Annotated in this window: 61 protein-coding genes; 30 read left to right on the top strand and 31 right to left on the bottom strand. The window is 70.2% G+C overall.

All coding sequences use genetic code 11. The annotated features are described in order from the left end of the window. Window positions 1-7: 7 nt before the first annotated feature. The 3 genes from EAT49_RS19685 to EAT49_RS19675 all read right to left on the bottom strand — a co-directional run bounded on the left by EAT49_RS19685 (window position 8) and on the right by EAT49_RS19675 (window position 1,875). On the bottom strand, window positions 8-571 hold the full coding sequence (locus EAT49_RS19685; RefSeq protein ID WP_123644021.1) for a fasciclin domain-containing protein: 564 nt from the start codon (window positions 569-571) through the stop codon (window positions 8-10). A 258-nt stretch (window positions 572-829) separates the two neighbouring features. Next, window positions 830-1,600, bottom strand: a complete 771-nt coding sequence (locus EAT49_RS19680; protein WP_342773832.1) for an HAD family hydrolase — start codon at window positions 1,598-1,600, stop codon at window positions 830-832. Further along, window positions 1,597-1,875 carry a DUF3572 domain-containing protein gene (locus EAT49_RS19675; RefSeq protein ID WP_425459540.1) on the bottom strand — a complete coding sequence of 93 codons (279 nt, stop codon included), beginning with the start codon at window positions 1,873-1,875 and terminating at the stop codon, window positions 1,597-1,599. The genes EAT49_RS19680 and EAT49_RS19675 overlap by 4 nt, the downstream gene beginning before the upstream one ends. Window positions 1,876-1,978: 103 nt before the next feature. Between EAT49_RS19675 and EAT49_RS19670 the strand changes: the two genes are divergently transcribed. Beyond that, entirely contained in the window at window positions 1,979-3,364 is a 1,386-nt protein-coding gene (locus EAT49_RS19670; protein WP_123644019.1) for a diguanylate cyclase, read from the top strand. Window positions 3,365-3,370: 6 nt separating this feature from the next. On the opposite strand, the gene EAT49_RS19665 is transcribed toward EAT49_RS19670, so the two are convergent. The 4 genes from EAT49_RS19665 to EAT49_RS19650 form a co-directional block, all read right to left on the bottom strand. Then, window positions 3,371-3,853 (bottom strand): periplasmic heavy metal sensor, encoded by a 483-nt coding sequence (locus EAT49_RS19665; RefSeq protein WP_123644018.1) that lies wholly within the window; start codon window positions 3,851-3,853, stop codon window positions 3,371-3,373. Further along, window positions 3,854-4,213 carry a dihydroorotate dehydrogenase gene (locus EAT49_RS19660; protein WP_123644017.1) on the bottom strand — a complete coding sequence of 120 codons (360 nt, stop codon included), beginning with the start codon at window positions 4,211-4,213 and terminating at the stop codon, window positions 3,854-3,856. Next, complete coding sequence (locus EAT49_RS19655; RefSeq protein WP_123644016.1) at window positions 4,206-4,805, bottom strand: RNA polymerase sigma factor; 600 nt, start codon at window positions 4,803-4,805, stop codon at window positions 4,206-4,208. The genes EAT49_RS19660 and EAT49_RS19655 overlap by 8 nt, the downstream gene beginning before the upstream one ends. A gap of 91 nt (window positions 4,806-4,896) precedes the next feature. Then, the gene (locus EAT49_RS19650; protein WP_185020846.1) at window positions 4,897-5,376 is read right to left on the bottom strand and encodes an EF-hand domain-containing protein; all 480 of its coding nucleotides are present in this window, start codon (window positions 5,374-5,376) and stop codon (window positions 4,897-4,899) included. Window positions 5,377-5,588: 212 nt separating this feature from the next. On the opposite strand from EAT49_RS19650, the gene EAT49_RS19645 reads away from it, so the two are divergent. After that, entirely contained in the window at window positions 5,589-6,005 is a 417-nt protein-coding gene (locus EAT49_RS19645) for a DUF983 domain-containing protein (RefSeq protein ID WP_246003918.1), read from the top strand. Next, entirely contained in the window at window positions 5,995-6,690 is a 696-nt protein-coding gene (locus tag EAT49_RS19640; RefSeq protein WP_246003917.1) for an NUDIX hydrolase, read from the top strand. Before EAT49_RS19645 ends, EAT49_RS19640 begins: the two co-directional genes overlap by 11 nt. A 9-nt stretch (window positions 6,691-6,699) precedes the next feature. On the opposite strand, the gene EAT49_RS19635 is transcribed toward EAT49_RS19640, so the two are convergent. The 3 genes from EAT49_RS19635 to EAT49_RS19625 form a co-directional block, all read right to left on the bottom strand. Further along, a complete protein-coding gene (locus tag EAT49_RS19635) occupies window positions 6,700-7,215 on the bottom strand; it encodes a CIA30 family protein (RefSeq protein ID WP_123644014.1) in 516 nt (171 codons plus the stop codon). 5 nt (window positions 7,216-7,220) lie between these two features. After that, complete coding sequence (locus EAT49_RS19630) at window positions 7,221-8,261, bottom strand: aldo/keto reductase (RefSeq protein WP_123644013.1); 1,041 nt, start codon at window positions 8,259-8,261, stop codon at window positions 7,221-7,223. A gap of 212 nt (window positions 8,262-8,473) precedes the next feature. Next, complete coding sequence (locus tag EAT49_RS19625; RefSeq protein ID WP_123644012.1) at window positions 8,474-10,096, bottom strand: divergent polysaccharide deacetylase family protein; 1,623 nt, start codon at window positions 10,094-10,096, stop codon at window positions 8,474-8,476. Window positions 10,097-10,232: 136 nt separating this feature from the next. Between EAT49_RS19625 and EAT49_RS19620 the strand changes: the two genes are divergently transcribed. The 6 genes from EAT49_RS19620 (at window position 10,233) to lexA (ending at window position 15,088) form a co-directional block, all read left to right on the top strand. After that, window positions 10,233-10,814: an anthranilate synthase component II gene (locus EAT49_RS19620; protein WP_123644011.1), complete on the top strand. Its 582-nt coding sequence runs from the start codon at window positions 10,233-10,235 to the stop codon at window positions 10,812-10,814. Beyond that, the gene (gene trpD, locus EAT49_RS19615) at window positions 10,811-11,830 is read left to right on the top strand and encodes an anthranilate phosphoribosyltransferase (protein ID WP_123644010.1); all 1,020 of its coding nucleotides are present in this window, start codon (window positions 10,811-10,813) and stop codon (window positions 11,828-11,830) included. The genes EAT49_RS19620 and trpD overlap by 4 nt, the downstream gene beginning before the upstream one ends. Further along, entirely contained in the window at window positions 11,827-12,636 is an 810-nt protein-coding gene (trpC, locus tag EAT49_RS19610) for an indole-3-glycerol phosphate synthase TrpC (RefSeq protein WP_123644009.1), read from the top strand. Before trpD ends, trpC begins: the two co-directional genes overlap by 4 nt. Continuing rightward, window positions 12,637-13,113, top strand: coding sequence for a cyclic pyranopterin monophosphate synthase MoaC (gene moaC / locus EAT49_RS19605; protein WP_123644008.1), 477 nt, complete (start codon window positions 12,637-12,639; stop codon window positions 13,111-13,113). Next, complete coding sequence (locus EAT49_RS19600) at window positions 13,110-14,282, top strand: molybdopterin molybdotransferase MoeA (RefSeq protein ID WP_123644007.1); 1,173 nt, start codon at window positions 13,110-13,112, stop codon at window positions 14,280-14,282. Before moaC ends, EAT49_RS19600 begins: the two co-directional genes overlap by 4 nt. A gap of 116 nt (window positions 14,283-14,398) precedes the next feature. Next, window positions 14,399-15,088 (top strand): transcriptional repressor LexA, encoded by a 690-nt coding sequence (lexA, locus tag EAT49_RS19595; RefSeq protein ID WP_123644006.1) that lies wholly within the window; start codon window positions 14,399-14,401, stop codon window positions 15,086-15,088. Here the strand turns inward: lexA and EAT49_RS19590 are convergent. After that, entirely contained in the window at window positions 15,082-17,166 is a 2,085-nt protein-coding gene (locus EAT49_RS19590; protein ID WP_342773831.1) for a ComEC/Rec2 family competence protein, read from the bottom strand. The two genes, lexA and EAT49_RS19590, sit on opposite strands and share 7 nt — an antisense overlap. A 79-nt stretch (window positions 17,167-17,245) precedes the next feature. On the opposite strand from EAT49_RS19590, the gene gltX reads away from it, so the two are divergent. From gltX to EAT49_RS19575, 3 genes are all read left to right on the top strand, one after another. Next, window positions 17,246-18,658 carry a glutamate--tRNA ligase gene (gltX, locus tag EAT49_RS19585; RefSeq protein WP_123644005.1) on the top strand — a complete coding sequence of 471 codons (1,413 nt, stop codon included), beginning with the start codon at window positions 17,246-17,248 and terminating at the stop codon, window positions 18,656-18,658. Window positions 18,659-18,734: 76 nt separating this feature from the next. Then, a complete protein-coding gene (gene gltA, locus EAT49_RS19580) occupies window positions 18,735-20,039 on the top strand; it encodes a citrate synthase (RefSeq protein WP_123644004.1) in 1,305 nt (434 codons plus the stop codon). Then, entirely contained in the window at window positions 19,957-20,484 is a 528-nt protein-coding gene (locus EAT49_RS19575; RefSeq protein WP_342773833.1) for a GNAT family N-acetyltransferase, read from the top strand. Before gltA ends, EAT49_RS19575 begins: the two co-directional genes overlap by 83 nt. A gap of 62 nt (window positions 20,485-20,546) precedes the next feature. On the opposite strand, the gene thpR is transcribed toward EAT49_RS19575, so the two are convergent. The 9 genes from thpR to argC all read right to left on the bottom strand — a co-directional run bounded on the left by thpR (window position 20,547) and on the right by argC (window position 27,472). Further along, the gene (gene thpR, locus EAT49_RS19570) at window positions 20,547-21,098 is read right to left on the bottom strand and encodes an RNA 2',3'-cyclic phosphodiesterase (RefSeq protein ID WP_123644002.1); all 552 of its coding nucleotides are present in this window, start codon (window positions 21,096-21,098) and stop codon (window positions 20,547-20,549) included. A gap of 14 nt (window positions 21,099-21,112) precedes the next feature. After that, window positions 21,113-21,886: an enoyl-CoA hydratase-related protein gene (locus tag EAT49_RS19565; RefSeq protein WP_123644001.1), complete on the bottom strand. Its 774-nt coding sequence runs from the start codon at window positions 21,884-21,886 to the stop codon at window positions 21,113-21,115. A 63-nt stretch (window positions 21,887-21,949) separates the two neighbouring features. Next, a complete protein-coding gene (locus EAT49_RS19560) occupies window positions 21,950-22,402 on the bottom strand; it encodes a cytochrome c-type biogenesis protein (protein WP_123644000.1) in 453 nt (150 codons plus the stop codon). Beyond that, window positions 22,399-24,384 (bottom strand): heme lyase CcmF/NrfE family subunit, encoded by a 1,986-nt coding sequence (locus EAT49_RS19555; protein ID WP_123643999.1) that lies wholly within the window; start codon window positions 24,382-24,384, stop codon window positions 22,399-22,401. The genes EAT49_RS19560 and EAT49_RS19555 overlap by 4 nt, the downstream gene beginning before the upstream one ends. A 73-nt stretch (window positions 24,385-24,457) precedes the next feature. After that, on the bottom strand, window positions 24,458-24,673 hold the full coding sequence (locus EAT49_RS19550; protein WP_123643998.1) for a pseudouridine synthase: 216 nt from the start codon (window positions 24,671-24,673) through the stop codon (window positions 24,458-24,460). Beyond that, entirely contained in the window at window positions 24,663-25,232 is a 570-nt protein-coding gene (locus tag EAT49_RS19545) for a holin family protein (protein ID WP_123643997.1), read from the bottom strand. Before EAT49_RS19545 ends, EAT49_RS19550 begins: the two co-directional genes overlap by 11 nt. Continuing rightward, window positions 25,223-25,831: a holin-associated N-acetylmuramidase gene (locus EAT49_RS19540; protein WP_123643996.1), complete on the bottom strand. Its 609-nt coding sequence runs from the start codon at window positions 25,829-25,831 to the stop codon at window positions 25,223-25,225. The genes EAT49_RS19545 and EAT49_RS19540 overlap by 10 nt, the downstream gene beginning before the upstream one ends. 48 nt (window positions 25,832-25,879) lie before the next feature. Next, window positions 25,880-26,347: a cytochrome c maturation protein CcmE gene (gene ccmE, locus EAT49_RS19535; protein ID WP_123643995.1), complete on the bottom strand. Its 468-nt coding sequence runs from the start codon at window positions 26,345-26,347 to the stop codon at window positions 25,880-25,882. Between the two features lie 96 nt (window positions 26,348-26,443). Continuing rightward, the gene (argC, locus tag EAT49_RS19530; protein WP_123643994.1) at window positions 26,444-27,472 is read right to left on the bottom strand and encodes an N-acetyl-gamma-glutamyl-phosphate reductase; all 1,029 of its coding nucleotides are present in this window, start codon (window positions 27,470-27,472) and stop codon (window positions 26,444-26,446) included. Between the two features lie 131 nt (window positions 27,473-27,603). On the opposite strand from argC, the gene EAT49_RS19525 reads away from it, so the two are divergent. After that, entirely contained in the window at window positions 27,604-28,905 is a 1,302-nt protein-coding gene (locus EAT49_RS19525; protein ID WP_123644066.1) for an HlyC/CorC family transporter, read from the top strand. 176 nt (window positions 28,906-29,081) lie between these two features. Then, a complete protein-coding gene (locus EAT49_RS19520; protein ID WP_123643993.1) occupies window positions 29,082-30,239 on the top strand; it encodes a cytochrome P450 in 1,158 nt (385 codons plus the stop codon). Between the two features lie 15 nt (window positions 30,240-30,254). On the opposite strand, the gene EAT49_RS19515 is transcribed toward EAT49_RS19520, so the two are convergent. Then, window positions 30,255-30,716: an Lrp/AsnC family transcriptional regulator gene (locus EAT49_RS19515; protein WP_123643992.1), complete on the bottom strand. Its 462-nt coding sequence runs from the start codon at window positions 30,714-30,716 to the stop codon at window positions 30,255-30,257. A 136-nt stretch (window positions 30,717-30,852) separates the two neighbouring features. On the opposite strand from EAT49_RS19515, the gene cysG reads away from it, so the two are divergent. The 6 genes from cysG (at window position 30,853) to EAT49_RS19485 (ending at window position 36,442) form a co-directional block, all read left to right on the top strand. After that, window positions 30,853-32,253, top strand: coding sequence for a siroheme synthase CysG (gene cysG, locus EAT49_RS19510; RefSeq protein WP_123643991.1), 1,401 nt, complete (start codon window positions 30,853-30,855; stop codon window positions 32,251-32,253). Next, window positions 32,250-32,561, top strand: a complete 312-nt coding sequence (locus EAT49_RS19505) for a DUF2849 domain-containing protein (protein ID WP_123643990.1) — start codon at window positions 32,250-32,252, stop codon at window positions 32,559-32,561. The genes cysG and EAT49_RS19505 overlap by 4 nt, the downstream gene beginning before the upstream one ends. A gap of 59 nt (window positions 32,562-32,620) precedes the next feature. Further along, window positions 32,621-34,291, top strand: coding sequence for a nitrite/sulfite reductase (locus EAT49_RS19500; RefSeq protein ID WP_123643989.1), 1,671 nt, complete (start codon window positions 32,621-32,623; stop codon window positions 34,289-34,291). Then, window positions 34,281-35,024 carry a phosphoadenylyl-sulfate reductase gene (locus EAT49_RS19495; protein ID WP_123643988.1) on the top strand — a complete coding sequence of 248 codons (744 nt, stop codon included), beginning with the start codon at window positions 34,281-34,283 and terminating at the stop codon, window positions 35,022-35,024. The genes EAT49_RS19500 and EAT49_RS19495 overlap by 11 nt, the downstream gene beginning before the upstream one ends. An 81-nt stretch (window positions 35,025-35,105) precedes the next feature. Then, entirely contained in the window at window positions 35,106-35,528 is a 423-nt protein-coding gene (locus tag EAT49_RS19490) for a DUF934 domain-containing protein (RefSeq protein WP_123643987.1), read from the top strand. A gap of 86 nt (window positions 35,529-35,614) precedes the next feature. Further along, window positions 35,615-36,442, top strand: coding sequence for a ferredoxin--NADP reductase (locus tag EAT49_RS19485; RefSeq protein ID WP_123644065.1), 828 nt, complete (start codon window positions 35,615-35,617; stop codon window positions 36,440-36,442). A 42-nt stretch (window positions 36,443-36,484) separates the two neighbouring features. Here the strand turns inward: EAT49_RS19485 and EAT49_RS19480 are convergent, their stop codons facing one another. Beyond that, window positions 36,485-37,396, bottom strand: coding sequence for a hypothetical protein (locus EAT49_RS19480; protein WP_123643986.1), 912 nt, complete (start codon window positions 37,394-37,396; stop codon window positions 36,485-36,487). 186 nt (window positions 37,397-37,582) lie between these two features. Here EAT49_RS19480 and infC point away from each other — a divergent pair, with 186 nt between their 5' ends. After that, window positions 37,583-38,125 (top strand): translation initiation factor IF-3, encoded by a 543-nt coding sequence (gene infC / locus EAT49_RS19475; protein WP_123644064.1) that lies wholly within the window; start codon window positions 37,583-37,585, stop codon window positions 38,123-38,125. A 66-nt stretch (window positions 38,126-38,191) separates the two neighbouring features. Here infC and EAT49_RS19470 read toward each other — a convergent pair whose 3' ends face one another. From EAT49_RS19470 to EAT49_RS19435, 8 genes are all read right to left on the bottom strand, one after another. After that, window positions 38,192-38,983 carry an FAD binding domain-containing protein gene (locus tag EAT49_RS19470; protein WP_123643985.1) on the bottom strand — a complete coding sequence of 264 codons (792 nt, stop codon included), beginning with the start codon at window positions 38,981-38,983 and terminating at the stop codon, window positions 38,192-38,194. 11 nt (window positions 38,984-38,994) lie between these two features. After that, complete coding sequence (locus tag EAT49_RS19465) at window positions 38,995-39,474, bottom strand: (2Fe-2S)-binding protein (RefSeq protein ID WP_123643984.1); 480 nt, start codon at window positions 39,472-39,474, stop codon at window positions 38,995-38,997. A gap of 82 nt (window positions 39,475-39,556) precedes the next feature. Next, window positions 39,557-40,306 carry a dienelactone hydrolase family protein gene (locus tag EAT49_RS19460; RefSeq protein WP_123643983.1) on the bottom strand — a complete coding sequence of 250 codons (750 nt, stop codon included), beginning with the start codon at window positions 40,304-40,306 and terminating at the stop codon, window positions 39,557-39,559. Between the two features lie 81 nt (window positions 40,307-40,387). After that, on the bottom strand, window positions 40,388-41,383 hold the full coding sequence (locus EAT49_RS19455; RefSeq protein WP_123643982.1) for a molybdopterin-binding protein: 996 nt from the start codon (window positions 41,381-41,383) through the stop codon (window positions 40,388-40,390). Next, window positions 41,383-42,342, bottom strand: a complete 960-nt coding sequence (locus EAT49_RS19450) for an XdhC family protein (RefSeq protein ID WP_123643981.1) — start codon at window positions 42,340-42,342, stop codon at window positions 41,383-41,385. Before EAT49_RS19450 ends, EAT49_RS19455 begins: the two co-directional genes overlap by 1 nt. A gap of 122 nt (window positions 42,343-42,464) precedes the next feature. Continuing rightward, on the bottom strand, window positions 42,465-43,457 hold the full coding sequence (locus EAT49_RS19445; RefSeq protein WP_123643980.1) for a DUF3179 domain-containing protein: 993 nt from the start codon (window positions 43,455-43,457) through the stop codon (window positions 42,465-42,467). A gap of 168 nt (window positions 43,458-43,625) precedes the next feature. Further along, window positions 43,626-44,318, bottom strand: coding sequence for a peptidylprolyl isomerase (locus tag EAT49_RS19440; protein ID WP_425459539.1), 693 nt, complete (start codon window positions 44,316-44,318; stop codon window positions 43,626-43,628). Further along, window positions 44,308-44,808, bottom strand: coding sequence for a peptidylprolyl isomerase (locus tag EAT49_RS19435; RefSeq protein WP_123643979.1), 501 nt, complete (start codon window positions 44,806-44,808; stop codon window positions 44,308-44,310). Before EAT49_RS19435 ends, EAT49_RS19440 begins: the two co-directional genes overlap by 11 nt. Window positions 44,809-45,024: 216 nt before the next feature. On the opposite strand from EAT49_RS19435, the gene EAT49_RS19430 reads away from it, so the two are divergent. From EAT49_RS19430 to EAT49_RS19415, 4 genes are all read left to right on the top strand, one after another. Continuing rightward, window positions 45,025-46,200, top strand: coding sequence for a phosphoglycerate kinase (locus tag EAT49_RS19430; protein WP_123643978.1), 1,176 nt, complete (start codon window positions 45,025-45,027; stop codon window positions 46,198-46,200). A 92-nt stretch (window positions 46,201-46,292) separates the two neighbouring features. Next, window positions 46,293-47,177, top strand: a complete 885-nt coding sequence (locus EAT49_RS19425; RefSeq protein ID WP_123643977.1) for a fructose bisphosphate aldolase — start codon at window positions 46,293-46,295, stop codon at window positions 47,175-47,177. After that, window positions 47,174-47,758: a hypothetical protein gene (locus tag EAT49_RS19420; protein WP_123643976.1), complete on the top strand. Its 585-nt coding sequence runs from the start codon at window positions 47,174-47,176 to the stop codon at window positions 47,756-47,758. Before EAT49_RS19425 ends, EAT49_RS19420 begins: the two co-directional genes overlap by 4 nt. Before the next feature lie 132 nt (window positions 47,759-47,890). After that, window positions 47,891-48,190, top strand: coding sequence for an FtsB family cell division protein (locus EAT49_RS19415; protein ID WP_123643975.1), 300 nt, complete (start codon window positions 47,891-47,893; stop codon window positions 48,188-48,190). A 10-nt stretch (window positions 48,191-48,200) separates the two neighbouring features. Here EAT49_RS19415 and EAT49_RS21635 read toward each other — a convergent pair whose 3' ends face one another. After that, the gene (locus EAT49_RS21635) at window positions 48,201-48,929 is read right to left on the bottom strand and encodes a hypothetical protein (protein WP_123643974.1); all 729 of its coding nucleotides are present in this window, start codon (window positions 48,927-48,929) and stop codon (window positions 48,201-48,203) included. A gap of 159 nt (window positions 48,930-49,088) precedes the next feature. Between EAT49_RS21635 and pdhA the strand changes: the two genes are divergently transcribed. From pdhA to EAT49_RS19385, 5 genes are read left to right on the top strand one after another with little or no spacing between them, the layout of a single operon-like run. Continuing rightward, complete coding sequence (pdhA, locus tag EAT49_RS19405; RefSeq protein WP_123643973.1) at window positions 49,089-50,105, top strand: pyruvate dehydrogenase (acetyl-transferring) E1 component subunit alpha; 1,017 nt, start codon at window positions 49,089-49,091, stop codon at window positions 50,103-50,105. Further along, window positions 50,105-50,335: a hypothetical protein gene (locus tag EAT49_RS19400; protein ID WP_123643972.1), complete on the top strand. Its 231-nt coding sequence runs from the start codon at window positions 50,105-50,107 to the stop codon at window positions 50,333-50,335. The genes pdhA and EAT49_RS19400 overlap by 1 nt, the downstream gene beginning before the upstream one ends. Window position 50,336: 1 nt before the next feature. Beyond that, on the top strand, window positions 50,337-51,749 hold the full coding sequence (locus EAT49_RS19395) for a pyruvate dehydrogenase complex E1 component subunit beta (RefSeq protein ID WP_123643971.1): 1,413 nt from the start codon (window positions 50,337-50,339) through the stop codon (window positions 51,747-51,749). Between the two features lie 4 nt (window positions 51,750-51,753). Then, the gene (locus EAT49_RS19390; protein WP_123643970.1) at window positions 51,754-52,017 is read left to right on the top strand and encodes a hypothetical protein; all 264 of its coding nucleotides are present in this window, start codon (window positions 51,754-51,756) and stop codon (window positions 52,015-52,017) included. Further along, on the top strand, window positions 51,999-53,357 hold the full coding sequence (locus tag EAT49_RS19385; protein ID WP_123643969.1) for a pyruvate dehydrogenase complex dihydrolipoamide acetyltransferase: 1,359 nt from the start codon (window positions 51,999-52,001) through the stop codon (window positions 53,355-53,357). Before EAT49_RS19390 ends, EAT49_RS19385 begins: the two co-directional genes overlap by 19 nt. Window positions 53,358-53,455 lie beyond the last annotated feature (98 nt).

The raw sequence follows: 53,455 nt of genomic DNA, 5'->3' as shown, positions 1-53,455 counted from the left end.
CGACGTCTCAGCCGGCGAACCCTTCGGGCAGGATCACCCGGTCGATGACGTGAACCACGCCGTTCGACTGGTCGACGTCGGCCACGGTGACCGTGGCCACCCGGCCGTTCTCGTCCGCGAGCCGGATCATCCCGCCGTCCATCGTCGCGGTCAGCGTGCAGCCGCCCACGGTCTCCACCGGATGCGCGCCGCCGTCATCGGAGATCATGCCCGCGATCGCGCCGGAAAAGGCTTCTGCGGCCACGACATGGCAGGTCAGGATCTGCTGCAGCGTGGCCTGGTTCTCGGGCATCAGCAGCGTTTCGAGCGAAGCCTGGCTGATCTCCCCGAACGCGTCGTTCGTGGGCGCGAAGACGGTGAAGGGGCCGTCGCTGGCCAGCGTGTCGACGAGATCCGCGGCCTGCACGGCGGCGACCAGGGTCGTCAGGTTCGGCGCCATCGAGGCATTCTCCACGATCGTCATGTCCGCCATCATCGGCGCGCCGCCGACAGTGGGATTGTCCTGGGCGACGGCCGTGGTGCCGACGGTCGCGGCGAGGGCTGCGGCAAGCGCGGTGAAGGTCTTGGTCATCGGTTTCTCCCGTTTGGTGTCCTGTGACGCGCCCCGTCCGGGCCGCGCACACCGAAGACACGACAGGCGGACGGAGAGAGTTTCGGACCGGGCTCGCGGTCCACTTCACGGCTTCGAGAGCAGAGGCGGCCCCGGGGCGCGGCGACGCCTCGGGCGTCAGCGGCTCGACACGGGGGATCGGTGGTCCTGGTGATCCGCCAGGGCGGCTGCGGCGGCAGGCCGCCCGCCCGCTGAAAGCCACCCCCGGCGTCGCTGCGGTTACAGGTCGAGCCAGCGGGGAAGGTCCGCGATCGAGGTCAGCACCACCTCCGCCAGCGGCGCGAGATCGGCCTCCTCGGCCAGCCCCGTCAGGACGCCCACCGTGACCATGCCCGCCGCCCGTCCCGCGAGCAGGTCGTGGGCGCTGTCGCCGACCATGGCCACCTCGGAGGGGATCAGGCCCGTCGCCTCGCAGAAGGCGCGCAGCTGCCCGGGTCCGGGCTTGTAGCCATGCCCGCTGTCCGCGCCGGCCAGAAAGGCGAAGCGGTCCGCCACGCCCGAGGCCTCCAGGTGGGCGCGAGCGGGCTGCTCGCCATCGTTCGTGGCCACGCCCAGCGTCAGCCCTCGGCCGATCAGCCCGTCGAGGAACGGACCCAGCGGCGCCGCCTCCACCTGCGGCGCCACCGCCGAGCGGGCGTTCATCCGGCCGACGATCTCCGCCTTGGAGGGACGGCCCGGCAGGAGCGGCCCGATCACGTCGGCGATCTCGCCCGGCGTATGGGCGATCACGAGACTGTCCTTTCGGAATCTCCGCGCCTCCGGGTCATAGCCGAGGAGCTCGGCCATGGCCTCCACCAGCAGCGGGTCGCCTCCCGCCTCCGCCTCCAGCATTCCCAGCGTCCAGGCGCCCCAGGTCGCGTTGAAGTCGTAGAGCGTGCCGTCCTTGTCGAAGACGATCCCCCGCAGGCCCCGCCCGCCCCGCGCGCCGGTCATCCGGCCCGAAACCGGCTCGAAGGCGGTTCCGCCCGCCGGGTCCTGCGCCCCGCTCATGTCCAGTGCACCTGACCCGCGCCCGGCAGGGCATAGCGGGCGCGCAGCGGCATCTCGTAGCCGAGGCCGGCGGCGTCGCAGAAGGCCACGACCCAGGCGTCGTCCATGGTCAGGAACTCCAGCACCGAGGCCAGGAAGGCCGGGTCCGTCGCACGCTCCCTCAGCTCCTCCGCCGCGGCGCCGGTGGAGCCGAGGAAGACCGGTGCCAGCTCGTCGTTTCCGGCGAGCCAGCCCAGGGCCTGCAGCGCGATGGTTTCGGCATGATCCGGCGACACTGGCACACTCCTTCCGCGAGACCCCGGTCCGGGCAACGGTTCCTTAACCAAAGACGCGCAGCTTGGCGACGGGAACGGGCGAGACTCTCACGAGGAAAACCAGATGCCGTCGCAGATACTGATCCTCGACCCGGTCGTGACCAGCCGCGTCGTCCTGAAGGTCCACCTGAGGGAGGCGCTCTACGACGTGCGCGCCACCGGCACCCATGCCGGCGCGATGGCCCTGATCGCGGCGGGCCTGCCCGACCTCGTGCTGGTCGACATGGGCGCGGACGCCGCAGGGGGCATGGGTTTCTGTCAGGACCTGCGGCGGAGACCGGGGACCGCGTCGCTCCCGGTGATCGCGCTGGGCCGGTTCGACTGGCCCGACGAGCGTCTTGCCGCCCTCGCCGCGGGCGCCGACGAGGTCGTGACGAAGCCCCTGCAGGAGGCGCTTCTGACCGCCCGCATACGGTCCATTCTGCGCAGCCGCGCTGCCGCGGCCGAACTGGCGCCGCCGGTCGAGGCCGCGACGATGCTCGGCCTCGCCGAGGCCGCCATGCAGTTCCACGGACCGGGCCAGACCGCCCTGGTGATCCCGCAATCGCCCGCAGGCCTCCTGCGCGCCCAGTCCCTGCGCGGCAGCCTGCCGGGCGGCGTGCGCGTGGTCTCTCCGCAGGCGGCTCTCAGCCCCGGCGGGGCGGGTCGCAACATCGACCTCTTCGTGATCGACGCCACCCCGATGGAGGAGGACCGCTTCGCCCAGGACATCCTTCGGCTGATTCCGGAGCTGCGCGCCCGCTCCGACAGCCGGCATGCCGGGCAGCTGGTCATCCTGCCTCCGAGGGCGGAGGGCATGGCCGCCATGGCCCTCGACCTCGGCGCCGACGACATCGTGCGCCACGACGTCTCCCTCGCCGAACTCGAGCTTCGCAGCCGCCGCATCCTGGCGCGCAAGCGCCGTAACGACAGCCTGCGCGCCTCCTTCCACGACGGCCTGCGCGCGGCGGTCACCGATCCGCTGACCGGCCTCTACAACCGCCGCTATGCAGAGCCACACCTGCGCGGCCTCGCCCTCGGCGCGCGCGAGGGCGGCGCGGGCTTCGCCATGCTGGTCCTCGACATCGACCATTTCAAGCGCATCAATGACCGCTTCGGCCATGCCGCGGGCGATGCCGTCCTGCGCGAGGTGGCGCGCAGGCTCCGCGACGCCATCCGCCCGGGGGATCTCGTCGCCCGCATCGGCGGAGAGGAATTCCTGATCGCCCTTCCCGGACACGACGCGCGACAGGCCTGCATTGTGGCCGAACGGCTCTGCGCGCTGATCGAGGAAACCCGCTTCGCCATCCCCGGCCGCCGCGCGCCCGTTCAGGTGACGCTGTCCATCGGCGTGGCGCTCGGCGACGCCGGCGGCGCGGAGGAGATCGAGAGCATCGTCAGCCGCGCCGACGCGGCGCTCTATGCGGCGAAATCCGCGGGCCGGAACACGGTCAGCCTCTCTGCCGCCTGAGCGGCGTCAGCCACCGGTTCGCGCGCCTCCGGTCGGACCCTGCCGGGTCTCGGCCTCCAGCCGGTCGGCCAGCGCCGCCCGCTCCTGCGGCGTCATCGCGGCGATCCGCGCCACCAGCGCCCCGTGCCCCGCCTCGAGCAGCCGTCCCCCCCGCTCTCGCTGCGCGGCAAAGCCCCGGGCGAGCGCCTCCGGCTCGAACGGTTCCGCCCGGAGCAGCGCCACCGTCTCCTCCAGCGCCTGCCGCCGCGCCGTACGGTCCATGCCTCCGAGCGCACCGCTCTGCCGCAGGTCGCGCACGACTGCCCTGCGGTCCTCGGGCGAGAGCGCCCGCCCCAGCGGCCCGAGCGTCATGTCGATGCGCGGCCCGCCCCCGCGCGGGCCGTCGCGGACCACCGCGCCGATCACCACCCCCGCCACGGCGAGGTTCAGCGCCAGCGAGAGCACCAGAAGCACCCGCACCCGGCGCGACACCTGCCAGCCATCGGCCATTCAGCCCTCCATCCCGAAGAGGTCGCTCTCGGGCATCAGCGTCAGTTCCACCGGCGCCGCACCCAGTGCCGGCAGGTCGAGCGGCTGCGCCACACCGATCCAGACCCCGACCGCGGTCGCCGCCACGAGCCCCGAGGCCCCGGCCCAACCGCCCAGCATCGCCCAGAGACCCGCCCCGGGCACGCGGCCCGCCTTGACGGCGTCCGCCGGGCGGGACGCCGCCCGCTCCGCCGCCGCATCCGCCACGACCCGCTCGACGAAGTCAGCGGAGAGCGGCACGGGCGCCCCCCCGGACCGCGCCGCCGAGAAGAGCGCGTCGAGTTCCTCGTCCGCCAGTCCGTCCCTCGGCCTCTCAGTCATCCTCGAACCCCAGTTCCTCCCGGCGCCCGGCCAGCAAGGCCCTCAGCCCCCGCCGCCCCCGCGCGGTCAGACTCTCGACCGCCTCGACGCTCATGTCCATGATCCGGGCGATCTCCGGATTCCCCAGACCCTCCAGATGCCGCAGGGCCACCGCCTCCGCCTGGCGCGGCGGCAGCTCCGCCAGCGCCGCCCGCAGGGCCTCGGCCCGCGCCCGGGCCTGCATCTCCTCGGCCACGGACCGCCGCCCGTCCTCGGGCTCCGCCACGCTCTCCAGGGGCACGCCGCGGCGCCGCGCCCTCAGCCGGTCGGTGCAGAGGTTCGCCACCACCCGCCAGAGCCAGGTCGACACCTGCGCCTCGCCGTGGCGCCAGTCCGGCGCGATCCGCCAGAGCCGCAGAAGCGCCTCCTGCACCACGTCCTCCGCCTCCGCCGCATCGCCGAGCATCCGCCCCGCCTGCCCGAGCGCGCGCGGCGCCAGCCGCTCGGTCAGCAGGCGCGCCGCCGCGAGATCGCCCGCGGCAAAGGCAGCAAGAAGCGCGCCGTCGTCCGGCTCCGTCATGGCGCGGATGGGCGGGGCTGAAGGCGATGTCATGGGCCTCGGTCATAGTGTCCCGGCTGGGTCTGCGCCATCGCGCACCGGGCGGGACGGCGATCGCCGCGCCCGGTGGCATTCCGTCACCCCGTCAGGGCCGCCCGCCGCCATGGTGACCATGGCCGACGATCCCGCGCCAGCCCCGCCGCTCGGCCAGGGCCCCGAACTCCTCCTCCGAGATGACGCCGTCGCCATCGGTGTCGAGCCGCTCGAACATGGCCGGCCGCGGCCCGGCCAGTTCCTCGAGGCTCAGGTCGCCGCTGCCGTCGGCATCGCGCCGCGCGAGCATCCGCTCGGCGATCTGCGCGCCGCGCTCGACCATCCGCGCCTCGATCGCCGCGGCCAGTTCCTCCGCCGTCAGCGTGCCGCTCCCGTCGGTATCCGCGGCGGCGAAACGGGCCGCCATCGGCGCGCGCAGCTCCTCGGCGCTCAGCACGCCATCGCCGTCGGCGTCGAGCTCCGCGAAGCCCGAAAGCGCGCCGCTCAGGTCTCCGCGGCCCTGGGCGTCCGCCGGGGTGGTCAGTGCCGCCGCAGCCAGCGCGGCGATCATGAGATGGGTCTTCAAGGTCATCGTCCGTCCTTTCGAAGGTACGCGCAACGCTCCGGCGGATCCGCCGAAGTCCACCCTCGAACGGAGCACCGGGATCATTCCGTCGCGCTCCGGAGAGAAGGTCCGCAAGGTCCGTCGCGCGACATGCCGACGCGGGTTCCGCCCTGCCACTTCCAATCCGGGCATCTTGGGCGCATGTCTGGAGTGGCAACCCCCAGCAGAAAGCCTTGCCCGTGCCGAGGGATTCCTACCTGAGCGAGACCGAAGAGAGCCGCGACCCGCAGCCGGAGCGGCCCACGCGGCCCGCCGTGGTGCGCGGGCTGCGCCGGCGCTGCCCGAACTGCGGCCAGGGGCCGCTCTTCGAGGGCTATCTGAAGGTCGCCGACGCCTGCCCCGTCTGCGGCGAAGACCTGCATCACCACCGGGCCGACGACGGTCCGGCCTACCTGACGATCCTCGTCGTGGGTCACCTCATGGCGCCGGTGATCCATGTGCTCTTCGTCCGCCTGCGGCCCGATCCCCTCGTGCTCGCGACCCTGCTCACCTTGGGCTGCGTGGCACTGTCGCTCTACCTGCTGCCGCGCATGAAGGGTCTCGTCGTGGGCATCCAGTGGGCGCGGCGGATGCACGGCTTCGGCGGTGCCGCCTGATCCGGTGACCGATCCGGGCGTTCCCGTCCGGGATGCCGCCACGATAATCGTCCTGCGCGAGACGGCCGGCGGCCCGGCGGTCCTGATGGGCCGCCGCGGCGCCTCCGCGGCCTTCATGCCCTCCCATGTCGTCTTCCCGGGCGGCGCCGTCGATCCGGGCGACGCCGCGATCTCCCTTGCCGGCGGACTGAATCCGACCTGCGCCGCGCGTCTCGCCGTGGAGAGCGCCCGTACCCCCAACGCCCTCGCCGCCGCCGCGATCCGCGAGCTCTGGGAGGAAACCGGCCAGATCGCGGGCCGCGCCGCGCCCTGGCCAGACGCGCCGCGGGGCTGGCGCGGGTTCGCGCGCACCCGCCACCGGCCCGATGCGTCGGGCCTCACCTTCGTCTTCCGCGCGATCACTCCTCCGGGACGGCCCCGCCGCTTCGACGCGCGCTTCTTCACCCTCGACGCGAACCGCCTGGCGTCCGATCTGGACGATTTCTCCCGCGCCGAGGACGAGCTCGGCGCCCTCTCCTGGGTGCCGCTCGACGCCGTGCAGGGCCTGCGGCTGCCCTTCATCACCTCGATCGTGCTGGCGGAGCTGCGCGCGGGCCATGGCCGGGCCGGACCGCCTACCGATGTGCCCTTCTACCGCGACGGCGCCGAGGAAGCGGCTTTCCGCAGGATCCACGGACGGGCCTAGAAGCCGGTGTCAGGCGTAGAACCTGAGGTCCGCGACCGACAGATCCGCCCCAAACTCCCGTCCGATCGCCACGAGCCCGATCCGTCGCAGCCGCGCGGGATCGAAGGGCGCGGCGGTCCGGTGCGGCTCGACCCCCGCGAACGGCAGCCTTACCTCGGCCCAGTCCGCGCCCGCGACAAAGCTGGCCCGGTAGGATTCCCATGGGCGCCGGATATCCTCGGTGCGCAGGTGGAGGTTGTAGCGCTCGCCATTGCCCCGCACCACGAGCGCGATCCCGGCCCAGCCCGCGGCATCCACCGACCGATCGCCCGGTGCCAGATCGAGCGCCGCCTGCACGAAGCCACCGTTGTTCTCGAGGCTCACCTCGCCCCGCAGCCGCATCCCGCGCCGCTCGCCCTCCAGCGGATCGAGCCGCCCCGATGAGACGCCCCCCATCACCCGGTCCGAGACCATCGCCCAGTCCGTGCGGGTGGCGGCGCGGGGAAAGGGCGCCGCGAAATCGTCGATGACCTCCGCCGCGCCCATCCCGGTCAGTAGGGCATCGGATGGCGCTTGTGGACGGCGTCGATCTCCTCCAGCACCTCCGGCGCCAGCTCCAGGTCCCGCGCTTTCAGCAGATGGGCGAGCTGCGCATCGGTGGTGGCGCCGAAGATCGCGGAGATCGGAAACGGGCGGCTGCGCTGCCAGGCCAGCGCCATGTGCACCGGGTCGAGCCCGTGCTGCCGCGCGACCTCGAGATAGGCCGCCACCGCCTCGAAGGCCCGCTCCGTCTTGCGCCCGCCCAGGTCGCCGTTGCCGGCCATGCGGCTTCCTTGGGGAATCCTGCCGTCCTGGTACTTGCCCGTGAGCAGCCCCGCGCCCAACGGAGAATAGGACAGGAGCGTCACATCCTCCATCACCGACATCTCCGCCATGTCGGTGTCGTAAAGCCGGCACAGGAGGGAATACTCGTTCTGCATCGTGGCCATCCGCGGCAGGCCGTGCGCCTCGGCAAGGCGCAGCCATGCGCAGGTGCCCCAGCATGTCTCGTTCGACAGCCCGACCGCGCGCAGCTTGCCCTCGGCGATCAGCCCGCCCAACGTCTCGAGCACCTCCACCATGTGCGCCTCGACCTCGGCCGGGTCGCGGCCGGAGGGATCGTAGGTCCAGTACCTTCTGAAGTGATAGCTCCCGCGCATCGGGAAATGCAGCTGATAGATGTCGATCCGGTCGGTCCTGAGCCGCCTCAGCGAGGCCTCCACCGTCTCCCGGATGGTCGGCCCGTCGAAGCCGCGCCCGTCGCGGACGGCGGGCATCGGGCCGGTGACCTTGGTGGCGACGATCCAGTTGTCGCGCTTTCCCGACCTGGCGAACCAGTTTCCGAGGATCTCCTCCGACAGGCCGATGGTCTCGGCCCGGACAGGGTTCACCGGGTACATCTCCGCGCAGTCCATGAAATCCACGCCCGCGTCGAGGGCGAGGTCGATCTGCCGGTGCGCGTCGTCCTCCGGCGTCTGGTTGCCGAATGTCATCGTGCCGAGGCACCAGTCGGTCACCTCGATCCCCGTGCGTCCCAGCGTCATCCGTTTCATGCCTGTCCCCCATGCTGCAGCCGCAGCACCTTAGCCTGCCCATCGGAGGGAGCAACCGCACAAGCCCTGCGCGGCGGCGATCCGGCCACCCTTCCGTCCCGGCGGCGCATGTCGGGGGGACTCCTCCGGAGAAGGAGGTCCCGTCAGATGTACGAGACGCATAATTTCTTATCTTTTACAATTACTTGCGGCGCGTTTCATCGTGTAACGCCTCATTCTGGAGCCGCCTCGAGCAGCAGCGCGGACACCGGGGCCGGCTGCACCTGCCCCTCCCGTGCCGCCGTGCCCCACAGGATCAGCGCCGACAGCGTGTCCGGCGTCAGCCGTGCCATCACCGCCGCCCCGCCATCCTGCCGCGCCCGGAACGCCGCCTGATCCAGCGCCCGCCGAACCGCCGCCGCATCCCCCGCGTCCCTGTCCAGGACCCGCGAAAAGAGCGCCGCCGGAACCCCGGCCGCCTCCGCCGCGCGCAGGCCGGCGTTGAACCCGGAACTGACCGTGACCAGACCCATCCCCGCCTCCTCCAGCGTCACCACGGCCCGCGCCATCGCCTGGGGATCGCCCGCGAGTCCGCCGTCGCCCGCATCGACCAGAACCACCGCCTCGGGCACCGCCGCCCGCGCCGCCGCCAGCGCGACTTCGACATCCTGCGGAGTCGCGTTCCGCGGCACCGGCGACAGGAGCCCGACCTCGAGCCCCGCCGCGCGGTAGCTCTCCGCCGCCGCCGCCGCATCGGGGCGGGTCGGGTCTACCACGATCGTCACCGGGATCGGCAGACCGCCGAGCGCCGCCGCCCCTCCGGGCAGCGCGCCCGCATCGATCAGGACCACCGCCAGAAGCGGCCGCCCGTCGCGCTCGAACTCCGTGCCGAAGCGTGCCAGCGCGCCCGCGTCCAGAGCCTCCTCCGCCATCGCCGCGACCGGCGCGTCCTCCGCTGACGCCCCGGGCGTCGTCGCAGGCCGCCCAGGCAGGCCGCCGCCGCTCTCCGCGGACAGGGCGAACCGGGAGACCGCGGCCTCCTCACCGGCATCTGGGGGCGCGGCGCTCTCCGTCGACACGCTGGGCGCGGCCTCTGCTTGCGGCGCCGCGGGAGGAGTTCCGGGGTCGGCCGCCACCGCGCCGCGCTCCGGAGGTGCGGCGAGCTCCGCCCGGTCGGTCGCCTCCGGACTTTGCGGGGCCGCGGGTTCCTCCGCTTCCACGGGCCGGGCGGTCGGCGCCGTCTCCGCGGTGGGTGCGGCATCGCCGGAGGCAGGCGCGTCGGGCGCCGTCGCCTCCTGGCGCAGCGGCACGGGATCCCCGGAGGCGTCGGGGGCCGTGGCAGGACCGGCGACATCCGCCGGCTCCTGGGGGGCCGCGGGGTCCGGCTGCACGACGGGCTCGGCGAGCGGGTCCGTCTCGGGCTCCGGCGCGCCATCCCCCGCCGCCGGCTCTTCGGGAGCCGCCGCGGAGGCGCGTGCCGGCGCGGGATCCGCCTCGGCCTCGGGCAGTTCCGCCGGGCTGTCCGGCACGGCGGGACTCTCGGGAGCGGCCGGCTCGTCGGCGCTGGACGCGGGGCGCGGCGGCGGTTCCGTCTCTCCCACCGGACCGTCGGACCGCGCGTCCGGCGCCGAGGGGGCCCGCGCGACTTCGCCCGGCGGAGCTGCGTCGCCGGATGTGGCAGGCCTGTCGGGCGCCGCCGCCTCCTCCGCCCCGGCGGGTTCGGCGGGAGCGGTCGACTGCGGCGCCTCTGGCGGGGTTGCGCCGGGCGGAGGATCGGCGACCAGGGAAGCCAGGCCGAGGCTCAGGACCGATGCCAGTCCGCCCCAGAGAACGCCCGCGAAGATGCCCCGTCCCATGCTCACCCCTGCTGAACCGCCTGCCGTCCCGGGCGCCCCCGGGGCCTTGACGCCGCATCGCTTTGCGGCCCATGTAGCCCGACCCTACACCCATCTGCCAAGACGGGGCCAGTGCCCCGCCGGACCGGGGCCCGCCATGCTGCTGCTGATCGACAATTACGACAGCTTCACCTACAACCTCGTCCATTATCTTGGCGAACTCGGCGCCTCGGTCGAGGTGCGCCGCAACGACGCGATCGACGTGCAGGCCGCCATGGCCCTGCGTCCCGCGGGCATCGTGCTCTCTCCGGGTCCCTGCGATCCCGATCAGGCCGGGATCTGTCTTGCCCTGACGGCTGCCGCCGCCGAGACGCGGACGCCGCTTCTCGGCGTCTGCCTCGGACATCAGACCATCGGCCAGGCCTTCGGAGGCCGCGTCGTGCAGGCGGGCGAGATCGTTCACGGCAAGATGGGGCGCATTCGTCACGAGGGGCGCGGCGTCTTCGCCGGGCTTCCCTCGCCCTTCGAGGCAACCCGCTACCACAGCCTCGTCGTGGAGAGGGCGACCCTGCCAGAGGCACTCGAGGTGACCGCCGAACTCGAAGACGGCACGATCATGGGCCTTGCCCATCGGTCGCTGCCGATCCAGGGCGTGCAGTTTCATCCCGAGAGCATCGCCTCGGAGCATGGACACCGGCTGCTCCGAACTTTCCTCGACACCGTGCCGGAGCCCGCATGACCGACGCCATGAAGCCCCTGATCTACGCCGCCTCCGAAGGACCGCTCAGCCGCGCCCAGGCCGAGGCGGCCTTTGCACTCCTGTTCGAGGGCGAGGCGAGCCCGGCGCAGATCGGTGGGTTCCTGATGGCGATGCGTGCGCGCGGCGAGGCCGTGGCAGAATACGCCGCCGCCGCCGCCGCCATGCGCGCGCGCTGCATTCCCGTGACCGCGCCCGAGGGCGCCATGGACATCGTCGGCACGGGCGGCGACGGCATGGGGACGCTCAACATCTCGACCGCCACCGCCTTCGTCGTGGCGGGTGCGGGCGTGCCCGTGGCCAAGCACGGCAACCGCAACCTCAGCTCGAAATCCGGCGCCGCTGATGCGCTCGGCCAGCTCGGCATCGAGGTGATGGTGGGCCCCGAGGTCATCGAGCGGGCCATCGCCGAGGCCGGCATCGGCTTCATGATGGCGCCGATGCACCACCCGGCGATGAAGCATGTGGCGCCGATCCGCGCGGAGCTCGGCACAAAGACGATCTTCAACATCTTGGGACCATTGACAAATCCCGCAGGTGTGAAACGCCAGCTCACCGGCGCCTTCGCCATCGACCTGATCTGGCCCATGGCCGAGACGCTGCAGGAACTGGGCGCCGAGAAGGCCTGGCTGGTCCATGGCGCCGATGGCACGGACGAGATCTCGATCTGCGGGCCGACCTCTGTGGCGGTGCTGGACCAGGGCCGCATCACCGGACGCGAGGTGCATCCCGAGGATGCCGGTCTGCCCGTCCACCCCTTCCGCGACATCCTCGGCGGCTCGCCCGAGGAAAACGCCACCGCCCTGCGCGCCTGTCTCTCCGGCGAAATCGGCGCCTACCGCGACGCGGTGCTCCTGAATGCCGCGGCGGCCCTGCTGATTGCCGACCGGGTGACCGACCTGACCGACGGCGCGCGGATGGCCGCCGAAAGCATCGACTCGGGCGCGGCCCTGCGTGCGGTCGAAACCCTGAGCCGGATCACGAAAGGCGCCCCATGACCACGGTTCTCGACCGCATCAAGGCCTACAAGCTCGAGGAGGTGGCAGAGCGCAAGGCCGCCATACCCCTCGCCGATCTGGAGGCCCGCGCCCGCGCCGCCAGCCCGCCCCGCGGGTTCGCCGACGCGCTGCGGCGCGCGGCCAAGACCGGCTACGGCCTGATCGCCGAGATCAAGAAGGCGTCGCCCTCCAAGGGCCTGATCCGACAGGATTTCGACCCGCCTGCGCTGGCCCGGGCCTATGCCGACGGCGGGGCGGCCTGCCTCTCGGTCCTGACCGACGCGCCGTCCTTTCAGGGCGCGGACGACTATCTGGTCGCCGCGCGGGACGCGGTCGACCTGCCCGCCCTGCGCAAGGATTTCCTCTACGATCCCTGGCAGGTGACCGAGACGCGGGCCCTCGGCGCCGACTGCATCCTGATCATCATGGCATCAGTCTCCGACGGGCAGGCCGCCGAGCTCGAGGCCGCCGCAGGGGACTGGGGCATGGACGTGCTGGTCGAGGTCCATGACGAGGCGGAGCTGGAGCGGGCGAGCCTGCTGAAAAGTCCCCTTTTGGGGATCAACAACCGCGACCTGCACACGTTCGAGACCTCGCTCGACGTGACCCGACGCCTGTCGCGCCTCGCCCCGCCCGAGGCGCTTCTGGTGGCGGAAAGCGGCCTCTCCACCCCCGCCGATCTCGCTGATCTCGCCCGCTACGGAGCGCGGTGCTTCCTGATCGGGGAGAGCCTGATGCGACAGCAGGACGTGGCTGCTGCGACGCGCGCCCTCCTTGCCGATCCTCTTGTGGCATCAGGGCTCTAGATGGCGAAGCTCACCCATTTCGACGAGGCGGGGCAGGCCCGCATGGTCGATGTCTCGGACAAGGCGGAGACGGCGCGCACGGCCGTGGCCGAAGGCCATGTGACCATGTCGGCCGATACATTGGCGCTGGTCACCCGGGGTACGGCGGAGAAGGGCGACGTGCTGGGCATCGCGCGGATCGCGGGGATCACCGGGGCCAAGCGCACCTCCGACCTCATCCCCCTCTGCCACCCGCTTCCCGTGACCAAGGTGGCCGTGGACCTCGTGCCCGACCCCGGGATGCCCGGCGTCCGGATCACCGCAACGGTGAGAACGTCCGGACGCACGGGGGTGGAGATGGAGGCGCTGACCGCCGTCTCCGCCGCCGCCCTCACGATCTACGACATGCTGAAGGCCGCGCAGAAGGACATGGAAATCGGCGGTATCCGCCTCTTGTCCAAGGAGGGCGGCAAGTCCGGTCCCTGGTCGCGCACATGATCTCGGTCAGCGACGCGCTGCGGCACCTTTTCGATCTGGTCCGGCCCACGGGCACGGAAGTGGTGCCCCTGTCGGAAGCGGCGGGTCGCGTGATGGCCGGTCCCGCCGTGGCGCTCCGGAGCCAGCCGCCCTTCGACAGCGCTGCCATGGACGGCTATGCCCTGCGCGCCGCCGAAGCCCGCCCCGGCGCCCGGTTCCGCGTGATCGGCGAATCCGCGGCGGGTCGACGGTTTCCGGGACAGGTCGGCCCCGGCGAGGCGGTGCGCATCTTCACCGGCGCCCCGGTCCCCGAGGGCGCGGACCTCGTGGTGATCCAGGAGAACATCCGCCACGAGGACGACGCCGCCGAGATCACCGATGACCCCGGAGAAGGGCGCAACATCAGGCCGTTGGGGGGCGACTTTCAAGCAGGAGACAAAGTTGCGCCCGGCCTCCTCACGCCCGCCCGGGTGGCGCTTCTGGCCGCGATGAACATCGCGCGCGTCACCGTGGCCCGGCGCCCCGTGGTGGCCATCCTGCCGACAGGGAACGAGTTGGTCCAGCCCGGAGAGACCCCCGGACCGGACCAGATCGTGGCCTCCAACAGCTACGGGCTGCATGCGCTCCTCACCAGGGCCGGGGCGGCGCCGCGCCTTCTGCCCATCGCCCGTGACGACGCCGCCTCCCTCGAGACCGCGATCGGCCTTGCCCGTGGCGCGGACCTGCTGCTGACCATCGGCGGCGCCTCGGTGGGCGACCACGATCTGGTCGGGTCCGTTGCGGAACGGATGGGCATGGAGAGGGCCTTCTACAGGGTCGCGATGCGCCCTGGAAAGCCGCTCATGGCCGGCAGGCTCGACAGGATGGCCGTGGTCGGACTGCCCGGAAACCCCGTATCGGCAATGGTTTGCGGGCACATCTTCGTCCGGCCCATGATCGACGGCTTTCTCGGGCTGCCGATGGCGCCGGTGCCAAGGCGGCGCGCGCCCCTCGCGATGGACATCCCCGCCAACGGCCCGCGCGAGCACTACATGCGCGCGACCCTCGGGCATGACGGCCTCAGGCCCGCGCGAAGCCAGGACAGCGCCCTCCTGACGATCCTGGCGGAGGCCGGCGCGCTCATGGTCCGCGCGCCCGACGATCCGCCGCGCAGGGCCGGCGATCCGGTGGACTACATCGCACTTGACTGATGTCGTTGCGGGACCGGTTGACACAAACCGCGAACATATATAGAACACACCGCAAACGTGCCGCCCGCACGCATCAGCCCGGCGTCCATGACCCGGCGACAGAGGAGAAGCGTCGGATGCTCACCCGAAAACAGCTCGACCTGCTCGAGTTCATCCACAAGCGCGTGCAGCGCGACGGCGTGCCGCCCAGTTTCGACGAGATGAAGGAGGCGCTGGACCTGCGGTCGAAATCGGGCATCCACCGCCTGATCACCGCGCTTGAGGAACGCGGCTATATCCGCCGCCTCGCTCACAAGGCCCGGGCGCTCGAGATCCTGCGCCTGCCCGAAGCCATGGCCTCGAAGGGGTTCGAGCCCCGGGTGATCGAGGGCGGCCGCCCCGCGGATCCGCCGCCTCCGTCCGCCATGCCGGTGGAGGGCGCGGGCGCCATCGATCTTCCCGTGATGGGCCGGATTGCCGCGGGCGTTCCCATTGCCGCCATATCGGAAGAGGCGGGCCGGGTTTCCGTCCCGCAGTCGATGATCGGCCGCGGCGCCCACTACGCGCTGGAGGTGAAAGGCGACTCGATGATCGGCATGGGCATCAACGACGGCGATGTCGTGGTGATCCGCGAGACGAGCACCGCCGACGACGGCGATGTCGTCGTGGCCCTCGTCGAGGATCAGGAAGCCACGCTGAAGCGGTTCCGCCGCCAGGGGGCGCAGATCGCATTGGAGGCCGCCAATCCCGCCTATCCCACGCGCATCCTGCCGTCGGAGAAGGTGCGGGTCCAGGGACGCCTTGTCGGCCTGATCCGCGGCTACTGATCCCGGACCGCTCTGGCGAGGGTATGGCCCGGCGGCTCCGGAGCCGGGAGCGGCAAGGCGGTGCCTTCAGGTGACCAGAGCCGCGTCCCCGTCGTCTCGGCGACGGAGACGAGGCGCAGACCGCCCGTCTCGGTCAGCCAGCCGGCGACAGCGCCCGTGCGGCGCAGGGCCGGCGCGTCGAGAACGAGACAGGGTCGTGTCCCCGCCGCCCCGTCCGTCACGAGGATGTCGGCGCCACCGCAGTCCTCGAGGTCGTCGAGGCGACCCTGCCCTGTCACATGCAGCACCGTCAGCCCCGCCAGTGCCGCAGGACGTCCGCGCTCCATCGCGCCCAGGGCATGGGCAACCTCCTGCGATACCGGCGCGCCGTCGTTCTCCAGCCATATCCCCGCGGCGAACCCGTCCCCCCGCGGCTTGGACAGGGCCCGGCCCTCTGAGGTCATCAGACCGACCAGCGCGCCGCTCTCGGCCACAAGCAGGTCCGGCCGCTCCGCCTGCGACCAGAGCCAGGCCGCCAGGGCGAGCGGCACGGCCCCCGCAAGTCGCCCGCGCCCTTGCCACAGGATCGCCCAGAGCCCGGCCGCCGTCACCAGGGGCAACACCGCCGGACCGGGCGAAACCACATGGCCGACGGCGCCGTCGAGGCCGGCAACCCAGTCCGCCATCGTGAGGATCCACAGGATGCCGCGCTCCATGACCCAGAGCGCCGGCCCCGCAAGGCCCAAGGGCGCCGCACAGGCCGCCAGGACCGCCGCCGGCATCACGACCGCCCCCATGACCGGGACCGACAGCACGTTGGCGATCAGCCCGTAATGGGCGATCTGGTTGAAATGGGCTGCGGCGAAGGGGGCCGTGGCGAGCCCCGCCACGAAGGAGGACAGCACCACCGCGCCGATCCGGGCGAGCCAGCGCGGGCCGAGGCTGCGGCCCCGCAAGGCACCGAATACGGCGACCAGCGCCGCGGTCGCCGCGAAGGACATCTGGAATCCCGGGCCGGCCAGTTCCTCGGGCCGGCGCAGCAGCACCAGGACCGCCGCGACCGCCACGGCCCGCAAGGTGAGCGCGAGCCGCCCCGCGAGGATGGCGATCAGCATGACGGCGACCATGATGTAGGCCCGTTCCGTTGCCACGCTGCCGCCCGACAGCAGCAGATAGCCCGCACCGCAGACCAGGGCCACCGCCGCGGCCACGCGGCGCGTGTCGAGACGCAGCGCCACCCACGGCCAGAGCGCCAGTCCGTAGCGGACCGCCCCGAAGACGAACCCCACCAGCAGCCCCATGTGCAGCCCCGAGATCGCCAGGAGATGCGCCAGGTTCGAGTCCCTCAGGGATTGCAGCGCGTCGGCCGGGATCGCGGAGCGGTCCCCGGTCGTGACCGCGGCCGCGAAGGCCCCTGCCTCGGCCCCCATGGCCGACTGCAGCGCATGGGACACCGCCATCCGCTGGCGATAGACCCAGAGCCGGGGGTCGCCCTCCGGTGGCGAGAGCATCAGCACCGGACTGCGCGTGTAGCCCACGGCGCCCAGCCGGTCGAACCAGGCCATCCGCCGGAAATCGAAGCCGCCGGGCTCCACCGGCCGGGAGGGCGGCGAAAGATGCCCCGTGGTGATGACGACAAGGCCCGGTTCCGGCACGATCCAGCCCTGCTCGCCATGCAGCGACACGCGCACCCGCATGGGCGTTCGTCCAGGTGGCACCCTCTCCAGCACCACGCGGTCGAGTGTCAGGCGGAGCGCGTCCGAGGCGGAACGGTCGATGGCAACGATCCGCCCCTCGATCGGCCCGTAGTAGCGAAAGCCGAGCACCGGCTCCGCCACCGCATTGGACCGCGCGCCGGCCACCAGCACGCCTCCGGCCACCGCAAGGACCGCCCAGCCCACAAGGGACAGCCACGGACGCGGCAGCCGAGCCATGACGGCGCCCCCGGCCACGAGCGCCGCGCAAAGCGCATAGACAACGCCACCCGGCTCGACGCCGAGGGAGAAATAGATCCCGATGCCGAGGCCCAGCCCCACCGGCAGCCAGCAGAACAGCTCCGGCCGCTGCGCCAGCAGCGCCTCCGTCAACCGGCCCGGCACGCCCACTTGTCCCCCGTCCTTTCGCCCAGTATCCCGTCGATGGTCCCCCATCGAGGTTAGCGAGAGGTAAACGCGTCCCATGTCCGAGACCGGCGCCACAGAGGTCGTCACCCGCTTCGCCCCCTCGCCCACCGGGGCGCTGCATATCGGCGGCGCGCGCACGGCGCTCTTCAACTGGCTCTATGCTCGCGGGCGCGGCGGCCGGTTCCTGCTGCGGATCGAGGATACCGACCGGGCTCGGTCGACCGACGAGAACCACCAGGCCATCCTCGACGGGCTGAGCTGGCTCGGGCTCGACTGGGACGGCGAACCGCTCAGCCAGGCGACCCGCGCCGACCGTCACGCCGAGGTCGCGCACGCGCTGCTGGCCCGGGGTCGCGCCTTCAGGTGCTACTCCACCCAGGACGAGATCGAGGCATTCCGCGAACAGGCGCGGGAACGCGGACAGTCCACGCTCTTCCGGTCGCCTTGGCGCGAGATCCCCGAGGATCAGCATCCCGACGCCCCCTTCGTGATCCGCCTCAAGGTTCCGCGCGAGGGCGCCACCACCGTGCGTGACGAGGTGCAGGGCGACGTCACCTGGCAGAACGACCAGATCGACGATCTCGTGCTCCTGCGCTCGGACGGCTCGCCTGTCTACATGCTGGCCGTGGTGGTCGATGACCACGACATGGGCGTCACCCACGTGATCCGCGGCGACGATCACCTGGCCAACGCGATCCGCCAGACCCTGATCTACGAGGCAATGGACTGGCGCGTGCCGGTCATGGCCCATGTGCCGCTGATCTTCGGCCCCGACGGCAAGAAGCTGTCGAAGCGCCACGGCGCCACCGGAGCGGCGGAGTACCGGGCCATGGGCTATCCGGCGGCGGGCATGCGCAACTACCTGACACGGCTCGGATGGAGCCATGGCGATGCCGAGTACTTCACCGACAGCGAGGCGCGGGAATGGTTCGACCTCAGGGGCATCGGCAAGTCGCCGGCCCGCTTCGACATGAAAAAGCTGGAGAATCTCTGCGGGCAGCATATCGCCGCCGCGGAGGATGCTGCGCTGCTGCATGAGCTCGAGGGCTATCTCGCGGCTGCCGGCCGGTCACCCCTGACCGATGCGCAGCGCGACGGCCTGTCGCGGGGGATGTACTGCCTGAAAGAACGCGCGAAGACCTTTCCGGAACTGCTTGAAAAGGCTCACTTCATCCTGGCGGATCGTCCGCTCGATCCGGACGGGGCCGCGAAATCCGCGCTCGATCCGGTATCCCGTGGTATACTGTCAGAATTGACGCCGCACCTGCAAACTGCTAGCTGGACCCGCGAAGACCTGGAGGCAGCGGCGAACGCCGTGGCCGCGGCGAACGGGACCAAGTTCGGCAAGCTTGCCGGCCCCCTCCGCGCCGCGCTCGCGGGACGAACCGTGACGCCGTCGGTGTTCGACATGATGCTTGTTCTCGGGCGGGAGGAGACCGTCGCCCGGATCGCCGACGCTGCCGCCTGACCCGGCATCACCGGGGCGGTGCGGATCATTCGCCGTCCGGCCGAGGCCGGGGGCGCCCATCGTGAAGGGAACATCCATGGCCGACGATACCCGCCCGCAGCGGACCGCCACGCTGACCATCGACGGTCAGAACTTCGAATTGCCGATCCATTCGCCCACCGCAGGGCCCGACGTGCTCGACATCCGCAAGCTCTACGCGCAGGCGGGCGTGTTCACCTACGATCCGGGGTTCACCTCCACCGCATCCTGCGACTCGACGATCACCTTCATCGACGGGGACAAGGGCGAGCTGCTGCACCGCGGCTATCCCATCGACCAGCTCGCCGGTCGGTCTCACTACCTCGAGGTCTGCTATCTGCTGCTCTACGGCGAACTGCCGTCCTCGGACCAGCTCGAGGATTTCGAGAACCGCGTGACCATGCACACGATGCTGCATGAGCAGATGCGGAACTTCTTCTCCGGCTTCCGCCGCGATGCCCATCCCATGGCGATCATGGTCGGCGTCGCGGGCGCCATGGCGGCCTTCTACCACGACTCGACCGATATCTCGGACCCCTGGCAGCGCGAGGTCGCCTCGATCCGGCTGATCGCCAAGATGCCGACGATCGCGGCCTGGGCCTACAAGTATTCCGTGGGCCAGCCCTTCGTCTATCCGCGCAACGATCTGACCTACGCCGAGAACTTCCTGCACATGTGCTTCTCGGTGCCGGCGGCCGAATACCATGTGGACCCGATCCTCGCCCGGGCCATGGACCGGATCTTCACGCTCCACGCCGACCACGAACAGAACGCCTCGACCTCCACCGTCCGCCTCGCCTCGTCCTCGGGCGCGAACCCGTTCGCGTGCATCGCTGCGGGCATCGCGTGCCTGTGGGGTCCTGCCCACGGCGGCGCCAACCAGGCCTGCCTCGAGATGCTGCGCGAGATCGGCACGCCCGATCGCATCCCCGAATACATCGCGCGGGCCAAGGACAAGGACGACCCGTTCCGCCTGATGGGCTTCGGCCACCGGGTCTACAAGAACTTCGATCCCCGCGCGAAGGTGATGAAGGAAAGCGCCGACGAGGTGCTCGATCTTCTGGGTGTGGAGAACAACCCGCTCCTGAAAACCGCCAAGGAGCTGGAGAAACAGGCGCTCGAGGACGATTATTTCGTTTCGAAGAAGCTCTTCCCGAATGTCGACTTCTATTCAGGCATCATCCTCGAGGCGATGGGCTTCCCCACCGCCATGTTCACCCCGATCTTCGCGCTCAGCCGCACCGTGGGCTGGATCAGCCAGTGGAAGGAACAACTGAGCGATCCGCAGCTCAAGATCGGCCGCCCGCGCCAGCTCTATCTCGGCGAGACGGAGCGCGACTACGTCGACATCGAGAGCCGGTGATCCTGAAGACGGAACGGCTCCGCCTGCGTCCGGCGGAGCCGGCCGACGCGGAGCCACGGTCGACGACACCCGCGCCCGGTTGGCGGAGAAGATGGCCCGTCCGGCCCCGGCGCAATTCCTGGTGATCGAGCGGGACGGCGCAGCCATCGGCGCAGCGGGCCATTCGGGCGGCGGCGAGATAGGGTATATCCTGCACCGTGCGCATTGGCGCCAGGGCTTCGCTCACGAGGCGCTCTCGGCCTTCATTCCCTACCTTTTCGGCATCCTCGATGTCCCCGCGCTCAAGGCCGAGGTCGATCCGGAGAACCTCGCCTCCGTGATCCTGCTTTCAAGGCTCGGCTTCCGCGTCACGGGCTACTCCCGCGACTACTACCTCCTCGAGGACCGACCCTGCGACAGCGTCTACCTGCGGCTCCCCCGCCCCGGGGCGGCGGCTTCGGTGTGACGATCCCTGCCAAGGCCAGGCTCAAGCCCGGCTTACCCCATCTCCGCGCGGATCCCCGGCCGTCACAACCCGCCCAGCCGGTACCGCGCCAGCTCCTCGTGCACCGGCCCCGCCTTGGTCAATGTCGAGGCGTAGAGCGCAAAGCTCGTCACCGGCACCGGCTCGAGCCGGAACCGGGCCTCGGCCTCGAGAAACCGCCGGAGCCGCTCCAGATCGGCGCCCGCGACGCGATGGCGGAACCGGGCGAGCGTCACATGGGGCCGGAACCGGCGCCGCTCGAGCGTGAGGCCGGCCCGGCGCGCACAGCTCGCGACCCGCGCCTGCAGCGTCTCCAGCTCGGACGTCAGGGCCACCTCCGCCATGAGGATCGCCGGGCTCGCCGATCCCAGCGTCCCCAGCCCCGTCACCGCGACGGGAACGGGCGGCAGACGCAGCGCGGCGAGCCCGTCATGCACCATCCCCAGCGTCTCGTCGTCCACTTCCTCGCCCAGAAAGGCGAGCGTGACGTGAAACGTGTCGGGATCCGTGGCCCGCCCCAGCGGCAGCCGCTCCTGAAGATGGACGAGCGGCGCCTCCGCCCCCGGCGGCAGGTCCAGAGCCACGAATGCCCGCATGACGCCCCCCGGCCTCAGCGCCCCTCGTAGACAGGCGGGCGCTTCTCGAGAAAGGCCACGACCCCTTCGCGGAAATCGCGTGTCTGGCCGCACCGGCCCTGAAGCTGCGCCTCGAGCGTCAGCTGTTCCTCGAGCGTGTTGTCGAGGCTCGCGCGCATCGCGGTCTTCAGATGCCCGTAGGCCGCCGTCGGCCCCTTCGCGAGATGCTCCGCCCGGGCCCGCCAGTGCGCCGAGAAGCTCTCCGCCGGCACGGCCTCGTAGATCATGCCCCAGTCCGCGGCTTCGCGCGCCGTGATCCGGTCGGCGAACAGCGCCGCGCCCATCGCCTTGGCAAGCCCCGCCTGCCGCGGCAGGAACCAGGTCCCGCCCGCGTCGGGAATGAGCCCGATCCGGGTGAAGGCCTGGATGAAATAGGCATCGTCCGAGGCGATGCAGACATCTGCGGCCAGCGCGAGATTGGCCCCCGCGCCCGCCGCGGGCCCGTTCACCGCCGCCACCGTGGGCACCGGGCAATCCACGATCGCGCGCAGCATCGGCATGTACTCGTCCCGCAGCGTCCGCTCCAGATCGAGGTTCGTTGCCCGCCCGTCGCCCAGATCCTGGCCCGAACAGAACGCCCGTCCCTGTCCCGTCATCACCGCGACCCGCGCCTCGCCGGGCGCCCGGCGCAGGGCGTGCAGGATCTCCGCACGCATCTGCGCATCGAGCGCGTTCATCACGTCGGGCCGGTTCAGCGTCACGACCGCAACGCCTCCGGTCACCTCGTAGCGGATCGTCTGGTACTCCATCGGCGTCCCCGTCCTGTGTTCGCGGCGGACCCTACGCCGTTTCGCGCCGGGGGCAACAGGACGTCACCGCTTGCCCATAAGCTCGCTCAGCCGCGCTTCCTCGTCGTCCGTCAGGCCGTCCGGCGCGTCGGCCGAGGCGCGCGACCGGATCGCGCCATAGCCGATGCCCAGCGCCGCGATCAGCAGGGCCGGCGCCGCAAGCCACAGGATCAGGTTCGCCCCGTCCTTCGTCGGCTCCAGCAGGACGTACTCGCCGTAGCGGTCGACGATATAGGCCACCACCTCGCGGTCGCTGTCGCCCGCCACCAGCCGCTCCCGCACAAGGAGACGCAGATCGCGGCTCACCGGGGCGGAACTGTCGTCGATGCTCTCGTTCCGGCATACCGGGCAGCGCAGCCCGGCGGAGATGTCCCGCGCCCGCTCCTCCAGCACCGGGTCGTCGAGCACCTCGTCGGGCTGGACGGCAAGCGCTGGACCGGCAAGCAGCAGCGCCAGGGTCAGGGCCAGCCACCTCATTCCGCGGGCACTCCGTCCGACGGTTCGCGGCGCGCGGTCCTGCCGGCGCCCGCGCCCACGCGCAGCCGGCGGTCACTCAGGGAGATCAGCCCGCCGAGGGCCATCAGGATCGACCCGCCCCAGATCCAGTTGGAGAAGGGCTTGATATGGGTCCGCACGGCCCAGCCGCCTCCGGTCTGCGGATCGCCGATGACGACGTAGAGATCGCGCCAGAACCCGTTGCGGATGCCCGCCTCGGTGGTCGGCATGTCGGCCACCGGGTAATAGCGCTTCTCGGGGTTGAGCGTGGCCACCCTCCGCCCGTCCCGCGACATGGTGATGTCGGCCATGGTGGAGATGTAGTTCGGCCCCTGCACCTCGCGCACGCCCACCAGGGTGACCTCGTAGGCGCCGACGGCATAGCTCTCCCCCTCGCGGGCGACGCGGATGTCCTCCTCCTGCCAGGCCAGGTGCCCGGCGATCGCGAGCACGGTGATCCCGAGGCCGGCATGGGAGACCATCTTGCCCCAGTCGCCCCGCGGCAGACGGCCAAGCCGCCGGATGCGGCCGGCCAGATCGCCGCGCCCGGTCCGCGACCAGAGATCGACGAGCGATCCCGCGACCACCCAAACGCCCAGCAGCACGCCGATCGGCCCCAGCGAGGATCGGCTGGTCTGCAACGCATAGGCGAGCCCCGCCAGCGCCACCGCCAGCAGCGCCGCGGGCCAGAGCGGCCGCGCCGCCTTGGCGAGGCTGCCGCGCTTCCACGCCAGCATCGCGCCGACCGGCAGCACGAGGCAGATCGCCACGAAGAAGGGCGTGAACGCCGCGTCGAAGAAGGGCGGGCCCACGGACAGCGTCCGGTCGAGGAACATCTCCGCCACCAGCGGCCAGATCGTGCCCACGAAGACGACGAAGGACGACACGGCGAGCAGGATGTTGTTCAGCACCAGCGCGGATTCGCGGCTGACGGACTGGAACACCCCCGAGGCCCGCATGGCATTGGCCCGCGCAGCGAAAAGCGTCAGCGCGCCGCCCATGAAGATGGCGAGGATGATCAGGATCCAGACGCCCCGCTCGGGGTCGTTGGCGAAGGCATGGACGCTCGTCAGCAGCCCCGACCGCACGATGAAGGTCCCCAGCAGCGAAAAGCCGAAGGCCATGATCGCAAGCAGGATCGTCCAGCTTTTGAGCGCCTCGCGCTTTTCCACCACGATGGCGGAATGCAGCAGGGCCGCGGCAAAGAGCCAGGGCATGAACGACGCGTTCTCCACCGGGTCCCAGAACCAGAAGCCGCCCCAGCCGAGCTCGTAATAGGCCCACCACGACCCGAGTCCGATGCCGATGGTCAGGAAGACCCAGGCCGCCAGCGTCCAGGGCCGCACCCAGCGCCCCCAGGCGGCATCGACGCGCCCCTCCATCAGGGCGGCCACGGCAAAGGAGAAGGACATCGAGAGCCCGACATAGCCGAGGTAGAGAAACGGCGGATGAAAGGCGAGGCCGGGATCCTGCAGCAGCGGGTTCAGATCCTGCCCGTTCAGCGGCGGCACGGCCAGTCGAAGGAACGGGTTCGACGTGAACAGGATGAAGGCATAGAAGGCGACCGAGACCGCAGCCTGCACCGCCAGCACGCGCGCGCGGAACTCGGGCCGCAGGCCCTGCCCGAACCATGTGGCGCAGGCCCCGAACAGCACGAGGATCAGCAGCCAGAGCAGCATCGAGCCCTCGTGGTTCCCCCAGACGCCGGTGATCTTGTAGATCATCGGCTTGTCGGTATGGGAGTTCAGGAACACGAGCCGCAGCGAGAAATCCGACACCACGAAGGCATAGGTCAGCGCGAGGAACGAGAAGCCCACGAGGATCACCTGGCTCGTCGCGGCGGGGTCGGCCATGGCCATCCACCCGCGCCAACCCTTGTGCGCTCCAACGAGGGGAATCACCATCTGCACGATGGCGATGGCGAAACCGAGGACGAGCGCGAAATGGCCGAGTTCTGTGATCATGTCCCCTAGATAACGCAGTCGTCCGCCGCCGGACAGTCACAAGCCTACGGGGCGCGGTGTCGCAGGCACCGCCTCACCGGACCGGCGCGAGGTCAAGCCCGCCGCCGAGGGCGAAGGCCATGACGCCGAGAACAAGGGTTCCGAGGATCAGGCGCACCAGCCACTTCAACGTGTCCTCGATCGCGCTCAGGCGCTTCTCCACGGCGGCGCGGTGGACGTCATCCACCGCGCCCCGGGTCTCCAGCGCCGCCAGCCGCCGGTCGACGAGGCGCGTCCAGTCATCGGCCATTGCCCGCTCTCCATGCATCGAGTGCCGCGTTCGCCTCTCCCGCGGGGGCCGCGACTGACGCCGCGGGCGCCGCGGCCGGCGCGGGCTTTGGCGTCCGCATCCCGTCGAGAACCTCGATATTGCGGCTGACCGTAGCGGCGCGCGCAACGGTCTCGGCGACGGAGGTCTGGAACTCCTGCCCCTTCGCCTGATGACGTGCCCCGAAGTAGAAGCTGACAATGGCGCCCATCAGCCACCACAGCGGCTCGGGCACCAGCGCGAGCCCCTGCATCCGGCTCGAGAACCACAGGGGATCGACCATGGCCACCACGAAGAGCGCGATGGTCCCGAAGGCGAGGATCGGTCGCGGCAGCCGGTTCGCGCCGTCGATGATCCGGTCGAAGAGCCCCTTGCGCTGGCCCGCGAACTCCGCCGCGAACTGCTGCATCGCGGCGGCCTTCATCGCGGCCTCCCGGTCTCCCGCCTTCTCGGCATTCTCGCGGAAGATGCCCGCGGTCTCGGCGATGACGTTGCGCCCGTCGCCGAAGATCAGGTCCAGCCCCCGCCCGATCAACCCCATGCCGCGACCCGCGCGCGATGCTCGGCCTCCGTCAGGTGATAGCGCGGGGCGATGAACGCCTCCGCCCGGACAATCCAGCCGCCCTTGCCGCCGTCCCGGCGCCGCGCGTACTTGCGGCTCGCCGGGCGCCGGTCGGCGAGATCGTAGTAATAGTTCCGCCGCGCGATCCCGTAGGCGTCGACAAGGTGATCCGGCGCCGCCGCCATCGCCTCGCGCGCCACGCGGATCGTCTGCGGCCCGATCACGCCGTCGATCGCGCAGGGCAGCCTCATCTGCCCGAAAAGCCGCTGCAGGATGCGCACGGCATTGCTGCCCGCGTTCACCTGCATGTCGAAGACCGAAGGCTGGAGCGGCACCGGCAGCTCCCCGATCCGGGGCCTCTCGAAGTAATGCTCGAGGAAGATCTCCACCGCCTGAGCCCGCGACAGCCGACGCACGTCCTCGGCCGTCACCCGCCCGTCGCCGTCGAGGTCGAGCCCCAGCCTCCGCAGGGTGTGGACCGTGACCCCGTGATTCGTGGCGCCCCCGGGATCGTCAGGATCGTTCACATAGCCGCCTTCGCGCGCCACGATCTCTTCGGCGATGTCTCGCACGTCCATGCACCCTGCCTCCGGATGGGAACCGGCGGGCAGGATCGGACCCAGGCCTTAATTCGTGACTGGAGCGCCGCCCGTTGCATCCGGCTCCCGGTAGACACCCTGTTCCTTCAGCGCGTCCATCACCTCCGCGGGCATGTAGGTCTCGTCATGCTTGGCGAGGATCTCCACCGCCTGGAACTCGCCGTCCACATAGCGGCCCTGCCCGACCATGCCCTCGTTCTCGGCAAAGAGGTCCGGCAGGATGCCGGTATAGCTGACCGGGATCGAGGCGCCGCCGTCGGTCACGCGAAAGCGCACCGTCTCCCCCTCGCCCCGCACGATGGATCCCGCCTCCACCAGTCCGCCGAGGCGGAACATCTCCGTGGGCTCGGGCGGGTCCTCCGCGACCTGGCTCGGCGAGCGGAAAAAGTTGATCCCGTCCCGCATCGCATAGCCGATCAGCGCGGTGGAGATCGCCAGCGCCACGAAAGCCAGCACGATCACCTGCACCCGCCGCGTCTTCTTCAGGCTCTTCATTCCGTGCCTCCCGTCAGCCGGCAAGATCCACCCGCCCTGTTCATCTGGCCGAAATCGCGCGAAATGCAACCGATCCGTGCGCCCTGCGGCAACCCGTCAGGGGAAGACCGGAACCCCGCGCAGCCCCGCGCCCTCGTCGAGGCCCAGCATCAGGTTGGCGTTCTGCAAGGCCTGCCCGGAGGACCCCTTGGCGAGGTTGTCCAGCACGGCGACGATCACGGCCCGTCCGGGGATGCGGTCGTCGACCACGCCGATATGGCAGTAGTTCGACCCCCGGACATGCCGGATCGAGGGCAGCTCCCCCTCTGGCAGGACCAGCACGAACTCTTCCCCGGCATAGGCTGCCGCCAGCGCGGCATGGACCTCCGCCGGATTGCCGTCGACATAGACCGTGGCGAGAATTCCCCGGTTCGCCGGGATGAGATGCGGCGTGAACTGCACCCGCACCTCCCGTCCCGCGAGGGCGGAAAACTCCTGGTCGAACTCGCCAAGATGCCGGTGCGTCCCCCCCGCCGCATAGGCATGGGCCCCTTCCGACAGTTCCGCATGCAGGAGGTTCTCCTTCAGCGACCGCCCCGCGCCCGAGACCGCCGCTTTCAGGTCGATCACGATGCGGTCAAGGTCGATCACCCCCGCCGAAATCAGCGGGCGCAACGCATACTGCCCGGTCGCCGCGTTGCAGCCCGTGCCCGCCACCAGCCGGGCCGCGCGGATCTCGTCGCGGTAGAACTCCGTCAGGCCATAGACCGCCTCCGTCTGAAGCTCCGGCGCGGCGTGCTCCTTGCCGTACCAGCGACGATAGGCCTCCGGGTCCCGCAGCCGGAAATCGGCGGAGAGGTCCACCACCTTCAGCCCCTCCGGCAGGCCCGCGATCACCGCCTGGCTCGTGGCATGGGGAAGCGCGCAGAACACCAGGTCGACCCCCGAAAGGTCGGTCTCCTCGATCGTGGTCAGTCGCGGCAGGTCGAGATGGCGCAGGTGCGGGAAGACTGTGGACATGGCGAGCCCTGCCTTGGAATTGGCCGACAGCGCCGCGATCTCCATCGACGGATGGCCCGCGATCAGCCGCACCAGCTCCCCGCCCGTATAGCCCGAGGCCCCGAGGATCGCGACGCGCTCGCCCATGATGTCTCTCCCGCCCGATGGTGACGCCGACCGGATACCGGGCCGACGCCCTCTTCGCAATGCGCGAGCCCCGGTCTTGAAGGCCGCCCGGGCGCACTCCATAGAGATGGCGAGCCGCGAAAGGACAGATGATGGAGCCCGCAAGCCTCGACGCCGCCTTCTGGATCAGCACTGCCGTTGTGCTGGTGCTGCTCTGCTTTTCCGCCTTCTTCTCCGGCTCGGAAACCGCGCTGACCGCGGCCTCCCGGGGCAAGCTGCGCGCCGCCGCCGACCGCGGCGACAAGGGCGCGGCCCGGGCGCTCGAGGTCAAGGAGGATGACGAGCGCTTCATCGGCGCGATCCTGATGGGCAACAACCTCGCCAACATCGTGGCGACCTCGCTGGCGACCGCGGCGCTGACCACGCTTTTCGGCGCCAACGGCGTGGCGGTGGCCTCGCTGGTGATGACCGCGCTCATCCTGATCTTCGCCGAGGTGCTGCCGAAGACCTACGCCATCTCCGCCCCCGAAAGGGCCGCCGGGATCGCGGCCCCCGTCATCGCCCGCCTGATGACGGTGCTCTCGCCCTTCGTCACGGCGGTGCGCATGCTGGTCCGCGCGACGCTGCGGATCTTCGGCGTGCGCGTGGCCGCCGAGGACAACATCCTGTCGGTGCACGAGGAAATCGCCGGTGCGCTCTCCATCGGCCATTCCGAAGGCGTGGTCGAGAAGGAGGACCGCGACCGCATCCTCGGCGCGCTCGACCTGGGCGAGCGGTTCGTGGAGGAGATCATGCTCCACCGCTCGGGCATCGAGATGATCGACGCGGGCCTCCCCCCCCGCGAGATCCTGCGTCAGGTCCTCGAAAGCCAGCATACCCGCCTGCCGCTCTACCGCGACCGCCCGGAGAACATCGTGGGCGTCCTGCACGCCAAGGAACTCCTGCGCGCGATGCACGGCCTCGCGGAAGACGGCGACGTCACGGCAGAGGAGCTGAGCCAGTTCGACGTGATGGACGTGGCGATGGAGCCCTACTTCGTCCCCGACACCACCACGCTCGACGACCAGATGCGCGAGTTCCTCAAGCGGCACACCCATTTCGCGCTGGTGGTGGACGAATACGGCACCCTGCAGGGGCTGATCACGCTCGAGGACATTCTCGAGGAGATCGTGGGCGAGATCACCGACGAGTTCGACACCGGCGAGACCGACTCGATCCGCCCGACCGACGACGGCGCCTATCTCATCGACGGCGGCACGACGATCCGCGACGTGAACCGGGCCAACGACTGGACCCTGCCCGACGACGAGGCCAACACGATCGCCGGCCTCGTCATCCACGAGGCGCAGATGATCCCCGCCGAAGGCCAGGTCTTCTCCTTCCACGGCTTCCGCTTCGAGGTGGTCGAGAAGCACGAGAACCGCCTCGCCGTCCTGAAGATCCGCCCCCTCTAGGCAGCGCGTCCCCGCCCGCCCCGCCAATCTCCCGCACCCTCCACGCCGCAGGCCGACCCCATCGCCACCTCCGTAGGCCGGGCTTCAGCCCGGCCCAGGCCCCGCCCGCATCTCATCCCCCCGAAGGCCTCCCGTCCCCCCTTGCCACCCGACCGTCGCCGCAGCAGACATCCTCCATGCAGCGTCTCTCCCAGTCCCCTACGGACCCCGCCTTCGTCCAGGACCCCTACCCGTTCTACGACCGCGCCCGAGCGGCGGGGGATTTCTTCTTCTGGGAGGACTACGGAAAGCCCTGCGCCCTGTCGCATCGCGCGGTCATGGCAGTCCTCAAGGACCGCCGCATGGGCCGCGAACCGGTGGACCCGCCCCCGATCCCGCCGGGTCTCGAACCCTTCTACGACATCGAGGCCCATTCCATGCTCGAGCTCGAGCCGCCGCGCCACACCCGGCTGCGCGGCCTCGTGGTGCGCGCCTTCACCTCGCGCCGGATCGCGGCGCTCGAGCCCGACATCGCGGCGCTCTGCGCGGCACTCATCGACCGATTCCCGTCCGGACCCTTCGACCTGATGGACGCCTATGCCCGGATCATCCCCGTGGTGATGATCTGCCGCCTTCTCGGCGTACCCGAAGAGCGGGCGCCGGACCTTCTCGCCTGGTCGAACGCGATGGTCGCCATGTATCAGGCCCGCCGGTCCCCCGCGATCGAGGAGGCCGCCGTCGCCGCCAGCCTCGCCTTCCGCGCCTTCGTCGAGGAAACCATCGCCGCCCGCCGCGCCCGGCCCGGCCCCGACCTTCTCACCGATCTGATCGCCGCCGAGGAAGCGGGGGAGAAGCTGACGACCGACGAGCTTGTCACCACGGTCATCCTGCTCCTGAATGCCGGCCATGAGGCGACGGTGCATTCCATAGGCAACTCTTTGACTTTGCTACTTAAAGAGGGCCGTTACATCGTGAACGCCGCTGTGATTGAGGAAGCCCTCCGCCTCGATCCACCGCTCCACATGTTCGACCGCTGGGTCTACGAGGACCTCACCCTCTTCGGCCACGCCTTCCGCCGCGGCGACCGCGTGGCCTGCCTCCTCGCCGCCGCCAACCGCGACCCCGAAGCCTTCCCGGAGCCCGCCGCCTTCCGTCCCGGCCGCACCACGCCGCAGATCACCAGCTTCGGCGCCGGCATCCATTTCTGCGTCGGCGCCCCCCTCGCCCGGCTGGAGCTCGAGATCGCCCTGCGAACCCTCCTCGACCGCTGCCCCCGCCTCGTCCTCGCCGAGCCGCCCCGCTATGCGGACGTCTACCACTTCCGCGGCCTCGAGCGGCTCCTGATCAAGGTCTGAGCGATCTCGTAAGGCTCACAACGGCAGCGCCCGCGTCGACTTGATCTCCTCCATCGAGAGCAGGGCCGTGACGTTGTAGACCCGCACCTCGGAAATCAGTGCCTGATAGAAGGTGTCATAGGCCCGCGCGTTCTTCACCCGGACCTTCAGGATATAGTCGATATCCCCCGCCAGCCGGTGCGCCTCCTGCACCTCGGGCCGCGCCTTGAGGGCGGCAAGGAACTTCGCCTGCCACTCCGCCTCGTGCTCCGAGGTGCGGATCAGGACGAAGAAAGTCGCATCGAATCCCAGCGCCTCAGCGTCGGGCACCACCGTGGGCGGCCCGATGACCCCGGCCTCCCGCAGCTTGCGAATGCGGTTCCAGACCGGCGTCTTCGACGAGCCCACCGCGCGGGCGATCTCGTCGAGGGACCGGCCCGCGTCGATCTGCAGTTCGGAAAGGATTTTCCGGTCCATGGCATCGATCCGGACGGACATTGCAGAGCCTCCTTCTTTTGCGAATGTCCGTTTCTGACATGGCGAGATGCAGGACGCACGTCCTTAATTGTGCGCCCCTATGGCCAGAAACGGGACATCCGTTCTATATCGAACGAAGGCGACGGAGACAGCTACCATGCAGCACTTCCCGATCTTTCTGGACCTCGCCGGCCGGCGCGTCGTGCTCGCGGGCGGCGGCGAGACCGCCGTGGCGAAGCTGCGGCTTCTTCTGAAGACCGAGGCGCATCTGACCGTCTTCGCCACCGACCCCTGTGCCGAGATCGAAGCCTGGGCCGAGGCCGGGCGCCTGCGCCTCGTGCGTCGCACCTTCGGTCCCGGGGACGCGCTCTGCGCCGCACTGGCCTATGCCGCCGAGGATGACCCCGAGGCTGATGCCCGGACCGCGCGGCTGGCCCGCGCGGACGGCGCGCTCGTCAACATCGTCGACAACCTCAAGGGCAGCCAGTTCATCACCCCCGCCATCGTCGACCGCGATCCGGTGACCGTGGCGATCGGCACCGAGGGCGCGGCACCGGTGCTCGCCCGTGCCATCAAGCGCGACCTCGAGGAGCGGTTGCCCGCGGGCCTCGGCGTGCTGGCGCGGATCGGCAAAGCGTTCCGCGCCGCCGCCGACCGCCTTCCCATGGGCCGCGCGCGCCGCGACTTCTGGGCCGACTACTACTTCGACGCGGGACCGCGCGCCTTGGCGAAGGGAGAGGAGACCGTGCGGCCCGCGCTCGACCGCCTGCTCGAGGTCCATGCCGGGCGCCGCCCCGACGCGGGCCGCGTGGCCTTCGTGGGCGCCGGACCCGGCGATCCCGAGCTTCTGACACTGAAGGCCCGCCGCGCGCTCGATACCGCGGACGTGGTAATTCACGACCGGCTGGTGACGCCGGGCATCCTCGAACTCGCGCGCCGCGAGGCGGTGCTGATCGCAGCGGGCAAGGAGGGGTTCGGTCCCGCCGTGGCGCAGGCCGACATCGACGCGCTGATCGTCGAACACGCCCGCGCCGGCGCTCATGTGGTGCGGCTGAAGGCGGGCGATCCGACGGTCTTCGGCCGGCTCGACGAGGAAATCGCCGCCTGCGAGGCGCATGGCATCGCCTTCAGCATAGTGCCCGGGATCACGGCCGCCTCTGCCGCCGTGGCAGGCATCGGCCAGAGCCTGACCCGACGCGGCCGGAATTCCTCGGTCCGGTTCCTGACCGGCCACGACGTCGCGGGCTTCGCCGATCACGACTGGAAGACGCTCGCCGCCCCGGGCGAGGTCGCCGCGATCTACATGGGCAAGCGCGCCGCGCGTTTCGTGCAGGGGCGGCTTCTGATGCACGGTGCCGACCCCGACACCCCGGTGACGGTGGTCGAGAACGCGGGTCGGACGGATCAGCGCGTGATCGCGCTGCGCCTGTCGGAACTCGAGCCCGGGCTGACCGCAGCCACCGTAACCGGGCCTGCCCTCATCCTATACGGGCTTGCGCCGCGCGCCGCGGAAACGGCGCTGGCCGATCTGCCGGATCTCAAGGAGGCCGCGCTGTGAGCAGGACTTTCACCCCAAAGGTCGTCACCGGCAATGCGCTGGTCGAGGGCGACGCGGTCTGGCTGACCGAGGACGACCGCTGGAGCCGCCACATGTCCGAGGCCGAGCTGATCGAGGACGAGGCCCATGCCCAGCTTCGTCTGCTCTTCGCGCAGTCCCAGCCGGGGCAGGTCGTGGGCGCCTATCTCGCCGAGGCCCGTGCCGGGCGCTCCGGCCCCGAGCCCGTCCATTTCCGCGAGGCGTTCCGCACCCGCGGTCCCTCCAACTATCCCCATGGCAAGCAGGCCGACAGCGCCACGAATTTCTAGAGATTCGTGACGTGCCCACGATCTTCTAAAAGATCGTGGCGGCCCGACAGGAGCACGCGATGTACAGCTATTCCGAGTTCGACAACGCCTTCGTGCGGACCCGCGTGGCCCAGTTCCGCGCCCAGGTTGACCGGCGCCTATCGGGCGCCCTGACCGAGGACGAGTTCAAGCCGCTGCGCCTGATGAACGGGCTCTACCTGCAGCTTCATGCCTACATGCTGCGCGTGGCGATCCCCTACGGTACGCTGAACCCGCGCCAGATGCGCCAGCTCGCCATGATCGCCGAGCGCTGGGACAAGGGCTACGGCCACTTCACCACGCGCCAGAACATCCAGTTCAACTGGCCGAAACTGGCGGACGTCCCCGACATCCTCGACGCGCTGGCGGACGTGCAGATGCACGCGATCCAGACCAGCGGGAACACGATCCGCAACGTGACCGCGGACCATTTCGCGGGGGCCGCCGCCGACGAGATCGCCGATCCGCGCCCCGTGGCGGAGCTGCTCAGGCAATGGTCCACGGACCATCCGGAGTTCCAGTTCCTGCCGCGCAAGTTCAAGATCGCGATCACCGGCGCGCCCAACGACCGCGCGGTGACGAAGGCCCATGACATCGGCCTGAGGATGGTCGAGAAGGACGGCGCGCCCGGCTTCGAGGTGATCGTCGGCGGCGGCCTCGGCCGGACGCCGATGATCGGCAAGGTCGTGCGCGACTTCCTGCCCCGCGAGGACCTGCTGCCCTATGTGGAGGCCATCGTCTCGGTCTGGAACCTGCTCGGGCGGCGGGACAACAAGTACAAGGCCCGCATCAAGATCACTGTCCACGAGCACGGGATCGACGAGATCCGGCGGCTGGTGGAGGAGCGTTTCTCCGAGATCCGCCCCGGCTTCGCCGGCGCCGACCAGGCGCTGCTGGCCGACCTCGAGGCGGCCTTCGCTCCCCCGCCGCTCCCCGCGGTGTCGCCCGCGCCCTTCGAGGCGGCGCGAGAGGCCGATCCGGTGTTCCGCGCCTGGGCCGACACCAATGTCGCCGCGCACCGGCACCCGGATTACGGCATCGTGACGATCTCTCTAAAGGCCCATGGCGCCACCCCGGGCGACGCCACCGCCGAGCAGATGCGCGTGATGGCCGACCTTGCCGAGGCCCATGGCCATGATGAGCTGCGCATCAGCCACGAGCAGAACGTCATCCTGCCCCATGTGGCGCGCGCCGATCTGCCGGCGGTTCATGCCGCTCTACGCGCGGCGGGTCTGGGCACGGCCAACGTGGGCCTTGTCTCCGACATCATCGCCTGCCCCGGCATGGACTACTGCAGCCTCGCCACGGCCCGCTCGATCCCCGTGGCCCAGGAGATCGCGACCCGTATCGAGGAACTGAAAATCGAGCACGAGGTGGGTCCGCTCAAGATCAAGATCTCGGGCTGCATCAACGCCTGCGGCCATCACCATGTCGGCCATATCGGCATTCTCGGCCTCGACCGCGCGGGCGTGGAAACCTACCAGATCACCCTGGGCGGCGACCACACCGAAACCGCGGCCATCGGCGAGCGCACCGGCCCGGGCTTCGCCTATGACGAGATCGTGCCCGCCATCGAGCGCATCCTCCGCGCCTATCTCGCGCAGCGCGCTGCGCCGGCCGAGACCTTTCTCGAGACCTACCGCCGGATCGGACCCGCGCCCTTCAAGGCGGCGCTCTACGAGAATGGGGACGCGCGCGCCGATGCGGCCTGAGACCGATCTCTCCGCCCGCGCGGCGTCCCTGAACGCACGCTACCGGCACCACGGAGCCACCGCGGTGCTGGAGCGTGCGCTGAAGGACCCCGAGGTCGGGCGGATCGCGCTGGTCTCGTCCTTCGGCTCAGAGTCGGTGGCGCTGCTGCATCTGGTGTCGGTCGTGGACCCGCAGACCCCGGTGATCTTCATCGACACGGAGATGCTGTTTCCCGAAACCCTGACCTACCAGTCCGAACTCGCCGTGCGTCTGAACCTGCGTGACCTGCGGATCGTGCGCGGGCGTCTCGCGGAGACGCTGGCCCGCGATCCCGACGGACTTCTGCACGGGCGCGACCCCGACGCCTGCTGCGCCCTCCGCAAGACCGAGCCGCTGGCGCGGGCGCTCGACGGCTTCGACGGATGGATCACCGGGCGCAAGCGCTACCAGGGCGGCCAGCGCGCGGCGCTCGAATTCTTCGAGGCGGAGCCCGAGACCGGGCGGCTCAAGGTCAATCCGCTGGCCCATTGGTCGAGTTCGGATGTGCAGGACTACATCGAGGAGAACCGCCTGCCCCGCCACCCTCTGGTCGCGAAGGGCTATCTCTCGATCGGCTGTGCCCCCTGCACCAGCCCCGTGGCGGAGGGCGAGGACCCGCGCGCCGGACGGTGGCGCGGACATCAGAAGGACGAATGCGGCATCCATTTCGTGGATGGCAAGCTGGTGCGCGGCGGCAAGCCGCGCGCTGCCTGACAGGGTGCACCCGAAGATGAGTATTTCAGGCCAGATGAAGGAGGCGGGACGGTTCTGCCGACCGGCCGGGAGAGCGAGACCATGACCGTGATCGTGACCGACGGGGGCTTCGGCCCCGACGACTGGACCGGGCCCGTGGTGGCTTTCGAGGACGCGGGCGCCGAGGCGGGGCCGGGTGCGGCGCTCGACGTGCCGCCCGACGCGGACCCGTCCGCGCTGGCGACTCGGGCGCAGGCCGCCGGCATGGTGCGCATCCGCTTCCCTGCCTTTTCCGACGGCCGCGGGTTCACCCTTGCCGCCCATCTGCGCCGGGCCGGATACCGGGGCCGTCTGCGGGCCGCGGGCCATGTGATCGCCGACCAGTATGCCATGGCCCGCCGCGCGGGGTTCGACGAGGTGGAGATCGGCGACGACCTCGCGCGCCGCCAGCCCGAGGACCAGTGGCGCGCCCGCGCCGACTGGGGCGCCCACGATTACCAGGCCCGTCTGCGCGGCCGAGCGTGACGACGCGCCGCCCGGAGAGGCGCTTTCCCTGACCTGAATCAATGATAGGAGGGGCGTGGCGGCCTATGCCCGCGCCCATGACCGAGATGACAGAAGCCAAGCCCGTGACACAGACAGCCGCCCGCCCCGTGCCGACCCTCCCGGACGCCCAGGAGGTGACGGAGGTACAGCACTATACCGACCGCCTCTTCCGGTTCCGCACGAAGCGGCCGCAGAGCCTGCGGTTCCGCTCGGGCGAATTCGTGATGATCGGCCTCATGGGCGACAACGGCAAGCCGCTGCTGCGCGCTTATTCCATCGCCTCGCCCTCCTGGGACGACGAACTCGAGTTCTACTCGATCAAGGTTCCCGAGGGCCCGCTCACCTCGAAGCTGCAGCATATCGCGCCCGGCGACCAGATCATCCTGCGCCCGAAACCCGTGGGCACGCTCGTCCATGACGCGCTGCTGCCCGGCAAGCGGCTCTGGCTCTTCGCCACGGGCACGGGCTTCGCGCCCTTCGCCTCGATCATCCGCGACCCGGAGACCTACGAGCGGTTCGAGGAGGTCATCGTCACCCATACCTGCCGCGACGTGGCGGAGCTGACCTACAGCCGCGAGATGATCGAGGGGCTGAAGGAGGACGACCTGATGCGGGAGCTTCTCGGTGACGGGATCGACCGGCTGCGCTACTATCCCACGACGACGCGCGAGGAGAGCCCGAAGATGGGCCGCATCACGACGCTGATCGAGTCGGGCGAGCTGTTCCGGGATCTGGGCGTGCCCCCCCTCGATCCGGCGGCGGATCGCGGCATGGTCTGCGGCAGCCTCGCCTTCAACCTCGACATAAAGGCCCTCCTCGAGGGCGCGGGCCTGCGCGAGGGCGCCAATTCGGAGCCCGGCGAGTTCGTGATCGAGAAGGCCTTCGTCGGCTGATGCACCGGCCGGGGGATGTCCCCGGCCGGCGCCCGTTCCGGTTCAGAGACCGAGGGCCTCCCGCAGCCGCACCATGAGCGGCTCGAGGTTCTCGGGCGTCTCGGCGACCGTGTTGACGGCGCTGGTGAGCGCCTGCTTCTGAACGCCCGAAAGATCGGAGGCCTCGATCACCTCGATCACCCGCGCGCTGTCGAACCCCTCGACCGTGAAGAGATCGCGCAGGGCCTGGAGTTCCATGTCGGCGGCCTCCGCCAGCGCCTGGGCTTCCGCCGAGGCCGCATCAACGGTCTCCTCGGCGACCGCGGCGACGTCGCCCGCGGCCTCCTCGACGGCTGCGGCGCCCTCCGCGGCAGCGTCCCCGGCTTCGGTCGCCAGCTCGGCCGCACCATCGGCGACTGCGGCAGCACCTTCGGTTGCAGCGGATTCGAGTGCGGTCGCGGCCTCGCCCGCAGCCTCTTCGGCCGTCTCGACCGCATCGGAGGCGGCCTCGGCAGCGTCGCCGGCCATCTCGGTTGCGGCCTGCGCCGCGTCATCGCCCGCCTCGGCCGCGGCCTCGGCCGTGGCAGCGGCCGCGTCGGCGGCGGCCTCGGCGGCATTCTCGGCGCCTTCGACGGCGTCATCGGCGGCAGCGGCCGCGTCCTCGACGGCCTCGACCGCGCCCTCTTCGGCGGCGGCCTCGGCCTCCGCGGCGGCCTCCTCCGCCGCATCGGCGGAGATTTCCGCCTCTTCGGCGAGTTCGGCAGCCGACTCGGCGGTGGCGTCGGCGGTCTCCTCCGCGTCCATCACCGCGTCACCCGCACCCTCCGCCGTTTCCCCGGCAGCCGCGCCGTCTTCTGCGGGCGTCCCGACTTCCGTGCCCGAGACCACGTCTAGCGGCGTCCGCCCGTTCGCGAAGTATTCGTAGCCGAAGAAGCCCAGAGCCCCCACGATCACGATGATCAGGATTGCACGCATTCCGAAACCTCCGTTGCGCCCGCGCCCAGATGGCGCCCGGTCAATCTCTGCCATGCCCCAGAGTGAGGCGAAAGCCGGATTCGGAAGCGGAACGGCAGGGCGCCAACGCTTTTGCGGGTTGAAGAGAGACCCGGCGCACCCTACTCTTCGGCACTCAGTTCATGCAACGACCGAAAGGACCGCGACATAGCCCGCAGACCGCACAACGCGCCTCCAACGCGCGATACTGGCCCCCGGATCAATGACCGCATCAGGGCGCCTGAAATCCGGCTTATCGGCCCCGAGGGCGAAAACGTGGGCGTTGTCACGCCGGCACGCGCGCTCCGGATGGCGGAGGAAGCCGGGCTCGACCTCGTGGAGATCTCTCCGAACGCCGATCCGCCGGTCTGCAAGATCATGGACTTCGGAAAGTTCAAGTACGAGCAGCAGAAGCGCGAATCCGAAGCCCGCAAGAAGCAGAAGACGATCGAGGTGAAGGAGGTGAAGTTCCGCCCCAACACCGACACGCACGACTACGACGTCAAGATGCGCAACGTGTTCCGCTTCCTCGAGGCGGGCGACAAGGTCAAGGTCACGCTGCGGTTCCGCGGCCGGGAGATGGCACACCAGAACCTCGGGCGGGAACTGCTCGAGCGGGTCGCGGCGGACGTAAAGGAGATCGGCAAGGTCGAGAACATGCCGAAGATGGAAGGCCGTCAGATGGTCATGATGATCGGCCCCGCACGGTAGGTTCCCCTGCCCTCGACCGACCCCGAGGCGCGCCCCGTGGCGCGCCTTTTTCACGACATTCTTGTCTCAGCCAGCCGCCTCCACGGCCCGGCGCGTGACGACGCCCACGAGATGGGCCCGGTACTCGGGCGAGGCATGGAGATCCCCGATCATGCCGTCGGACCCGGGCGCGAGGCCCGTCAGCGCCTCGGGCGACCACTCCCGAGACAGCGCCTCCTCGGCTTCGGTCCAGCGGAACACGCCATCCTCGGAGGCGCCGGTGACCGCGACACGCACCCCGTCCGGCATCCGGGCGGCGAAGACGCCGACGAGAGCGAAGCGCGATGCAGGCTGTGCGAATTTCACGTAGGCCGCCTTCTCGGCGACCGGAAAGCGCACCTCGGTGATGATCTCGCCCTCGTCCAGGGCGGTGGCGAACATCCCCTGAAAGAAGTCGTCCGCGCCGATGCTGCGACGGTTGGTGATGATCTCCGCTCCGGTGCCCAACGCCGCGGGCGGATAGCAGGCGGACGGATCGTTGTTGGCGAGGGAGCCGCCGATGGTCCCGCGTGTCCGCACGGCCGGGTCGCCGATCTGCCCGGCAAGCGCGGCAAGCGCAGGAAAATGCGCCGCCGCCTCGCGCGCCACCACGGCATGGGTCGTGGCCCCCCCGATACAGACCCGGCCCTCATCGTCTCGGCAGACGCCGGTCATCTCCGCGATGCCCGCGAGGCTCACCAGTACCGAGGGCATGGCCAGCCGCGCCTTCAGCGAGGGGATCAGCGTCTGTCCCCCGCCCAGCGCCTGCGCATCCTCTTCCGCCAGCGCCGCGATGGCCGCCTCGAGGCTGGTCGGGCGAACGAACTCGAAGTCGTACATGACGTCTCTCCTCAGACCGGCGCCGACACGGCCTGCCCGCTCGCGGCCAGGATCGCCTTGACGATGTTGTGGTACCCGGTGCAGCGGCAGATATTGCCCTCGAGATACTCGCGCACCTCGTGCTCGGTCGGCTTCGGGTTCTCCTTCAGCAGCGCCTCGGCGGCCATGACCATGCCCGGCGTGCAGAAGCCGCACTGAAGCCCGTGATGCTCCTTGAAGGCCGCCTGCACCGGCGACAGGGCGCCGTCGGCGCCGGCGATCCCCTCGATCGTGGTAACGGTGTGGCCCTCGGCCTCCAGTGCGAACATTGCGCAGGCCTTTACCGGCGCTCCGTCCACATGCACGATGCAGGCCCCGCACTGGGAGGTATCGCAGCCCACATGGGTTCCGGTCAGGCCAAGCCCCTCGCGCAGGACCTCGACAAGCAGCGTGCGGCCCTCGACCTCGGCAGAGACCTCCCGCCCGTTCACAATCATCGAAACCACTGCCATCGAGCGTCCTTTCTCATCGTGCCTGCCGCCCCTTGATGCCCGGGGCGGCAGCGAGGTTCAACGCTCTCCTGCAAGCGACCGGTCAGAGCGTCTCGTCGAGGAAGGCCTGCAAGCCCTCCCAGGACCCCTGATCGGCTTCCAGCAGATAGTCGTCGGAGCCCCAGACCGTGAAGGAATGCCGCGCTCCGCCAAAGACTTGCGCGCCATGGGGCACGCCCGCCTCCTGCAGCTCGTCCAGTACCTGCGCAAGATCGGCCATGCCGGACACCGGATCGGCGCTGCCGTGGAAGAACATGATCGGCGCCGAGGCCGCCTCCCAGGTCTGGCCCTCCGGCGTACCGAGCCCGCCGTGGAAGCTCACGAACGCATCGAGATCGGCGCCGGCCCGGGCGGCCTCCAGCACTGCCGCCCCGCCGAAGCAGTAGCCGATCATCGCCTTGGCATCCGTCGCTCCGGGGATCGCGGCGCTTTCCTCGACCGCGCCGAGAAGGCGCTCGCGGAAGGTCTCGCGGTCGGAATACATCTCGCCCGACAGCCTGCGGTAATCCTCGACCCCCTCGGGCTCCACGTCAGCGCCATAGACGTCGATGGCGAACGCGGTATAGCCCAGGGCGGCCAGCATCTCGGCGCGCCGCATCTCGTAGTCGGTAAGCCCGTCCCAGTCGTGGACGATCAGGATCGTGCCCTTCGTCTCCTCGAGATCTGAGTTATAGGCAACATAACCTTCGAACTCGGTATCCCCCACGGTATAGAGATGGGGCTCCGCCACGATCTGGGCCGTGGCGGCTCCGGCCGTCAGGCCACAGATGGCAGTCGCGGTCAGGAAACGCATGGGTCTCTCCCTCATGTCAGGTCGGATTTCGCTCGGGGCACTCCTGGCCCCTCCGGAAAGCTAGCCCGTTCCCCCCCGACGTCAGCCCTCGGTCCCGTGATCCCGCGGCCGGGGGCGCGTCGGAATTTCCTTCAGGAGCCCGCCGACACCCATCCCGGCGATCTCCGCGGGTCCGACCGGAATGCCGCAGACGACCCGCTCCAGCACCCTGTCCGCGCCGTTGAGTGCAGGAGAGCGCGCGCAGCCCGGCAGGCCGATCACCGGCGAATCTCCGAGCCGAGCGAGAAACAGCAGGTTGCCCGGATCGACGGGCATCCCGACATGCAGCACCTCTCCCCCCGCCCGCCGCACCGCCTCGGGCCCCACATCGCGCGGATCGGACGTGGCCGACCCGGTCAGGATCAAGACGAGCGGCGCCTTCGCCGCGCGCAGCGCCTCCGCCAGCGCCTCCGTCTCGTGGGCCACCCTCAGGGGCCCGTCCATCCCTGCCCCCAGCCGTGCCAGCCGGGCCTCCGTCGCGGCGGCCCCCTTGCCCGGTCCGGCATCCCCCACCAGCGTCTCGATCAGAAGCGCGCGCTCCAGCCGCGTCTCCGACAGCCCGATGGCCCCCCGCCCGGCCTCGCAGGCGAACTCCAGGGCCCGCTCCGGCACGCCGTAGGCGATGATCTTGACCGTGGCGATCATCGTCCGGTCGTCGCAGCGCTGCCACTCGGGCACCGTGGCCACGGTGATCATCGGATCGACGGCGTTCACCCGGTCGATGGCGGCACGGTCGATCCGGGCCACTCCGGGCCCCTCGGCGTGGAGGTTCACCCGTCCCGTCGCTGCCCGTGTCACCCGGATCCGCGCGCCGGGGACGACAAGCGCCTCCGCGAGACGCGCCGCCGCCGCGTCTTCTCCGAGATCGCCCGGCCCGAGCCGCGCCACCGTCACCTCGCGCCATCCCGCCGCCGCCAGCGCCGCGGCATCCTCGCGCGTGAGGACCCGGCCCTTCTTCAGCCGCAGGTCGCCCTGCCGCAGGGAATGGGCGAGGACCGCTCCGACGCAGTCGGCCACGGGGACGGGACCGAAGTCCATCAGCCGCGCCGGAGCGTTGCAGTGATCTCGGCCATGATCGACACCGCGATCTCCGCCGGCGAGCGCGCCCCGATGTCGAGCCCGACCGGCGCGTGAATGCGCGCGATGTCACCCGGGCCGAACCCGGCCTCCTCGAGCCGCGCCACGCGCTTGGCATGGGTCCGGGTCGACCCGAGACAGCCCAGGTAGAAGACCTCCGAGCCGAGGGCGGCGCGGATCGCCGGATCGTCGAGCTTCGGATCGTGGGTCAGCGTGACGACACAGCTCCGCGCGTCGAGTCCCAGCCCCGCCAGCGCCTCGTCCGGCCAGTCGTCGAGGATCGTCTCGCCCGGAAACCGCGCCTCCGCGCCGAAGGCCGGACGCGGATCGACAAGGACCGGATCATACCCGCAGGCCCGTGCCATGGGCAGCAGGGCCTGTGCGATATGGACGGCCCCGACCACCACCATCCGCAAGGGCGGATTATGTACCGCGACGAAGGTCTCTCCGTCCTCCTCGAGCCCTGACCGGTCCATGCGGAACCGGTCAGGCCACTCCGTGCGCGCGCCGAGCCGCGGCGCTCCGTCCTTGAGCGAAGTGACATAGGCGACGGGCCGCCGCGCGGCCCGCTCCGCCACCAGCGCCTCGAGCACGTCCACCGGCAGCGCCTCGCCCACGGGCTCCACCAGAACCCTGATGCGCCCGCCGCAGGCCAGCCCCACCGCGAAAGCCTCGTCGTCGGAAACACCGTAGTCGAGAAGCCTCGGCCGGCCGTCCTCCAGGGCATCCAGCGCCTCGACGACCACCGCGCCCTCGACGCAGCCCCCCGAGACGGAGCCCTCCATCGCGCCTTCCCCGTCGATGACGAGCTGGCTGCCCACCGGACGCGGCGCCGAGCCCCAGGTTTCGACCACGGTGGCAAGCGCCACCTTTCTGCCGGCATGGTGCCAGTCGAGCGCGAGTGCGGGACTATCTGTCATGAGGGCCTCCATCGCCGCCACGATACGCCCTCCGATGAGGGGTGCAACGCCCCCTGTTTTCTGGCCGGACATATCCCGGGGGAGACGGCGGCGGCAGCGCGCCTCACGGCCAGCCGCCGAGATCAGTCCCCGAGCATCCAGGCGCCGTCCGGCCAGAAGGCGTGATAGGCGAAGGCGAACATCACGTCATGGGGCAGGTCCGCGCCCGCGGCATCGCGCACCCGCACGTTGCCCACGTCGCGCCCCTCCGTGATCTCGCGCGTGTCGAGCGCCGAGGCCTGCCCGGCCTGCCAGCTCAGCACCACGCCCGCCTCCTCGATCCGCCCCTCCTCGGCGAGGCGCGCCATCGGCCAGGCCCTGTCGCCGACCCTGACGACCCGCTCCAGCGGACCGATGCCGTGGGGCGGCATCTCGCCGTTGTAGAGGAACGGCCGGTCGGCGCTGTCGTAGCGCACATACGGATTGGCGCCGTAATCTCGGGCAAATCCTGTCGGCCGAGCCATGACGAGCCCTTCCGGATTGCGCTCGGCGAAAAGTGCCCAGCTCTCCATCCAGGACGGCAGCGTGTCCAGCCGCATTCCCGTCAGGTCTCCGACGATCGCCTCGCCCACCGCCTGCTGCCACCAGCTTTCGGTCTGGCGGTCGTACATGATCATGTCCGAATGGCGCAGCTTGCCAGAGACGCCGAACTCGAGCATCCCCGCTTCCGTACGCCGGTCGAAGGTGATGCCCGAGTTGCAGAGCGGACAGAAGGTGACGGCGACCGGAATGCCGCCGACCTCGTCGTTCACGATCTCGTGCCAGGTCAGGTACCGGATCGGATAGGCCCGCGGCGTCTCGCCCTCGATCTCGAGGGTGATGACCGGCTCGCGCGGGGCAAGCTCGGTTTCCTCGGAGACGGGGCGGAAGACCGGGTCCTCGATCGACGGGATCCCGTCTTTCGGGGGACCGCCGGAGATGATCTCGACCCAGCTTCCGACCGAGGAGACGGTGAAATCGGTGTCGGGCCATTCTGAAGTCCAGAAGGCCGGAGGGCGGCCCTCCGCGGCGGCTGCGACCGCAAGGCTTGCCGCCGTCAGAACCGCGCCGACCGCCAGAACCATCCCGCGTTTCATGCCGCAGTCCCCGTGCAATGGTCGTCGCGGCGAAGGCTGGCATCCTGCCGCCCCCGCGTCACCCCACCTCACGCAAAGGTGCGCGGGGCTGCGGCGGGGCCCCATGATCCTCGTTGAAGCTCATGTACGATCATTCGTCCGATGATCGACCCCGCCAGGCCGGTGCGCTCAGGGGGCCGGACGCACCGCGGCCGCCGCGATCCGGTCCGCGCCCGCGCCCACGACGCCGTTGCCGCCCGCACCGCGGCGGATCGCGTCGACGACCTCCATGCCCGAGACGACCTCGCCCACCACCGTGTACTGCCCGTCGAGATGGGACGCGCGGTCGAACATGATGAAGAACTGCGAGTTGGCCGAGTCGGGGCTCGCCGCCCGCGCCATCCCCACCGTGCCACGGGTGAAGGGCACGTCCGAGAACTCCGCCCGCAGGTCCGGCAGGTCGGACCCGCCCATGCCCATGCGGGACACGTCGCCGTCCGGGCCGCCGAATTCCACGTCGCCGGTCTGCGCCATGAAGCCTTCGATCACCCGGTGGAACGCCACGCCGTCATAGGCCCCCTGCCCCGCCAGCGTCACGATCCGCTCGGCATGGCCCGGTGCCGCCTCGTTGAGGTCGATGACCACCGTGCCCGCGGCCTCGCCCGCCACGCAGAGCGCCAGCCACGGCCCCGGCGCCCCGGCGGCAGGTCCCGTCTCCGCGGGGACGGCGTCGAAGGCCGCGTCGAAGCCGCAGGAGGCCGCATCGAACTGCGCAAGCTCGACCGGCGGCGCGTCCTCGGGCTGCGTCATGACATAATAGCCACCGATGAGCGCGAGGCCGGCGGCGAAAATCGCATAGGGCATGATCCGGTTACTCCACATCCGCCGCGACCCTGACGGAGATCATCCGGTCCGGGTTCGCCGGGGGCTCGCCTCGGGTGATGGCGTCCACATGTTCCATCCCCTTCGTCACGCGACCGTATACAGTGTACTGGCCGTTGAGGAAGTGGTTGTCGCCGAAGTTGATGAAGAACTGCGAATTGGCGGAATTCGGGTTCTGGCTGCGCGCGGCGCCCAGTGTCCCGCGGTCATGGGGAATGCGGCTGAACTCGGCCTTCAGGTCCGGCTTGTCGCTCGAGCCCGTGCCGGCCCGGCGCGCATTGTAGTCCTTTTCCATGTTGGCATGCTCGACATCGCCGGTCTGGGCCATGAAGCCCTCGATCACCCGGTGAAAGGCCACGTTGTCATAGGCCCCTTCCCGCGCGAGCTCCTTCATCCGCGCGCAATGCCCGGGAGCGATGTCGGGCATCAGCTCGATGGTGACGGTGCCGTCCTTCAGTTCGATCAGTATGGTGTTCTCGGGGTCGGCCATGGGATCCTCGCGTGCTTGTCTGGTCGCGGCGGACGCTATGCGCGCTGACCTTCCGGGGCAAGGGACGGAACCCGCGCTCCCCAAGGGAGTATTTTCGGCCAGATGAGGACAGCAGGACCGGCGCGGACGGCGGGTGCGGTGCATTTGCCCCGCCGGGGCGGTTGACCGGGACGGGCGGAGCGCCCATCACAGCTGCGTCACCACGAGGAGAAAGCGATGGCCTGGAAGAGCCTCGACGACATGGATCTCGCCGGCAAGCGCGTGCTGACGCGGGTCGACATCAACGTGCCGATGGAGGACGGGCGGGTCACCGACACGACCCGCATCGACCGCATCGTGCCCACGGTCCGGGACATCCTCGCCAAGGGCGGGATGCCGGTCCTGCTTGCTCATTTCGGCCGCCCCAAGGGCAAGGTCGTCCCGGAGATGTCTCTGCGCCACGTCCTGCCCGCGCTCGAAGCGGCGCTGGGGCGCGAGGTGACCTTCACCGAAGAGCCCTCGGGAGAGGCGCTCGCCGCCCTGCCCGAAGGCAGCGTCGTGCTGGTGGAGAACACCCGCTTCTCCCCGGGCGAGGAGAAGAACGACCCCGAGATGGCGCGATTTCTCGCCTCGCTCGGGGATATATACTGCAACGACGCCTTTTCCGCCGCGCACCGTGCCCATGCCTCGACCGAGGGCGTGGCGCATCTGCTGCCCTCCTGCGCCGGCCGGTCCATGGCGGCGGAACTCTCGGCGCTCGAGGCGGCGCTTTCCAGCCCCGAGCGGCCGGTCGTGGCCGTGGTGGGCGGGGCCAAGGTCTCGACGAAGCTCGAACTTCTCGGGAACCTGACGAAGAAGGTCGATATCCTCGTGATCGGGGGCGGCATGGCCAACACCTTCCTCGCGGCCCAGGGGATCGACGTCGGAAAGAGCCTCTGCGAGCACGATCTGGCCGACACCGCGCGGAAGATCGCCGAGGAGGCCGCCGCGGGCGGCTGCGAGATCCTGCTGCCCCGCGACGTGGTGGTGGCCGCCGAGTTCAGGGCGGGCGCCGCGCACCGGGTCGTTCCGGCGGAGGACTGCCCGCCCGACATGATGATCCTCGACGCGGGCCCGGACAGCGTGGCCCATGTCGCGCAGGTCTTCGAGCGCGCGAAGACCCTCGTCTGGAACGGCCCCCTCGGCGCCTTCGAGATCGCGCCCTTCGATACCGCCACCGTATCCGCCGCGCAGAAGGCCGCCGAGCTGACGAAGGCCGGCCGGCTCAGGTCCGTCGCCGGCGGCGGGGACACCGTCTCGGCGCTGAACCACGCGGGGGTCGCGGATGACTTCTCCTATGTCTCCACTGCCGGCGGCGCCTTCCTCGAATGGCTCGAGGGCAAGACCCTGCCCGGCGTCGCGGCGCTCGGCTGACCGCGGACCACAGGTTAGCGCAACCGAAATTGCGGCCCCCTCGCCCGCCCCCTAAGACGGGCGCGACCGCCGCCACACGAAAGGACAGCACCATGAACACGGAAATGGCCGACAAGGTCCGCAAGGGTCAGGGCTTCATCGCGGCCCTCGACCAGTCGGGCGGCTCCACGCCCAAGGCCCTGCGCCTCTACGGGATCGAGGAGGACGCCTATTCGTCCGAGGAGGAGATGTTCGACCTGATCCACGCCATGCGCGCGCGCATCTGCACCTCCCCTGCCTTCACCGGCGACAAGGTGGTCGGCGCGATCCTGTTCGAGATGACGATGGACCGCGAGATCGGGGGCAAGCCCTCGGCGGCCTATCTGTGGGAGGACAAGCGCGTGGTGCCCTTCCTGAAGGTCGACAAGGGCCTCGAGGCGGCAGCCGACGGCGTGAAACTGATGAAGGACATCGGCGGCCTCGACGATCTGTGCGAGCGCGCGGTGGGCCACGGCGTCTTCGGGACCAAGATGCGCTCGGTCATCGACGCGGCGAACCCCGGGGGCATCGCCGCCATCGTCGCCCAGCAGTTCGAGGTCGGCAACCGGATCGCGGGCCATGACCTCGTGCCGATCCTTGAGCCCGAGGTGACCATCACCATCCCCGACAAGGCCGAGGCCGAGGCGATCCTGCAGGAGGAGATCCTGAAGCACCTCGAGGACCAGGGCCCCGAGATCATGCTGAAGCTCTCGCTGCCCAGCGAGGACAACTTCTACCGCCCGCTGATCGAGCATCCGAAGGTGCTGCAGGTGGTGGCGCTCTCGGGCGGTTATTCCCGGGACGAGGCGAATGGGATCCTGTCGCGCCAGAAGGGCATGATCGCAAGCTTCAGCCGGGCACTGACCGAGGGGCTGTCGGCGCAGCAGTCGGATGCGGAGTTCGACGCGGCCCTCGGCGCGACGATCGACAGCATCCACGCGGCGTCGGTCGCCGGATGACGGCGGACATGCTGCGGGCGGCGGTGCTCTTCGGCGCCGCGGCGCTCGCCTCCTGTGCCCCGGCGGCCGACCAGGAGGCCCTGATCGGCCAGCCCTTCTCGGCCGGGCCCTACGGACCGGGCGGGCCGCCTCAGATCGGCTCGATCGACGCCCTGATCGGGGACGAACCCGTGAGCCGCCGCGTCTACGACTACTCCGTGGGCGCCGTGGACCCGGGCGCGCTGACCGTGCCCGCACCCGGGGGCGTACGGCTCTTCCTCATCGGCGCGACGCCGCCCGATCCGTTTCGCCATGCGGGCGAGCTGCGGCTCGAGGCGGTGCTGCCCGATCTCGCCCCCGGCGAGGGGCCGCTCACCATGCGCCTTCTCGTGGACGGGGAGGACGACGGGCCGCGCCTCGAGGGCGAGGGACGGCTTGCGCTCCTGCAGGTCGCGCCCCCGCCCGAGGACACATCGATCAGCCTTTACGGTCGGATCACGGGACGGTTCGAGGCCAGCCTCTGCCCTGCCGGCGGGCATCCGCCCGGCCCTTGCCTGCCCGCGTCCGGCAGCTTCGACACCGCCGTCTACGAGAACCGCTGAGCCGCCCGGCGGGGCCTGAGTCCTGCGCGCCACGCCCCTCGAAAAGCGGCGACAACGCCGATTCCCCTCGTCTCTTTCATGTGGCAGGGTCGCTCGGAAGCCGCCCCCTCAGATGCGGCACATGAGGCAGACATGACCCGCAGTACCGGCCCGCACCTCGGCGCGATTCTCTACCTTGTCGGCATGGTCGTCCTGAGCGCCTATTTCGTCTTTGCCGCCGTGCAGGGCGACTACGGCCTCTTCCGCCGCGCCGAGATTGCCGCCGAGGCCCGCGCGCTCGAAGTGGAACTGGCCCTTCTCGAAGGCGAGGTCGCCCGGATGGAGAACCTGACGCGCAGGCTGTCGGACGAATATCTCGACCTCGACCTGCTCGACGAACGGGCCCGCGACGTGCTCGGCTTCATTCGCGCCGACGAGGTGGTGATCCGCTGAGAACCCGGCCTCAGCCGTCCAGGAGCAGAAGCAGCGGAACGCTGTAGATCGCGGCCCCCGCCGCGAAGGGAAGGAAGCGGCTCTCGCGGCTTTCCGGCAGTTCCTCCTTCAGCACGTTGAGCAGGATCGCGCCCGCAAGGAGCGACGACAGGCCGATGATCGCCTGTTCGGGCAGGTCCAACACGGCCGAAAGCCCTGCCCCTGTCAGAACGGCCCCCGTCAGGATCCAGCGTCCCAGCCCGTCATAGACATGCGCGTGATCGTGGCGCAGGCCCAGATCGACCGTCACGAGATGCAGCGCCAGCGCCACGGCATAGAGCGCGAGGCCCGACAGCGTGTCGTCGTCCCGGTGCAGGAGCAGGTAGCCGACCAGTACGTTGTAGATCGCGAAGGCGCCGAGATGGACCCAGAAGGTCCCGTCCGCGGCGGCGGCCGGCGGCGTGCCGGGCGCCTGGCTGCGGTCCGCGCGCACCAGCCGCTCCAGCCCGTAGAAGGCGGCAAGGCCGGCAAGGGCGAGGACATAGACCAGCGCGCCGGTGTGGGTCTCGGCAAGGTCGCGCTCGTGCTGCGCCAGATCGGGCAGCAGGTGCAGGAAGACATAGGCCACCGACGTGCCGCCCGCCGCCGACACCCACCACGCCCGCGGCAGGTGACCCAGCCGATAGAGCGCCGGAGAGACGATATGCACGGCCGCAAAGAGGCCCGCGGCGAGAAAGGCGAAGATCGCTTCGACGGTCACGCCCGCATCTTGGCCCCTCGCCCCCGCCTGCGCCAGCCCTGCGCTGGCGACAAGCCCGCAATGCGGCACTGCGGCGACTTTTCCCGGTTTCACAGCGGAGCCGGTCAAGCTAGAGATCGTTTAACGCTAAACGATCCGGTCCAATGCGGAGGAGGTCCCATGGCGACCCGAAAGCGCGCGGCGAAGCCGAACGTCTCGGCCGAAGAGCTGATGCACTACTACAAGGAAATGCTGCTCATCCGGCGTTTCGAGGAAAAGGCGGGCCAGCTCTACGGCATGGGCCTGATCGGCGGCTTCTGCCATCTCTACATCGGGCAGGAGGCCGTCGTCGTCGGGCTCGAGGCCGTGGCCGAGGAAGGCGACAACCGCATCACCACCTACCGCGACCACGGGCACATGCTGGCCTGCGGCATGGACCCGAAGGGCGTGATGGCCGAGCTGACGGGCCGCGAGGGAGGCTACTCCAAGGGCAAGGGCGGCTCGATGCACATGTTCTCCAAGGAGAAGCGCTTCTACGGCGGGCACGGCATCGTCGGCGCCAACGTGCCCATCGGGGCGGGGCTCGCGCTGGCGGACCAGTACCTCGGCAACGACCGCGTGACCTTCACCTACTTCGGCGACGGCGCGGCGAACCAGGGCCAGGTCTATGAAACCTACAATATGGCGGAACTCTGGGACCTGCCGATCATCTTCGTGATCGAGAACAACCAGTATGCCATGGGCACCTCGGTCAAGCGCGCCACCAAGGGCATGACCCTGCGCCAGCGCGGCGAGGCCTTCGGCATCCCCGGCGAGGAGGTCGACGGGATGGACGTTCTGGCCGTCAAGGAAGCGGGCCAGCGCGCGGTCGAGAACTGCCGCGCCGGCAAGGGGCCCTATCTTCTCGAGGTGATGACCTACCGCTACCGGGGCCATTCCATGTCGGACCCGGCCAAATACCGGACCCGCGAGGAAGTGCAGAAGATGCGCGACGAGCGCGACCCGATCGAGCATGTCCGCACCATGCTGCTCGAGGGCAAGCACGCCTCCGAGGAGGACCTGAAGGCCATCGACAAGGAGGTGAAGGACCGCGTGAACGACTCCGCGGAATTCGCCAAGGAAAGCCCGGAGCCCGCGGTCGAGGAACTCTGGACCGACATCTACGCCGCCGAGCTGCCCCAGGGGGAGGCGATCTGATGGCGGAGAACGTCACCAATGAGCTCCTTCTCGAGCATCTCAAGCGCATTCCGGACAGGCTGACGCGCGTCGACGGCGGTCTGGGGGATGTCATGACCGAACTTCGCGCCCACAAGGCCATTCTCGGTTCGCTCGTCTCCTCCGAGGCGGTGCGGGATGGCCGGATCGCCGATATCTCTCAACGTCTCGAGCGGATCGAGACACGCCTCGATCTGAGGGAGGCCGAATAACATGGCAACCGAAATCCTGATGCCCGCCCTGTCGCCCACGATGGAAGAGGGCACTCTCGCGAAGTGGCTCGTGAAGGAAGGCGACACCGTCTCCTCGGGCGACATCCTGGCCGAGATCGAAACCGACAAGGCCACGATGGAATTCGAGGCCGTGGACGAGGGCACCATCGGCAAGATCCTCGTGGCCGAGGGCACCGAGGGCGTGAAGGTCAACCAGCCCATCGCCGTCCTGCTAGAAGAGGGCGAGGATGCCTCCGCCGCCGACGCGGCCCCGAGTGCTGCCCCCGCCGAGGCCGAGAAACCCGCCGACGGCGCGCCGAAGCCCGACACCGGCGCCACGGCCCCCGCCCAGGCGAAGAAGGCCGACGAGCGCCCCGCCCCAGAGCCCAGGGCCGCCAGCGCCGCGCCCGAGTGGCCCGAAGGCACCGAGATGAAGTCGATGACCGTCCGCGAGGCGCTCAACTCCGCCATCGCGGAAGAGATGGAGCGCGACGAGAACGTCTTCATCATGGGCGAGGAGGTCGCCGAGTATCAGGGCGCCTACAAGATCACGCAAGGATTGCTCGACAAGTTCGGCGCCAAGCGCGTGATCGACACGCCGATCACCGAGCACGGCTTTGCCGGCATCGGGGTGGGCGCGGCCTTCGGGGGCCTCAAGCCCATCGTCGAGTTCATGACCTGGAACTTCGCGATGCAGGCCATCGACCAGATCATCAACTCGGCCGCCAAGACGCTCTACATGTCCGGCGGCCAGATGGGCTGTCCCATCGTCTTTCGCGGCCCGAACGGCGCCGCGGCGCGCGTGGCGGCCCAGCACAGCCAGGACTATGCCGCCTGGTACGCCTCCGTCCCCGGCCTCAAGGTCGTGCAGCCCTACCACGCTGCCGACGCCAAGGGCCTGCTGAAATCCGCGATCCGCGACCCGAATCCGGTCGTGTTCCTGGAGAACGAGATCCTCTACGGCCGCTCCTTCGAGGTGCCCGTCATCGAGGATTTCACCGTGCCGCTGGGCAAGGCCCGCGTCGCGCGCGAGGGGAGCGAGGTGACCATCGTGTCCTGGGGCATCGGCATGTCCCACACGATGGAGGCCGTGGCCGAGCTGGAAAAGCAGGGGGTCGACGTCGAGGTGATCGACCTGCGCAGCCTGCGCCCGCTCGATTACGACGCGATCCTCGCCTCGGTGAAGAAGACCAACCGCCTCGTGACCGTCGAGGAAGGCTGGCCCCGGGCCTCCATGTCGAACCACATCTCGGCCTACGTCATGGAGAACGCCTTCGACTGGCTCGACGCACCCGTGATCAACGTCACCGGCAAGGACGTGCCCATGCCCTATGCCGCCAATCTCGAACGCCTGGCACTGGTCACCCCCGAAGAGGTGATCGACGCCGTGAACAAGGTGACCTACCGGAGCTGACGGGATGGAGGTGCTTGGCCGGGACAGCGCGCGCGAGGCCTACCGCATCGCCCATGGCGGCGCGGTGGCCTTGCTGCCCGACCACGTCATCGCCTCGGGCCTCCGTCTGACCGGCGGCCACGGCCACCGGACCGCCTATGACTGGATCGCGCGGCATGATCGCGCGATCCGCGACGCAATCGACACGCTGAAGGCCGGGGGGCGCCCGCCGGCGCCCTTCGACCGGATGGACCTCCTGGAGGAGACCGAATGCCCACCGAAATCCTGATGCCCGCCCTGTCGCCCACGATGGAAGAAGGCACTCTCGCCAAGTGGCTCGTGAAGGAGGGCGACACCGTCTCCTCGGGCGACCTCCTTGCGGAGATCGAGACCGACAAGGCGACGATGGAATTCGAGGCCGTGGACGAGGGCACGATCGGCAAGATCCTCGTGGCCGAGGGCACCGAGGGCGTGAAGGTCAACCAGCCCATCGCCGTCCTGCTCGAGGACGGCGAAAGTGCGGAGGACATCGGCACCGGAGCCGAGCCGAAACCGCGCGAGGAAAGCAGCCATGCCGCTCCGGCCGAACCCTCACCCCAGACCGAACCCGCTCAGGGCTATGGCCGCGACGGCGGGCAGCGGGACGGCGCTGTCCCGACTGGCGCGGCCCAGGCGCGGGAGGGCAGCGAGCGGATCTTCGCGTCCCCCCTTGCCCGCCGCATCGCGAAGGATCGCGGCATAGACCTCGGAGAGGTGAAGGGCACCGGCCCCCGGGGCCGGATCGTGAAGGCCGACATCGAGAGCTTCGAGCCCGGCGCCGCCGCGGCCCCCGCCCCGAGCGCGGCCACGGAGGCCCCGAAGACCGCCACCGAGGGCGCCAAGCCCGCCATGCCCGCGGGTCTCGGTGCGGACGAGGTGAAACGGATGTACGAGGGCCGCGCCTTCGAGGAGGTCAAGCTCGACGGGATGCGCCGCACCATCGCCGCGCGCCTCACCGAGGCGAAACAGACCATCCCGCACTTCTACCTGCGCCGCGACATCCGCCTCGACGACCTCCTCGCCTTCCGCTCCCAGCTCAACAAGCAGCTCGAGCCGCGGGGCGTGAAGCTCTCGGTGAACGATTTCATCATCAAGGCCTCGGCGCTGGCCTTGCAGGAGGTGCCCGACGCCAACGCCGTCTGGGCCGGCGACCGCATCCTGAAGCTCGCGCCCTCGGACGTGGCCGTGGCGGTGGCCATCGAGGGCGGGCTCTTCACCCCGGTCCTCAGAGACGCGCACATGAAGACCCTCTCGGCCCTCTCGGCGGAGATGAAGGACCTCGCCGCCCGCGCCCGCGACCGCAAGCTGGCGCCCCATGAGTACCAGGGCGGCAGCTTCGCCGTGTCGAACCTCGGCATGTTCGGCGTGGACAATTTCGACGCGGTCATCAACCCGCCCCATGGCTCGATCCTCGCCGTGGGTGCGGGCGTCAGGAAACCTGTGGTCGGCGAGGACGGCGCGCTGACCGCGGCGACGGTGATGTCCGTCACGCTCTCGGTCGATCACCGGGTGATCGACGGGGCGCTCGGCGCCCAGTTCCTCGAGGCGATCAGGCGGAACCTCGAAAGCCCGATGCTGATGCTGGCCTGAGTGGTTTCGCCGTGCCCTGCACGGCGACCCGGGGGGGGGGGGGGGGGGGGGGGGGGGGGGGGGGGGGCGCGGGGGGGGGGGGGGGGCGGGGGGGGGGG

The sequence above is a fragment of the Histidinibacterium lentulum genome (assembly GCF_003789055.1).
Classification (GTDB): Bacteria; Pseudomonadota; Alphaproteobacteria; order Rhodobacterales; family Rhodobacteraceae; genus Oceanicola; species Oceanicola lentulus.
The sequence above is the reverse complement of the archived record's forward strand: the minus strand, read 5'-3'. Positions and strand labels throughout refer to the sequence as shown.

Bases quoted from the DNA above. Each gene is read 5' to 3' on its own strand.
- EAT49_RS19685 (WP_123644021.1), bottom strand. From the start codon at position 571: ATGACCAAGACCTTCACCGCGCTTGCCGCAGCCCTCGCCGCGACCGTC.
- EAT49_RS19680 (WP_342773832.1), bottom strand. From the start codon at position 1,600: ATGAGCGGGGCGCAGGACCCGGCGGGCGGAACCGCCTTCGAGCCGGTT.
- EAT49_RS19670 (WP_123644019.1), top strand. From the start codon at position 1,979: ATGCCGTCGCAGATACTGATCCTCGACCCGGTCGTGACCAGCCGCGTC.
- EAT49_RS19665 (WP_123644018.1), bottom strand. From the start codon at position 3,853: ATGGCCGATGGCTGGCAGGTGTCGCGCCGGGTGCGGGTGCTTCTGGTG.
- EAT49_RS19660 (WP_123644017.1), bottom strand. From the start codon at position 4,213: ATGACTGAGAGGCCGAGGGACGGACTGGCGGACGAGGAACTCGACGCG.
- EAT49_RS19655 (WP_123644016.1), bottom strand. From the start codon at position 4,805: ATGACATCGCCTTCAGCCCCGCCCATCCGCGCCATGACGGAGCCGGAC.
- EAT49_RS19650 (WP_185020846.1), bottom strand. From the start codon at position 5,376: ATGACCTTGAAGACCCATCTCATGATCGCCGCGCTGGCTGCGGCGGCA.
- EAT49_RS19635 (WP_123644014.1), bottom strand. From the start codon at position 7,215: ATGGGCGCGGCGGAGGTCATCGACGATTTCGCGGCGCCCTTTCCCCGC.
- EAT49_RS19630 (WP_123644013.1), bottom strand. From the start codon at position 8,261: ATGAAACGGATGACGCTGGGACGCACGGGGATCGAGGTGACCGACTGG.
- EAT49_RS19625 (WP_123644012.1), bottom strand. From the start codon at position 10,096: ATGGGACGGGGCATCTTCGCGGGCGTTCTCTGGGGCGGACTGGCATCG.
- EAT49_RS19620 (WP_123644011.1), top strand. From the start codon at position 10,233: ATGCTGCTGCTGATCGACAATTACGACAGCTTCACCTACAACCTCGTC.
- trpD (WP_123644010.1), top strand. From the start codon at position 10,811: ATGACCGACGCCATGAAGCCCCTGATCTACGCCGCCTCCGAAGGACCG.
- trpC (WP_123644009.1), top strand. From the start codon at position 11,827: ATGACCACGGTTCTCGACCGCATCAAGGCCTACAAGCTCGAGGAGGTG.
- moaC (WP_123644008.1), top strand. From the start codon at position 12,637: ATGGCGAAGCTCACCCATTTCGACGAGGCGGGGCAGGCCCGCATGGTC.
- EAT49_RS19600 (WP_123644007.1), top strand. From the start codon at position 13,110: ATGATCTCGGTCAGCGACGCGCTGCGGCACCTTTTCGATCTGGTCCGG.
- lexA (WP_123644006.1), top strand. From the start codon at position 14,399: ATGCTCACCCGAAAACAGCTCGACCTGCTCGAGTTCATCCACAAGCGC.
- gltX (WP_123644005.1), top strand. From the start codon at position 17,246: ATGTCCGAGACCGGCGCCACAGAGGTCGTCACCCGCTTCGCCCCCTCG.
- gltA (WP_123644004.1), top strand. From the start codon at position 18,735: ATGGCCGACGATACCCGCCCGCAGCGGACCGCCACGCTGACCATCGAC.
- thpR (WP_123644002.1), bottom strand. From the start codon at position 21,098: ATGCGGGCATTCGTGGCTCTGGACCTGCCGCCGGGGGCGGAGGCGCCG.
- EAT49_RS19565 (WP_123644001.1), bottom strand. From the start codon at position 21,886: ATGGAGTACCAGACGATCCGCTACGAGGTGACCGGAGGCGTTGCGGTC.
- EAT49_RS19560 (WP_123644000.1), bottom strand. From the start codon at position 22,402: ATGAGGTGGCTGGCCCTGACCCTGGCGCTGCTGCTTGCCGGTCCAGCG.
- EAT49_RS19555 (WP_123643999.1), bottom strand. From the start codon at position 24,384: ATGATCACAGAACTCGGCCATTTCGCGCTCGTCCTCGGTTTCGCCATC.
- EAT49_RS19550 (WP_123643998.1), bottom strand. From the start codon at position 24,673: ATGGCCGATGACTGGACGCGCCTCGTCGACCGGCGGCTGGCGGCGCTG.
- EAT49_RS19545 (WP_123643997.1), bottom strand. From the start codon at position 25,232: ATGGGGTTGATCGGGCGGGGGCTGGACCTGATCTTCGGCGACGGGCGC.
- EAT49_RS19540 (WP_123643996.1), bottom strand. From the start codon at position 25,831: ATGGACGTGCGAGACATCGCCGAAGAGATCGTGGCGCGCGAAGGCGGC.
- ccmE (WP_123643995.1), bottom strand. From the start codon at position 26,347: ATGAAGAGCCTGAAGAAGACGCGGCGGGTGCAGGTGATCGTGCTGGCT.
- argC (WP_123643994.1), bottom strand. From the start codon at position 27,472: ATGGGCGAGCGCGTCGCGATCCTCGGGGCCTCGGGCTATACGGGCGGG.
- EAT49_RS19525 (WP_123644066.1), top strand. From the start codon at position 27,604: ATGGAGCCCGCAAGCCTCGACGCCGCCTTCTGGATCAGCACTGCCGTT.
- EAT49_RS19520 (WP_123643993.1), top strand. From the start codon at position 29,082: ATGCAGCGTCTCTCCCAGTCCCCTACGGACCCCGCCTTCGTCCAGGAC.
- EAT49_RS19515 (WP_123643992.1), bottom strand. From the start codon at position 30,716: ATGTCCGTCCGGATCGATGCCATGGACCGGAAAATCCTTTCCGAACTG.
- cysG (WP_123643991.1), top strand. From the start codon at position 30,853: ATGCAGCACTTCCCGATCTTTCTGGACCTCGCCGGCCGGCGCGTCGTG.
- EAT49_RS19500 (WP_123643989.1), top strand. From the start codon at position 32,621: ATGTACAGCTATTCCGAGTTCGACAACGCCTTCGTGCGGACCCGCGTG.
- EAT49_RS19495 (WP_123643988.1), top strand. From the start codon at position 34,281: ATGCGGCCTGAGACCGATCTCTCCGCCCGCGCGGCGTCCCTGAACGCA.
- EAT49_RS19490 (WP_123643987.1), top strand. From the start codon at position 35,106: ATGACCGTGATCGTGACCGACGGGGGCTTCGGCCCCGACGACTGGACC.
- EAT49_RS19485 (WP_123644065.1), top strand. From the start codon at position 35,615: ATGACAGAAGCCAAGCCCGTGACACAGACAGCCGCCCGCCCCGTGCCG.
- EAT49_RS19480 (WP_123643986.1), bottom strand. From the start codon at position 37,396: ATGCGTGCAATCCTGATCATCGTGATCGTGGGGGCTCTGGGCTTCTTC.
- EAT49_RS19470 (WP_123643985.1), bottom strand. From the start codon at position 38,983: ATGTACGACTTCGAGTTCGTTCGCCCGACCAGCCTCGAGGCGGCCATC.
- EAT49_RS19465 (WP_123643984.1), bottom strand. From the start codon at position 39,474: ATGGCAGTGGTTTCGATGATTGTGAACGGGCGGGAGGTCTCTGCCGAG.
- EAT49_RS19460 (WP_123643983.1), bottom strand. From the start codon at position 40,306: ATGCGTTTCCTGACCGCGACTGCCATCTGTGGCCTGACGGCCGGAGCC.
- EAT49_RS19455 (WP_123643982.1), bottom strand. From the start codon at position 41,383: ATGGACTTCGGTCCCGTCCCCGTGGCCGACTGCGTCGGAGCGGTCCTC.
- EAT49_RS19450 (WP_123643981.1), bottom strand. From the start codon at position 42,342: ATGACAGATAGTCCCGCACTCGCGCTCGACTGGCACCATGCCGGCAGA.
- EAT49_RS19445 (WP_123643980.1), bottom strand. From the start codon at position 43,457: ATGAAACGCGGGATGGTTCTGGCGGTCGGCGCGGTTCTGACGGCGGCA.
- EAT49_RS19440 (WP_425459539.1), bottom strand. From the start codon at position 44,318: ATGTGGAGTAACCGGATCATGCCCTATGCGATTTTCGCCGCCGGCCTC.
- EAT49_RS19435 (WP_123643979.1), bottom strand. From the start codon at position 44,808: ATGGCCGACCCCGAGAACACCATACTGATCGAACTGAAGGACGGCACC.
- EAT49_RS19430 (WP_123643978.1), top strand. From the start codon at position 45,025: ATGGCCTGGAAGAGCCTCGACGACATGGATCTCGCCGGCAAGCGCGTG.
- EAT49_RS19425 (WP_123643977.1), top strand. From the start codon at position 46,293: ATGAACACGGAAATGGCCGACAAGGTCCGCAAGGGTCAGGGCTTCATC.
- EAT49_RS19420 (WP_123643976.1), top strand. From the start codon at position 47,174: ATGACGGCGGACATGCTGCGGGCGGCGGTGCTCTTCGGCGCCGCGGCG.
- EAT49_RS19415 (WP_123643975.1), top strand. From the start codon at position 47,891: ATGACCCGCAGTACCGGCCCGCACCTCGGCGCGATTCTCTACCTTGTC.
- pdhA (WP_123643973.1), top strand. From the start codon at position 49,089: ATGGCGACCCGAAAGCGCGCGGCGAAGCCGAACGTCTCGGCCGAAGAG.
- EAT49_RS19400 (WP_123643972.1), top strand. From the start codon at position 50,105: ATGGCGGAGAACGTCACCAATGAGCTCCTTCTCGAGCATCTCAAGCGC.
- EAT49_RS19395 (WP_123643971.1), top strand. From the start codon at position 50,337: ATGGCAACCGAAATCCTGATGCCCGCCCTGTCGCCCACGATGGAAGAG.
- EAT49_RS19390 (WP_123643970.1), top strand. From the start codon at position 51,754: ATGGAGGTGCTTGGCCGGGACAGCGCGCGCGAGGCCTACCGCATCGCC.
- EAT49_RS19385 (WP_123643969.1), top strand. From the start codon at position 51,999: ATGCCCACCGAAATCCTGATGCCCGCCCTGTCGCCCACGATGGAAGAA.